At 73.2% G+C, this 57,671-nt stretch carries 39 protein-coding genes and 1 pseudogene (1 of these 40 running past the window's edge); 28 read left to right on the forward strand and 12 right to left on the reverse strand.

The features are described 5' to 3' along the window. From ACFYYN_RS37435 to ACFYYN_RS37475, 9 genes are all read left to right on the forward strand, one after another. Positions 1-4,204: HAMP domain-containing protein (locus ACFYYN_RS37435; RefSeq protein ID WP_500549304.1), on the forward strand; the 4,204-nt coding region annotated here is incomplete at its 5' end. Positions 4,205-4,462: 258 nt separating this feature from the next. Next, a complete protein-coding gene (locus ACFYYN_RS37440; RefSeq protein WP_431965404.1) occupies positions 4,463-5,143 on the forward strand; it encodes a response regulator in 681 nt (226 codons plus the stop codon). Positions 5,144-5,257: 114 nt separating this feature from the next. Continuing rightward, positions 5,258-7,891, forward strand: coding sequence for a DNA translocase FtsK (locus ACFYYN_RS37445; RefSeq protein ID WP_500329087.1), 2,634 nt, complete (start codon positions 5,258-5,260; stop codon positions 7,889-7,891). A 220-nt stretch (positions 7,892-8,111) separates the two neighbouring features. Beyond that, positions 8,112-8,912, forward strand: coding sequence for a helix-turn-helix domain-containing protein (locus tag ACFYYN_RS37450; RefSeq protein ID WP_500329086.1), 801 nt, complete (start codon positions 8,112-8,114; stop codon positions 8,910-8,912). Positions 8,913-9,026: 114 nt separating this feature from the next. Beyond that, positions 9,027-10,511, forward strand: coding sequence for a 30S ribosomal protein S12 methylthiotransferase RimO (gene rimO, locus ACFYYN_RS37455; protein WP_500329085.1), 1,485 nt, complete (start codon positions 9,027-9,029; stop codon positions 10,509-10,511). Then, the gene (pgsA, locus tag ACFYYN_RS37460; RefSeq protein ID WP_499514360.1) at positions 10,508-11,245 is read left to right on the forward strand and encodes a CDP-diacylglycerol--glycerol-3-phosphate 3-phosphatidyltransferase; all 738 of its coding nucleotides are present in this window, start codon (positions 10,508-10,510) and stop codon (positions 11,243-11,245) included. Before rimO ends, pgsA begins: the two co-directional genes overlap by 4 nt. Beyond that, positions 11,242-11,784: a CinA family protein gene (locus ACFYYN_RS37465; protein WP_500329083.1), complete on the forward strand. Its 543-nt coding sequence runs from the start codon at positions 11,242-11,244 to the stop codon at positions 11,782-11,784. Before pgsA ends, ACFYYN_RS37465 begins: the two co-directional genes overlap by 4 nt. A 94-nt stretch (positions 11,785-11,878) precedes the next feature. Continuing rightward, positions 11,879-12,262, forward strand: a complete 384-nt coding sequence (locus ACFYYN_RS37470) for a helix-turn-helix domain-containing protein (RefSeq protein WP_018561778.1) — start codon at positions 11,879-11,881, stop codon at positions 12,260-12,262. Positions 12,263-12,423: 161 nt separating this feature from the next. Next, complete coding sequence (locus ACFYYN_RS37475) at positions 12,424-12,894, forward strand: Dps family protein (protein WP_500329082.1); 471 nt, start codon at positions 12,424-12,426, stop codon at positions 12,892-12,894. Positions 12,895-13,432: 538 nt separating this feature from the next. Here the strand turns inward: ACFYYN_RS37475 and ACFYYN_RS37480 are convergent. Genes ACFYYN_RS37480 through ACFYYN_RS37490 form a run of 3 tightly spaced genes read right to left on the reverse strand, consistent with a single transcriptional unit; the run spans position 13,433 to position 19,814 of the window. Then, positions 13,433-14,230: an SDR family NAD(P)-dependent oxidoreductase gene (locus ACFYYN_RS37480; RefSeq protein WP_500549305.1), complete on the reverse strand. Its 798-nt coding sequence runs from the start codon at positions 14,228-14,230 to the stop codon at positions 13,433-13,435. A gap of 32 nt (positions 14,231-14,262) precedes the next feature. Continuing rightward, positions 14,263-15,087 (reverse strand): DNA-formamidopyrimidine glycosylase family protein, encoded by an 825-nt coding sequence (locus ACFYYN_RS37485; RefSeq protein ID WP_500549306.1) that lies wholly within the window; start codon positions 15,085-15,087, stop codon positions 14,263-14,265. 17 nt (positions 15,088-15,104) lie between these two features. After that, a complete protein-coding gene (locus ACFYYN_RS37490) occupies positions 15,105-19,814 on the reverse strand; it encodes an ATP-dependent helicase (protein WP_500549307.1) in 4,710 nt (1,569 codons plus the stop codon). A 111-nt stretch (positions 19,815-19,925) separates the two neighbouring features. Between ACFYYN_RS37490 and ACFYYN_RS37495 the strand changes: the two genes are divergently transcribed. Genes ACFYYN_RS37495 through ACFYYN_RS37510 form a run of 4 tightly spaced genes read left to right on the forward strand, consistent with a single transcriptional unit; the run spans position 19,926 to position 23,087 of the window. Further along, on the forward strand, positions 19,926-20,774 hold the full coding sequence (locus tag ACFYYN_RS37495) for an AraC family transcriptional regulator (protein ID WP_500549308.1): 849 nt from the start codon (positions 19,926-19,928) through the stop codon (positions 20,772-20,774). A 10-nt stretch (positions 20,775-20,784) separates the two neighbouring features. Then, positions 20,785-21,513 (forward strand): AzlC family ABC transporter permease, encoded by a 729-nt coding sequence (locus tag ACFYYN_RS37500; RefSeq protein WP_500549309.1) that lies wholly within the window; start codon positions 20,785-20,787, stop codon positions 21,511-21,513. Further along, positions 21,510-21,818: an AzlD domain-containing protein gene (locus tag ACFYYN_RS37505; protein ID WP_499514368.1), complete on the forward strand. Its 309-nt coding sequence runs from the start codon at positions 21,510-21,512 to the stop codon at positions 21,816-21,818. Before ACFYYN_RS37500 ends, ACFYYN_RS37505 begins: the two co-directional genes overlap by 4 nt. 48 nt (positions 21,819-21,866) lie before the next feature. Then, positions 21,867-23,087 (forward strand): PucR family transcriptional regulator, encoded by a 1,221-nt coding sequence (locus tag ACFYYN_RS37510; protein WP_500549310.1) that lies wholly within the window; start codon positions 21,867-21,869, stop codon positions 23,085-23,087. A 7-nt stretch (positions 23,088-23,094) separates the two neighbouring features. Here ACFYYN_RS37510 and ACFYYN_RS37515 read toward each other — a convergent pair whose 3' ends face one another. After that, positions 23,095-23,997 carry a hypothetical protein gene (locus tag ACFYYN_RS37515; protein ID WP_500549311.1) on the reverse strand — a complete coding sequence of 301 codons (903 nt, stop codon included), beginning with the start codon at positions 23,995-23,997 and terminating at the stop codon, positions 23,095-23,097. A 164-nt stretch (positions 23,998-24,161) separates the two neighbouring features. Here ACFYYN_RS37515 and ACFYYN_RS37520 point away from each other — a divergent pair, with 164 nt between their 5' ends. From ACFYYN_RS37520 to ACFYYN_RS37545, 6 genes are all read left to right on the forward strand, one after another. After that, on the forward strand, positions 24,162-25,337 hold the full coding sequence (locus ACFYYN_RS37520) for a hypothetical protein (RefSeq protein WP_500549312.1): 1,176 nt from the start codon (positions 24,162-24,164) through the stop codon (positions 25,335-25,337). Positions 25,338-25,437: 100 nt separating this feature from the next. Further along, the gene (locus tag ACFYYN_RS37525) at positions 25,438-27,879 is read left to right on the forward strand and encodes an ATP-binding SpoIIE family protein phosphatase (protein WP_500549313.1); all 2,442 of its coding nucleotides are present in this window, start codon (positions 25,438-25,440) and stop codon (positions 27,877-27,879) included. Between the two features lie 148 nt (positions 27,880-28,027). Then, on the forward strand, positions 28,028-30,118 hold the full coding sequence (locus ACFYYN_RS37530) for a SpoIIE family protein phosphatase (protein WP_500549314.1): 2,091 nt from the start codon (positions 28,028-28,030) through the stop codon (positions 30,116-30,118). 134 nt (positions 30,119-30,252) lie between these two features. After that, a complete protein-coding gene (locus tag ACFYYN_RS37535) occupies positions 30,253-31,311 on the forward strand; it encodes an AraC family transcriptional regulator ligand-binding domain-containing protein (protein ID WP_500549315.1) in 1,059 nt (352 codons plus the stop codon). A gap of 61 nt (positions 31,312-31,372) precedes the next feature. Next, positions 31,373-32,332 carry a polyphosphate kinase 2 family protein gene (locus ACFYYN_RS37540; protein WP_500549316.1) on the forward strand — a complete coding sequence of 320 codons (960 nt, stop codon included), beginning with the start codon at positions 31,373-31,375 and terminating at the stop codon, positions 32,330-32,332. A 67-nt stretch (positions 32,333-32,399) separates the two neighbouring features. Continuing rightward, the gene (locus ACFYYN_RS37545; RefSeq protein WP_500549317.1) at positions 32,400-35,189 is read left to right on the forward strand and encodes a cation-translocating P-type ATPase; all 2,790 of its coding nucleotides are present in this window, start codon (positions 32,400-32,402) and stop codon (positions 35,187-35,189) included. On the opposite strand, the gene ACFYYN_RS37550 is transcribed toward ACFYYN_RS37545, so the two are convergent. The 4 genes from ACFYYN_RS37550 to ACFYYN_RS37565 form a co-directional block, all read right to left on the reverse strand. Then, positions 35,150-36,250: a sensor histidine kinase gene (locus ACFYYN_RS37550; RefSeq protein ID WP_500329068.1), complete on the reverse strand. Its 1,101-nt coding sequence runs from the start codon at positions 36,248-36,250 to the stop codon at positions 35,150-35,152. The genes ACFYYN_RS37545 and ACFYYN_RS37550 overlap by 40 nt on opposite strands. Next, on the reverse strand, positions 36,247-36,912 hold the full coding sequence (locus ACFYYN_RS37555) for a response regulator (RefSeq protein WP_499514378.1): 666 nt from the start codon (positions 36,910-36,912) through the stop codon (positions 36,247-36,249). The genes ACFYYN_RS37550 and ACFYYN_RS37555 overlap by 4 nt, the downstream gene beginning before the upstream one ends. A 281-nt stretch (positions 36,913-37,193) precedes the next feature. Then, positions 37,194-37,910 (reverse strand): HEAT repeat domain-containing protein, encoded by a 717-nt coding sequence (locus tag ACFYYN_RS37560; RefSeq protein WP_500549318.1) that lies wholly within the window; start codon positions 37,908-37,910, stop codon positions 37,194-37,196. A gap of 72 nt (positions 37,911-37,982) precedes the next feature. Further along, positions 37,983-39,887 carry a Na+/H+ antiporter NhaA gene (locus ACFYYN_RS37565; protein ID WP_500549319.1) on the reverse strand — a complete coding sequence of 635 codons (1,905 nt, stop codon included), beginning with the start codon at positions 39,885-39,887 and terminating at the stop codon, positions 37,983-37,985. A gap of 268 nt (positions 39,888-40,155) precedes the next feature. Here ACFYYN_RS37565 and ACFYYN_RS37570 point away from each other — a divergent pair, with 268 nt between their 5' ends. From ACFYYN_RS37570 to ACFYYN_RS37585, 4 genes are all read left to right on the forward strand, one after another. After that, complete coding sequence (locus tag ACFYYN_RS37570) at positions 40,156-42,780, forward strand: Pls/PosA family non-ribosomal peptide synthetase (protein WP_500549320.1); 2,625 nt, start codon at positions 40,156-40,158, stop codon at positions 42,778-42,780. Between the two features lie 145 nt (positions 42,781-42,925). Then, positions 42,926-45,403 (forward strand): ATP-dependent Clp protease ATP-binding subunit, encoded by a 2,478-nt coding sequence (locus tag ACFYYN_RS37575; protein WP_500549321.1) that lies wholly within the window; start codon positions 42,926-42,928, stop codon positions 45,401-45,403. 94 nt (positions 45,404-45,497) lie between these two features. Then, positions 45,498-45,917, forward strand: a complete 420-nt coding sequence (locus tag ACFYYN_RS37580; protein WP_500360165.1) for an SHOCT domain-containing protein — start codon at positions 45,498-45,500, stop codon at positions 45,915-45,917. A gap of 61 nt (positions 45,918-45,978) precedes the next feature. Then, positions 45,979-46,590: an HdeD family acid-resistance protein gene (locus tag ACFYYN_RS37585; protein WP_500549322.1), complete on the forward strand. Its 612-nt coding sequence runs from the start codon at positions 45,979-45,981 to the stop codon at positions 46,588-46,590. Here ACFYYN_RS37585 and ACFYYN_RS37590 read toward each other — a convergent pair whose 3' ends face one another. From ACFYYN_RS37590 to ACFYYN_RS37600, 3 genes are all read right to left on the reverse strand, one after another. Further along, entirely contained in the window at positions 46,591-48,897 is a 2,307-nt protein-coding gene (locus ACFYYN_RS37590; RefSeq protein ID WP_500549323.1) for a SpoIIE family protein phosphatase, read from the reverse strand. It abuts the gene before it with no gap. A gap of 92 nt (positions 48,898-48,989) precedes the next feature. Beyond that, positions 48,990-50,210 carry a PP2C family protein-serine/threonine phosphatase gene (locus ACFYYN_RS37595; RefSeq protein ID WP_500549324.1) on the reverse strand — a complete coding sequence of 407 codons (1,221 nt, stop codon included), beginning with the start codon at positions 50,208-50,210 and terminating at the stop codon, positions 48,990-48,992. 193 nt (positions 50,211-50,403) lie between these two features. Next, positions 50,404-50,985, reverse strand: a complete 582-nt coding sequence (locus ACFYYN_RS37600) for a TMEM165/GDT1 family protein (RefSeq protein WP_499514386.1) — start codon at positions 50,983-50,985, stop codon at positions 50,404-50,406. Positions 50,986-51,324: 339 nt separating this feature from the next. Here ACFYYN_RS37600 and ACFYYN_RS37605 point away from each other — a divergent pair, with 339 nt between their 5' ends. From ACFYYN_RS37605 to rny, 5 genes and pseudogenes are all read left to right on the forward strand, one after another. Then, a complete protein-coding gene (locus ACFYYN_RS37605; protein WP_500549325.1) occupies positions 51,325-51,519 on the forward strand; it encodes a DUF3046 domain-containing protein in 195 nt (64 codons plus the stop codon). A gap of 135 nt (positions 51,520-51,654) precedes the next feature. Continuing rightward, on the forward strand, positions 51,655-52,815 hold the full coding sequence (locus ACFYYN_RS37610; RefSeq protein ID WP_500549326.1) for an AI-2E family transporter: 1,161 nt from the start codon (positions 51,655-51,657) through the stop codon (positions 52,813-52,815). Positions 52,816-53,062: 247 nt separating this feature from the next. Then, entirely contained in the window at positions 53,063-54,199 is a 1,137-nt protein-coding gene (gene recA / locus ACFYYN_RS37615) for a recombinase RecA (RefSeq protein WP_499514389.1), read from the forward strand. Then, positions 54,088-54,798: pseudogene (gene recX, locus ACFYYN_RS37620) on the forward strand (recombination regulator RecX); the annotation flags it as partial. The gene recA and the pseudogene recX, both read left to right, overlap by 112 nt. A gap of 93 nt (positions 54,799-54,891) precedes the next feature. Continuing rightward, the gene (gene rny, locus ACFYYN_RS37625; RefSeq protein ID WP_500549327.1) at positions 54,892-56,379 is read left to right on the forward strand and encodes a ribonuclease Y; all 1,488 of its coding nucleotides are present in this window, start codon (positions 54,892-54,894) and stop codon (positions 56,377-56,379) included. A gap of 95 nt (positions 56,380-56,474) precedes the next feature. On the opposite strand, the gene ACFYYN_RS37630 is transcribed toward rny, so the two are convergent. Next, a protein-coding gene (locus tag ACFYYN_RS37630; RefSeq protein WP_500365778.1) for an FAD-dependent monooxygenase crosses the window boundary here: on the reverse strand, positions 56,475-57,671 show its 3' portion. It continues 459 nt past the right edge of the window; the window shows 1,197 of its 1,656 coding nt (coding positions 460-1,656); its start codon lies beyond the right edge, outside the window; its stop codon occupies positions 56,475-56,477.

The following is a 57,671-nucleotide window of genomic DNA, read 5'->3' on the forward strand; positions in this document are numbered from 1 at the left end:
CATCGCGCAGGTGACGACGGCGGTCGCCAACGGCGACCTGTCGCAGAAGGTCACGGTGGACGTCTCCGGCGAGATGCTGGAGCTGAAGAACACCGTGAACACGATGGTCGACCAGTTGTCGGCCTTCGGCGCCGAGGTGACCCGGGTGGCGCGCGAGGTCGGCGTCGAGGGTGAACTCGGCGGCCAGGCGCAGGTGCCGGGTGCGGCGGGTCTGTGGAAGGACCTGACGGACTCGGTGAACACCGCGTTCCGCAACCTGACCGGCCAGGTCCGCAACATCGCGCAGGTGACGACGGCGGTCGCCAACGGCGACCTGTCGCAGAAGGTCACGGTGGACGTCTCCGGCGAGATGCTGGAGCTGAAGAACACCGTCAACCGCATGGTGGACCAGCTCTCCTCGTTCGCCGGGCAGGTCACCCGCATGGCCCGGGACGTGGGCACGGAGGGCCGCCTCGGCGGTCAGGCCCGCGTCGACGGCGTGAGCGGCGTGTGGAAGGAGCTGACGGACTCCGTCAACTTCATGGCGGGCAACCTCACCTCGCAGGTCCGCCAGATCGCCCAGGTGACGACCGCGGTGGCCCGCGGTGACCTGTCCCAGAAGGTCGACGTCGACGCGCGCGGCGAGATCCTGGAGCTGAAGAACACCATCAACACGATGGTCGACCAGCTCTCCTCGTTCGCCGAGCAGGTGACCCGGGTGGCCCGTGAGGTGGGCACCGAGGGCCGGCTGGGCGGCCAGGCGCAGGTGCCGGGCGTCGCTGGTGTGTGGCGTGACCTCACCGACTCCGTGAACGGCATGGCGGGCAACCTGACCGCACAGGTCCGCAACATCGCCCAGGTGGCGACCGCGGTGGCCCGCGGTGACCTGTCCCAGAAGATCGACGTCGACGCGCGCGGCGAGATCCTGGAGCTCAAGAACGTCCTCAACACGATGGTCGACCAGCTCTCGTCCTTCGCCGAGCAGGTGACCCGGGTCGCCCGCGAGGTGGGCACCGAGGGCATCCTGGGCGGCCAGGCCGAGGTGAAGGGCGTCTCGGGCACCTGGAAGGACCTGACGCAGTCCGTCAACTTCATGGCGAACAACCTGACGATGCAGGTCCGCAACATCGCCGAGGTCACCACCGCGGTCGCCCAGGGCGACCTGTCGAAGAAGATCACCGTCGACGCCAAGGGCGAGATCCTCGCCCTGGTCACCACCGTCAACACGATGGTGGACCAGCTGTCCGCGTTCGCCGACGAGGTGACCCGGGTGGCCCGCGAGGTGGGCACCGAGGGCCAGCTGGGCGGTCAGGCCCGGGTGCGGGACGTCTCCGGCATCTGGAAGGACCTCACCGACAACGTCAACCTGATGGCCAACAACCTGACCAGCCAGGTGCGTTCGATCTCCTCCGTCGCCACCGCCGTCGCCAACGGCGACCTCACCAAGAAGATCACCGTCGAGGCGCGCGGCGAGGTCGCCCAGCTCGCCGAGACCATCAACACGATGGTGGACACGCTCTCCGCCTTCGGTGACGAGGTGACCCGGGTGGCCCGCGAGGTGGGCACCGACGGCATCCTCGGCGGCCAGGCGCGCGTGCCGGGTGTGTCCGGCTCGTGGAAGGACCTCACCGAGTCGGTGAACAACATGGCCTCCAACCTGACCGGCCAGGTCCGCAACATCGCCATGGTCACCACCGCGGTCGCCCGCGGCGACCTGTCCAAGAAGATCGACGTCGACGCGCACGGCGAGATCCTGGAGCTGAAGACGACCATCAACACGATGGTCGACCAGCTGTCTGCCTTCGGTGACCAGGTGACCCGCGTGGCCCGCGAGGTGGGCACCGAGGGCCGTCTGGGCGGCCAGGCGCGCGTGCCGGGCGTGTCCGGCATCTGGAAGGACCTCACCGAGTCGGTGAACCTGATGGCGAACAACCTGACCCGTCAGGTGCGCAACATCGCCCAGGTGGCCACCGCGGTGACCCGCGGCGACCTCAACATCCGCACGGACGTGGACGCGGCGGGCGAGATCCTGGAGCTCCAGGACTACATCAACACCATGATCGTCCGACTCCGCGAGACCACGCTCGCCAACAAGGAGCAGGACTGGCTCAAGGGCAACCTCGCCCGCATCTCCGGTCTGATGCAGGGCCGCCGCGACCTCAACGACGTGGCGGCGCTCATCATGAGCGAGCTGACCCCGGTGGTCTCCGCCCAGCACGGCGCCTTCTTCATCGCGGAGGAGCCGGCCGGCGGGGAGGAGATCGAGGAGGGCTACGAGCTGCGGCTGTCCGGCTCGTACGGCTTCTCCAAGCGCACGATGCCGACGGTGTTCCTGCCCGGCGAGGGACTGATCGGCACGGCGGCGGTCGAGAAGCGCTCGATCCTGGTGGAGGACGTCCCGCCGGGCTACCTGAGGATCTCCTCCGGGCTCGGCGAGGCGCCGCCGGCCCACGTCATCGTGCTGCCGGTGGTGTTCGAGGACCGGGTGCTGGGTGTGATGGAGCTGGCCTCCTTCCAGCCGCTCACGCAGATCCAGAAGGACTTCCTCGGCCAGATCACCGACATGATCGCGGTCAGCGTGAACACCATCAGCGTGAACACCAAGACCGAGTACCTGCTGGAGCAGTCGCAGGAGCTGACCGAACAGCTGCGGGAGCGCTCGGCGGAGCTGGAGAACCGGCAGAAGCAGCTGGAGATGTCCAACACGGAGCTGGAGGAGAAGGCGGAGCTGCTGGCCCGCCAGAACCGGGACATCGAGGTGAAGAACACCGAGATCGAGGAGGCCCGGCAGGTCCTGGAGGAGCGCGCCGAGCAGCTGGCCGTCTCGATGCGCTACAAGTCCGAGTTCCTGGCCAACATGTCGCACGAGCTGCGCACCCCGCTGAACTCGCTGCTCATCCTGGCCAAGCTGCTCGCGGACAACGCCGAGGGCAACCTGTCGCCGAAGCAGGTCGAGTTCGCCGAGACGATCCACGGCGCCGGCTCCGACCTGCTGCAGCTCATCAACGACATCCTGGACCTGTCCAAGGTCGAGGCGGGCAAGATGGACGTCAGCCCGACCCGCATCGCCCTGGTCCAGCTGGTCGACTACGTGGAGGCGACGTTCCGCCCGCTCACCGCGGAGAAGGGCCTGGACTTCTCCGTACGGGTCTCCCCGGAGCTGCCCGCCACGCTCCACACCGACGAGCAGCGGCTGCTGCAGGTGCTGCGCAACCTGCTGTCGAACGCGGTGAAGTTCACCGACAGCGGTTCGGTCGAGCTGGTCATCCGCCCGGCCGGTCCCGACGTGCCGCAGGCCATCCGGGAGCAGTTGCTGGAGTCCGGCTCGCTGCGGGGCGCGGACGAGCCGCTGATCGCCTTCTCGGTGACCGACACGGGCATCGGCATCGCGGCGAGCAAGATGCGGGTCATCTTCGAGGCCTTCAAGCAGGCGGACGGCACCACCAGCCGCAAGTACGGCGGCACGGGCCTGGGCCTGTCCATCAGCCGGGAGATCGCCCGGCTGCTCGGCGGCGAGATCCACGCCGACAGCCAGCCCGGCCGCGGCTCGACCTTCACCCTCTACCTGCCGCTCAACACCACCGAACTGCCGCCCCAGGGCTACCCGCAGCTCCCCGGCGGCGAGGCCGTGGAGCTCGAGGGGGCGCCGGCCGAGCCGTTCCACGTCCCGGCCCACGGTCACGTGGCCGTGCGCGGCCGGGGCGCGGGCAGCAGCCTGGCCCGGCTGCGCCGGCGTTCCGCGGCACCGCGGCCCGCCGCGGCCGCCGGGCCGGTGGCGCGCGCCGCGCTGCCCGAGTCGTGGGTGGAGGGGGCGCACAGCGACGCCTACACCGGCTTCGCGGGCGGGTTCAGCGGTGAGAAGGTGCTCATCGTGGACGACGACATCCGCAATGTCTTCGCCCTCACCAGCGTGCTGGAGCAGCACGGGCTGACCGTGCTGTACGCCGAGAACGGCCGGGAGGGGATCGAGGTCCTGGAGCAGCACGACGACGTCGCGGTCGTCCTGATGGACATCATGATGCCCGAGATGGACGGCTATGCGACCACGGCCGCGATCCGCAGGATGCCCCAGTTCGCGGGGCTGCCGATCATCGCGCTGACGGCGAAGGCGATGAAGGGCGACCGCGAGAAGAGCATCGAGTCCGGGGCGTCCGACTACGTCGCCAAGCCGGTGGACACCGACCACCTCCTCGCGGTGATGGAGCAGTGGATGCAGTCCAGGTGACGCCACGTTGGGTGAGCGGCCGGGCAATGGACGGTGAACGCCCATGACTCGGCGTGTGTGAAGAGGTGTGAGAGTGCGGGATTCTGGGAACCTTCTGGTCTCCGCTTGCGTTTCTGCTACGTGCACAGTGACATGGCGGTGACAGGGTGTGGCGGACAGCGGGGTGCGGCTACCATGACCGGCACAAGGACGGGCGGCACTCAGGAGTCGTCCATGGGGGCGGCGACCGGTGCAGTGCCGGGGCGAGGAGGGCGGGCCATGGTGCAGAAGGCCAAGATCCTCCTGGTCGATGACCGGCCGGAGAATCTGCTGGCGCTGGAGGCCATCCTCTCCGCGCTCGATCAGACCCTGGTGCGGGCATCGTCCGGGGAGGAAGCGCTCAAGGCGCTGCTGACCGACGACTTCGCGGTGATCCTGCTCGACGTCCAGATGCCGGGCATGGACGGGTTCGAGACCGCGGCGCACATCAAGCGGCGCGAACGCACCCGCGACATCCCGATCATCTTCTTGACCGCCATCAACCACGGGCCGCACCACACCTTCCGCGGCTACGCGGCCGGCGCGGTGGACTACATCTCCAAGCCCTTCGACCCGTGGGTGCTGCGCGCCAAGGTCTCGGTCTTCGTCGAGCTCTACATGAAGAACTGCCAGTTGCGCGAGCAGGCCGCCCTGCTCCGGCTGCAGCTGGAACAGGGCGCGCGGCAGGGCGGCAACGGCGCCAAGGAGCCCGTGGGCCTGCTCGCCGAGCTCTCCGCACGGCTCGCCGCGGTGGAGGAGCAGGCGGAGGCGCTGTCCAAGCAGCTCGACGAGTCCGCGGACGCGGCGGCGGTGGCCACGGCCGCCCATCTGGAGCGGAAGCTGACCGGCCTGCGCCGCGCGCTGGACGCGCTGGAGCCGGGCACGGGCGGCGGCGACAAGAAGATTCCCCCGCAAGAGTGAAGCGTGTGCGCCACTTGATGCAGTGTCATCCATGGCGCAACAGGGGCACGACACGAATGGCGGTATGCGTGGCCACGCGTGTCGTGCACGGGGCGGAACGGTAACCTCACCACCATGGCCTCACGTACGTCCGGCACCGCCAAGAAGGCTGCCGCCAAACCTGCGGCCAAGCCCGCGGCGAAGAAGGCCCCCGCGAAGAAGGCGGCGGCCAAGAAGCCGCCTGCCAAGGCGGCGGCGGCCAAACCCGCGCCGAAGCCCGCGCCGTCCCCGACCGGCGGCGTCTACCGGCTCGCGCGAGCGGTCTGGCTCGGCCTGGCGCACACCGTGGGCGCCCTCTTCCGCGGCGTCGGGCGCGGCGCGCGCGGGCTCGACCCGGCGCACCGCAAGGACGGCCTGGCGCTGCTGCTGCTCGGCCTCGCGCTGGTCGTCGCCACCGGCACGTGGTCGGACCTGCGCGGTCCGGTGGGCGATCTGGTCGAGATACTGATCACCGGGCTGTTCGGGCGGCTGGACCTGCTCGTGCCGTTCCTCGTCGGTGCCGTCGTCTGGCGGCTGATGCGCCACCCGCAGAAGTCCGACGCCAACGGGCGCATCGTCATCGGCCTGACCACCCTCGCCGTCGGTGTACTGGGCCTGGTGCACATCGGCTGCGGTTCCCCCGGCCGCGGGCAGGGCGCCGACGCGATCCGCGACGCGGGCGGCCTGATCGGCTGGGCGGCGTCCGCGCCGCTCGACTACACCGTCGGCGCACCGCTGGCGGTGGCGCTGCTGGCGCTGCTCACCTTCTTCGGGCTGCTGGTCACCACCGCGACCCCGGTCAACGCCATCCCCCGGCGGCTGCGCGAACTCGGCATCCGGCTGGGCCTGGTGGAGGACCAGGGCAGCGCCGGGACCGAGGACGACGCCGTGCCGTTCAGCGACCTGCTGGAGGAGGAGACCGCCCCGCAGGACGGCGGGGAGAAGTCGCGCCGCCGGTCCAGGCGCCGCGAGGAGCGGCCGGAACTGCCCGATCTCAGGCCCAGCGACGGACTGGACGCGGTCGACCTCGCCTACGGCGTGGCCGCCGACCTCGACGGCGCCCTCGCCTACGGCGTGCCCGGCTCCTCCGTCGTCGCGGACCTCGTCAGCCACTCCCTGCCGCAGGCCCGGGACACCGGGGAGGCCGCCGCCGAGGACTCCGCCGACCGGTCCGTGCCCGACCTCACCAAGCGCGCGGCGCCCGAGCAGGGCCCGCCGCTGCCGCCGCGCGCCGAGCAGCTCCAGTTGTCCGGCGACGTCACCTACGGCCTGCCGTCCCTGGACCTGTTGGAGCGCGGCGGTCCAGGACGCACCCGTAGCGCCGCCAACGACGCCGTGGTCGAGTCGCTGACGAGCGTCTTCTCGCAGTTCAAGGTGGACGCACGGGTCACCGGCTTCACGCGGGGTCCGACGGTGACCCGTTACGAGGTGGAACTCGGCCAGGCCGTCAAGGTCGAGCGGATCACCGCCCTCGCCAAGAACATCGCGTACGCCGTGGCCAGTCCGGACGTGCGGATCATCAGCCCGATCCCCGGCAAGTCGGCGGTGGGCATCGAGATCCCCAACAGCGACCGGGAGATGGTCAACCTCGGCGACGTGCTGCGCTCGGCGGAGGCCGCCGGCGAGGAGCACCCGATGACGGTGGGCCTCGGCAAGGACGTCGAGGGCGGCTACGTCATGGCCAACCTCGCGCGCATGCCGCACATCCTCGTCGCGGGCGCCACCGGATCCGGCAAGTCCTCCTGCATCAACTGCCTGATCACCTCGATCCTGGCGCGCGCCACGCCCGACGAGGTGCGGATGGTGCTGGTCGACCCCAAGCGCGTCGAGCTGACCGCGTACGAGGGCGTCCCGCACCTCATCACGCCGATCATCACCAACCCCAAGCGGGCCGCCGAGGCGCTGCAGTGGGTCGTGCGCGAGATGGACCTGCGCTACGACGACCTCGCCGCCTACGGCTTCCGGCACATCGACGACTTCAACGCGGCGGTGCGCTCGGGCAAGGTGAAGCCGCCGGAGGGCAGCGAGCGGGAGCTCGCGCCCTACCCCTACCTGCTGGTGATCGTGGACGAGCTCGCCGACCTGATGATGGTCGCGCCACGGGACGTCGAGGACGCGATCGTCCGCATCACCCAGCTCGCCCGGGCCGCCGGCATCCACCTCGTGCTGGCCACCCAGCGGCCCAGCGTGGACGTCGTCACGGGTCTCATCAAGGCCAACGTGCCCTCCAGGCTGGCCTTCGCGACCTCGTCGCTCGCCGACAGCCGGGTCATCCTCGACCAGGCCGGCGCCGAGAAGCTGATCGGAAAGGGTGACGGGCTGTTCCTGCCGATGGGCGCGAACAAGCCGGTCCGCATGCAGGGCGCCTTCGTCACCGAGGACGAGATCCACGCCGTCGTCGCCCACTGCAAGGCGCAGTTGACCCCCGCCTACCGTGACGACGTGGTCGTCGGCTCGGGCCCGAAGAAGGAGATCGACGAGGAGATCGGCGACGACCTGGACCTGTTGTGCCAGGCCGCGGAACTGGTCGTCTCCACGCAGTTCGGCTCGACTTCGATGCTCCAGCGGAAACTGCGTGTCGGCTTCGCGAAAGCGGGCAGGCTCATGGACCTGATGGAATCGCGCGGGATCGTCGGGCCCAGCGAGGGGTCGAAGGCCCGTGACGTACTGGTCAAGCCGGACGAGATGGACGGAGTGCTCGCCCTGCTCCGGGGCGAGGCCGGTTCGTAGCCATTCCGTGGCTCACTCGTAAGTGGGTTGGACGCAACCGTTGCTCCCGCCCGTACGTCAAGTTAGTGCAGGGGGAAGGCGTATGGCCGACTGTCATCGGCGCCGGGAAAGACGGCAATCCTGATGGCGGACAAACAACGCCCGCCCGCTTGCCCGTCCTTTTGCACACCCCCCTAGACTGAGTCTCCAGCAGGTGGCTGCACGCTCGAAAGGCGCCCCCGTGTCCATCGGCAACCCGCCCCCCGACGACCGGCTCTCGGTCGGTCGCGCCCTCGCCCAGGCCCGCATCGCCGCGGGTCTGACCGTCGACGAGGTCAGTACCACAACGCGTGTGCGCCCGCCCATCGTGCACGCGATCGAGCAGGACGATTTCTCCCGCTGCGGCGGCGACGTGTACGCCCGCGGCCACATCCGGGCGCTCGCGCGCGCCGTGGGCCTCGATCCCGAGGCCCTGATCCAGCAGTTCTCGGCGGAGCACGGCAGTGCGCCCGCCCCCACCCCGGTGGCGCCGCTGTACGAGGCGGAGCGGATGAGGTCCGAGCCGCGCCGCCCCAACTGGACCGCCGCCATGGTCGCGGCGATCGTCGCCGTCATCGGTTTCGTCGGGTTCACCCTGTTCAGCGGTGGCGAGGACGGCGGCAAGGAACCGGTGGCGGGCAAGCCGAGCGCGGCGAGCCCGGCGGCCGAGCCGTCCGGCAACCCCACGAGCTCCGCGCCGAGGCCCGAGGAGTCCGACAGCGCGATCGCCGCGGCGCCGGCCGACAAGGTCACGGTCAAGCTCACCGCCCAGAACGACAAGAGCTGGATCCAGGCGGTGGACAGCAACGGAAAGCAGCTCTACCAGGGCAGTCTGGAGCCGGGCGACTCCAAGACCTTCACCGACAAGAGCAAGATCAACCTCATCATCGGCAACGCGGGCGCGGTCCACCTCTTCGTCAACGGCAAGGACCTCGGGCCCGCGGGTGACCCCGGTCAGGTCCAGCGCCTCACCTTCACCCCCGGCGACCCGGAAGCAGGGTGACGCCCGGTTCCACGGGCGCGCACGGACACCGCGGCGCCCGGCGCGGGACACCCGTCCCGGCGCCGGGCGCCGCTGCGCGTCGGAGCCCCGTCGGGGACAAAGTAGGCTGAGCCTATGTCCGAACCCCGTACCGTCGCTCTTGTCACGCTCGGCTGCGCCCGTAACGAGGTGGATTCCGAGGAGCTCGCCGGCCGGCTGGCGGCGGACGGGTGGCAGCTCGTCGAGGACGCCGCCGCCGCCGACGTGGCCGTCGTGAACACCTGTGGCTTCGTCGAGGCCGCCAAGAAGGACTCCGTCGACGCCCTGCTGGAGGCCAACGACCTCAAGGGCCACGGCCGCACCCAGGCCGTCGTCGCGGTCGGCTGCATGGCCGAGCGCTACGGGAAGGAGCTGGCCGAGGCCCTGCCCGAGGCGGACGGCGTGCTCGGCTTCGACGACTACGCGAACATCTCCGACCGCCTGCAGACGATCCTCTCCGGCGGTGTCCACGCCTCCCACACCCCGCGCGACCGCCGCAAGCTGCTCCCGGTCAGCCCGGCCGCCCGGCAGGCCGTGAGCGAGGTCGCGCTGCCCGGCCACGCGCAGAGCGCCACGGAGCCGGTCCCCGCCCCCGCGGACCTGCCCGAGGGCGTCGCGCCCGCCTCCGGGCCGCGCGCACCGCTCCGCCGCCGCCTGGACAGCAGCCCGGTGGCCTCCGTGAAGCTGGCCTCCGGCTGCGACCGCCGCTGCTCCTTCTGCGCCATCCCGTCCTTCCGGGGCTCCTTCATCTCCCGCCGCCCCTCGGACGTGCTCGGCGAGACGCGCTGGCTGGCCGAGCAGGGCGTCAAGGAGGTCATGCTGGTCAGCGAGAACAACACCTCGTACGGCAAGGACCTCGGCGACATCCGGCTGCTGGAGACGCTGCTGCCGGAACTGGCCGCCGTCGACGGCATCGAGCGGATCCGGGTCAGCTACCTGCAGCCCGCCGAGATGCGCCCGGGCCTGATCGACGTGCTGACCTCGACGCCCAAGGTCGCGCCGTACTTCGACCTGTCCTTCCAGCACTCCGCCCCCGGGGTGCTGCGCGCAATGCGCCGCTTCGGCGACACCGAGCGCTTCCTGGAGCTGCTCGACACCATCCGCTCCAAGGCGCCGGAGGCCGGGGTCCGCTCCAACTTCATCGTCGGCTTCCCGGGCGAGTCGGCGGCGGACCTGGAGGAGCTGGAGCGCTTCCTGGGCGCCGCCCGGCTCGACGCCATCGGCGTCTTCGGCTACTCCGACGAGGAGGGCACCGAGGCGGCCGGCTACGACGGCAAGCTCGACGAGGACGTCGTCGCCGAGCGGCTGGCCCGGGTCTCGCGGCTGGCCGAGGAGCTGACCGCGCAGCGCGCCGAGGAGCGGCTGGGCTCGACGGTGCAGGTGCTGGTCGACTCCGTCGACGAGGAGGAGGGGGCGGTCGGCCGCGGTGCCCACCAGGCGCCGGAGACCGACGGCCAGGTCGTCCTGACCTCCCGCGCGGGCCTGGTGCCCGGATCGTTCGTCGCGGCGAAGGTGGTGGACACCGAAGGCGTCGACCTCGTCGCGGAGCCGCTTGGCACGACGCAGGAGGCGCGCAGATGACGGGAGTCCCGGCGTCCGCCGCCGGCAACCACCGGTCCGCACCCGCCGCCCCGGCGGCCGCGGTCCGGCGGCCTTCATTGTGGAACATCGCCAACGTCCTGACGATGGTGCGGCTGCTGCTGGTGCCGGGCTTCGTCGTGCTGCTCGTGCACGACGACGGGCACGACCCGGCGTGGCGCTCCTTCGCGTGGGCGGCGTTCGCCATCGCGATGATCACCGATCTCTTCGACGGCGAGCTGGCCCGGCGCTACGGGCTGGTCACCGACTTCGGCAAGATCGCCGACCCGATCGCCGACAAGGCGATCATGGGCGCGGCGCTGATCGGGCTCTCGGCCCTCGGGGACCTGCCCTGGTGGGTCACCGCGGTGATCCTCTTCCGCGAGCTGGGCATCACGCTGATGCGGTTCTGGGTGATCCGCTGGGGGGTGATCCCGGCCAGCCGGGGCGGCAAGCTGAAGACGCTCACCCAGGGCGTCGCCGTCGGCATGTACATCCTGATCCTCACCGGGCCGCTGGCGACGCTGCGGGCGGTGCTGATGGGCGCCGCGGTGGTGCTGACCGTGGTGACGGGCTTGGACTACGTGCGCCAGGCCGTCGTCATGCGCCGGGCCGGACTGGCCGCGCAGCGCGCGGCCGCCGTGCGCCGGGCGCGCGAGGGCGCGGACGAGGAGGAGGGGGCGCTCGCGGAGGACGTCCCGCTGGAGTTCCCGGAGGAGCAGGGACAGGGCGCGTGAACGTCGCCGCCGAGGTGCTGGGGCTGCTGGAGGGGCGGCAGCAGTGGCTCGCCGTCGCCGAGTCGCTGACCGGTGGCCTGGTCGCCGCCGAGCTGACCTCGGTGCCCGGCGCCTCCAGGTCCTTCCGCGGTTCGGTCACCGCGTACGCCACCGAACTGAAGCGGGACGTGCTGGGCGTGGACGGCGCGCTGCTGGCCGAACGCGGGGCCGTCGACCCCGACGTCGCGCGGGGGATGGCGGAGGGCGTGCGGCGCGTGCTGCGCGCCGACTGGGGGCTGTCCACCACCGGAGTCGCCGGCCCGGACCCGCAGGACGGACAGCAGGTCGGGACGGTCTTCGTGGCGGTCGCCGGGCCGACCGGCTCGTGGTGCGAGAGACTGCAGTTGAACGGCGACCGTGCCGAAATCCGTACCACCACCGTGAACGCCGTTCTGACCCTCTTGCAGCAGACGCTCCTGACGGGCGGGGGAACACCCGACGAATCCCCGACGGCGAAGGGTAGGGAAGACAGCGGGGGGAAGGGATGTTTGCAGCCCTGAGTGAACACGTCATCGCTCCCCGCACGGCCGGTGTCGGAGGCGGTACGGTGGGGCAAGAAGGTTGCGAATTCGCGGTCCGAGGAGGGAGCCACCGATGATTCTGCTCCGTCGCCTGCTCGGTGACGTGCTGCGTCGGCAGCGCCAGCGTCAGGGCCGCACCCTGCGTGAGGTCTCCTCATCCGCCCGGGTCTCCCTGGGCTATCTGTCGGAGGTCGAACGAGGGCAGAAGGAGGCTTCCTCCGAACTGCTCTCCGCGATCTGTGACGCCTTGGACGTCCCGATGTCCGAGGTGATGCGGGAGGTCAGCGACGATCTGGCGCTTGCCGAACTCGCCGAGTCGGCTGCTGTCGGGTCGGCAGCCGCGCCTATGCGGCCGCTGCTGGGCGCGGTTCCGTCCGTACCGTCCGGTCCGGACGAGCGGGTCACCATCAAGGCGCCGAAGGCGCCCACCGAGGCCGTGGACGTCGTCGCGGCCTGAGCGACACCAAGCAGTTCCGAACCGTGGCCCCGGCCGGTGGGCAACCGGCCGGGGCCACGGCGTGTCCGCGTGTGGTCCGCGGATCCGGGGAAGGCGCTCATGAGGCGGGGCCGCCGTGGAGGTGGTCCTGCGACGCCAGGCAATTCCCGAGGAGGAGCAGCATGACCGTCGTGAAGAGCACGCTGCCCGAGGCCGACCGCAAGACCGTCGGTGAGGCCCTGCAGCACACCCTCAGCGATCTCATCGACCTGTCGCTCGTCGCCAAGCAGGTGCACTGGAACGTGGTCGGGGCGCGGTTCCGGTCGGTCCACCTCCAGCTCGACGACGTGGTGACCACCGCGCGGACCTACGCCGACACGGTCGCGGAGCGGGCGGCCGCGATCGGGGTGACGCCGGACGGGCGCGCGGGGACGGTCTCCAAGAGCAGCAGGATCGACGAGGTGCCGGACGGCTGGATCAAGGACGAGAAGGTGGTCTCGGTCATGATCGTGGCGCTGGACGCCGTGATCAGGCGGGTGCGCCAGGGGATCGAGGCGACGGAGAAGCCCGATCCGGTGAGCCAGGACATCCTGATCGGGCTCGCCGCCGAGCTCGAGAAGCACCACTGGATGTTCCAGGCCGAGAACGTCTAGGCCGGCGGGGCGTCGTCGGCGGGAGCATCGGGGCCGGTCGCCCTGGGTTGCGCTCGGGCGGCGGAATGTCGCAGGTAGTAGCCGTACGTGTCCTCCTTCTGGGTGAACGTCGTGCGGGGTGGGGCGGCAGAGGTCTAGAGATCTTGCCGGAAGGGGATCGCACCTGTGTACGGGGAAAGCCCGGGATTGGGTCCCTGGTGATACCCGCCGCAACCTCGGGGCTCCGAAGGAGGCGGCCATGCACGTTCTCCGCCTGTTTCACGAGCTGTGGGCCCGGCGGCCGGTCCGCTGGGCGATCGCTTTCGTCGCGGGAGTGGTGTGGTGGTGGGCCCTGCTGAGGCTCATCGCCCAGCCCGCGCAGGCAGGCTCCTTCGAGGGCCTGGTCGTCGCCGGTGGCTGGGGGCTCAGCATCGTCCCCCTGCACACGGCGAGGTGGTCACGGGGATCATCAGCCGCCGCTCCGGCGGCCGTCCGTGAGGTTGAGGGCCCGGCGCCGGGAGGGCTGCCGGGAAGACTTCCGGGTCCGCGAAGTCAGTCACTACCAGGGCATGACGACGCCCCCGTTGGGGCGCAGGATCTGGCCGGTCGTGAAGGCTGAGGCGTCGGAGGCCAGGAAGAGCACGGTGTGCGCCACGTCCTGCGGGTCGCCCACACGGCCCAGGGGCGCGGCGCGCACCAGCGCCTCCTCGGCGCGCGCCTGGGCCCGCTCGTCGAAGAGGCCGTCGGGGCCGGTGCCGTGGTGGCTCGTCATCGGCGTGCGGACGAAGCCGGGCGCCACGGCATTGGCCCGCACGCCGCGGGGTCCCAGCTCCGTGGCGAGGGTCCGGGTCAGCTGGACGACGGCGGCCTTCGAGACGCTGTAGCAGAGCAGCCCGCGGGCGCCGGTGTCGATGGCTCCGGAGGCCATGGTGACGATGCTGCCGGCACCGCGCTCGGCCATCGGGCGGGCGGCCTCGCGGGCGCAGTGCAGCACCCCCTTGAAGTTCACCGACAGCACCCGGTCCAGGTCGGCCTCGTCGGTGTCCAGGACGGAACTGGAGTGCATGACGCCCGCGATGGCGGCCAGGACGTCCAGCCGTCCGTGGGCGGCCACGATCGCCGCGACCGCCTCGGCCACCTGGGCGCGGTCGGTGACGTCCACGGCACGCGCCTCCGCCGCGCCGCCGGCCTTCACGGCGAGCCCGGCGGTGTGCCGGGCGCCCGGCTCGTCCACGTCCGCGCACGTCACGGTGGCCCCGGCCTGGGCGAGCAGCAGCGCCGAGGCCCGGCCGATGCCGCTGGCGGCGCCGGTGACCAGAGCGGTGCGCCCGGTGAGGTCGTACGCCGGTACGGTCATGCGGCGACCGTACGGCCTGATCTGACGGTCCGTCAATTGGTGTGCCGCGGCGCCGGTGCGGACGCGGGCGCGGGGCCGCGCTGGCAGTGCGGGCACCAGTACGTCGCACGGGTCTGGCCGGGCGGGCCCAGCTCGGCGACGCGGATCGCCGTCCCGCAGCGCAGGCAGCCGTGCCGGTCCCGGCGGTACACCCAGTGTGTCCGGCCGCGCCGCGTGTCGCCGGTGGTGATGTGGCCGTGCCGGGTCTTGTTGGCCTGCAGCAGCTTCCTGGCGAGCTCGACGACCCGTTCGGGCTCGGGGACCTCCCCGACCGGCATCCAGGGCGTGACGCCGCGCAGGAAGCACACCTCGCACTTGTAGACGTTGCCGATGCCCGCCAGATTGCGCTGGTCCAGCAGCGCCTCCCCGACCGGCCGGGCCGGGTCGGCGGTCAGCCGGCGCAGCGCCTCGGCCGGATCCCAGTCCGGGCCCAGCAGATCGGGGCCGAGGTGGCCGACGGCCCGGTCCTCCTCGGCGGTGCGCAGCAGCTCCAGCACGGGCAGCCGGTAGCCGACCGCGACCCGCTCGGCGTTGGCGAGGACCGCCCGGACCTGGTGGTCGGGACCGCCCCGCCAGCGCTCACCGGGTGCGTACAACTGCCAGGAACCGTCCATGCGCAGGTGCGAGTGGAGGGTCAGCCCGCCCTCGACCCGGATCAGCAGGTGCTTGCCGCGGGCCACGACCTTCTCCACGCGGCGTCCCGACAGGTCGGTCGTCGCCAGCCGCGGCACACGCAGGTCCGCACGGAGCAGGACGTGCCCCGCCAGCGCCCAGTGCAGCCGGTGCGCGGCCAGCCAGATCGTGTCGCCCTCGGGCACGGATCCCCCTGTCCCGTTCAGGCCCGCAGCCGCAGGCCGCGGGGTGTCGCATGGAAGCCCGCCGCCTCCAGGGCCCGGCCGAGCACCGAGGTGAGGGCGGACTCGCCGTTCGTGCGTTCCACCGTGAGCCGGCCGAGCGCACCGTCACGCACAGCCAGGGCGAGCGCGTCGGCGGCCGCCTGCAACCGCTCCTCGTCCGCGCCGCCGCCGCCCCGGCCGTCGCCCTCCGCCGCGGAGGTGCCGGGCCAGGCCAGCAGGGTCTTGCCACCGCGCTCCACGTACAGCGTGAGCTCGCCGTCGACCAGGACGACCAGGGCCCCCGCCTTGCGTCCCGGCCGGTGGGTCACCCCGGCGGGCTGCTCGGGCCAGGGCAGGGCGGCGCCGTAGGCGTTGGCCGGGTCGGCCGCGGCCAGCACCACGGTGCGGGCCTTGTCGTGCCGGGCGTCCTCGCGGTCCCGGGCGTTGCTGATGGCCCGCAGGCGGTCCACCGCGCCGTCCATGGCGAACTGGGCCGCGCCCAGCCCCTCCACGACGTAGCCGCGGCGCGCCTGACCGGTCTCCTCGAAAGCCGACAGGACGCGGTACGCGGCGGAGAAGCCGCCCTCCACACCCTCGGCGGCCACCGCCCCCCGGGTGACCACGCCGTGCCGGTCCAGCAGCGCGTGGGTGAGGGCGTGCGCCCGGTGCGTCGCGTCGGGCTCCGCCTCCGGTACCAGGGACCAGCGGCCCGCGGTCGTCGGCGGCCCGCCCCGTGACGCCGTCACCCGCGGCGCGGGCCGGCCGGTGCGGGCCGTGAAGGCGCCGTAGCGGCCGCGGGGCACCGCGCGCGGCGCCCGGTGCGCGGTGGAGCCCGCCGTACGGCCGGAGCCGAGCAGGGCGCGCAGCGGCGCGAGCGTGTCATTGGTCAGCCGGCCCGACCAGGCCAGCTCCCAGACCACCTCGGCCAGTTCCGGATCGGACAGTTCGTGCCCGGCGGCGCGGACCTGTTCGGAGATCTGCCGGAAGAACAGTCCGTAGCCGCCCGAGAGCCCGTCCAGGACCGCGTGGTGCACCGGGGAGAGCTCCAGCGGCTGGGGCTGCGGCAGCAACAGGGGTGCGGTGTCCGCGAGATACAGCGACAGCCAGCCGTCCTTGCCCTGCAGGGCGCCTGCCCCCGCCCACACGATCTCGCCCGCCGACGTCAGCTCGTCGAGCATCGCCGGGGTGTAGTCCGCGACACGGGCGGGCAGGACCAGCTTCTCCAGGGCCGAGGCGGGGACGGCGGCGCCCTGCAACTGCTCGACGGCCCGCACCAGGCCGTCGAGGCCGCGCAGGCCGTGCGTGCCCACGTGCTGCCACTGCGGCAGGAAGGTGGCCAGCGTGGCCGGCGGCACGGGTTCCAGTTCGTGCCGCAGCGCCGCCAGCGAGCGCCGCCGCAGCCGCCGCAGCACACCGGCGTCGCACCACTCGTGGCCCGCGCCGCCGGGCCTGAACTCGCCCTGCACGACCCGGCCGGACGCGGCGAGCCGGTGCAGGGTGCCGTCGGCGACGGCGGTGCCCAGGCCGAAGCGCTGGGCGGCCTCGGCCGAGGTGAACGGCCCGTGCGTACGGGCGTAGCGGGCCAGCAGATCCGCCAGCGGGTCCTTGACGGGCTCGGTGAAGGCCTCCGGCACACCGACCGGCAGGGCGGTGCCCAGGGCGTCCCGCAGCCGCCCGGCGTCCTCCACGGCGGCCCAGCGGTCCACGCCCGCGACGCGGACCCGGATCGCCCGGCGCGCGCCCTCCAGCCCGGCCGCCCAGCCCGGTTCCGCTCCGCGCGCGGCCAGCTCGGCGTCGTCCAGCGGGCCCAGCAGCCGCAGTAGGTCGGCGACCCCCTCGGGACCCTTGATCCGCCGGTCCTCGGTGAGCCACTGCAGCTCTTGCTCCAGTTCCACCATCACGTCGGCGTCGAGCAGCTCGCGCAGCTCGGCCTGGCCCAGCAGCTCCGCCAGCAGCCGGGAGTCCAGCGAGAGCGCCGCGGCGCGCCGCTCGGCCAGCGGCGAGTCGCCCTCGTAGAGGAACTGCGCCACGTAGCCGAAGAGCAGCGACTTGGCGAACGGCGACGGTTCGGGCGTCGTCACCTCGACCAGCCGCACCTTGCGGGACTCGATGTCGCCCATCAGCTCGACCAGCCCGGGGACGTCGAAGACGTCCTGCAGGCACTCGCGGACCGCCTCCAGCACGATCGGGAACGAACCGAACTCCGAGGCCACCTGGAGCAATTGGGCGGCCCGCTGGCGCTGCTGCCACAGCGGCGTGCGCTTGCCGGGGTCCCGGCGGGGCAGCAGCAGCGCACGGGCCGCGCACTCCCGGAACCGGGACGCGAACAGCGCGGAACCGCCGATCTGGTCGGTGACGAGCTGCTCGACCTCGCCCTTGTCGAAGGCGACGTCTGCGGCGCCGACCGGGGACTGGTCGGCGTCGTACTCGGTGCCCTGCCGCGCCGGGTCCACGTCCAGCAGGTCCAGGCCCATCAGATCCGCGTCCGGCAGACGCAGCACGATGCCGTCGTCGGCGTGCATCACCTGCGCGTCGAAGCCGTACCGCTCACCGAGCCGGGCACCCAGCGCGAGCGCCCAGGGGGCGTGGACCTGGGCGCCGAAGGGGGAGTGGACGACCACCCGCCAGTCGCCCAGCTCGTCCCGGAAGCGCTCCACCACGATGGTGCGGTCGTCGGGCACATGGCCGCAGGCCTTGCGCTGCTCCTCCAGGTAGGCCAGCACATTGTCGACCGCCCACGGGTCCAGCCCCGCCGCGGCCAGCCGGGCCCGGCCGTTGCGCGGGTCCAGGGCGGCGACCTCGCGCAGGAACGCGCCGAGGGCGCGGCCCAGCTCGAGCGGGCGGCCGAGCTGGTCGCCCTTCCAGAACGGCAGCCGCCCGGGCACGCCCGGGGCGGGGGAGACCAGCACCCGGTCGCGGGTGATGTCCTCGATCCGCCACGAGGTCGTGCCCAGGGTGAAGACGTCTCCCACCCGGGACTCGTAGACCATCTCCTCGTCGAGCTCGCCGACCCGGCCGCCGCCCTTCTTCGGGTCGGCGCCGGCCAGGAACACCCCGAACAGCCCGCGGTCGGGGATCGTGCCGCCCGAGGTCACCGCCAGGCGCTGCGCGCCGGGCCGGGCCGCCACCGTGTTCGCCACCCGGTCCCACACCACGCGCGGCCGGAGCTCCGCGAAGGCGTCCGACGGATAGCGCCCGGCCAGCATGTCCAGAACCGCGGTGAACGCCGAGTGCGGCAGCGCGGCGAAGGGCGCGGCCCGGCGTACCACCGCCAGCAGTTCGTCGACGTCCCAGGCGTCCAGCGCCGTCATCGCGACCAGTTGCTGCGCCAGGACGTCCAGCGGGTTGGCCGGGATGCGCAACGCCTCGATCGCGCCCTCCCGCATCCGCTCGGTGACCACCGCCGACTGCACGAGGTCGCCGCGGTACTTGGGGAAGACCACCCCGGTCGAGACCGCCCCCACCTGGTGTCCTGCCCGGCCCACGCGCTGCAGCCCGGACGCCACCGAGGGCGGCGACTCCACCTGGACGACCAGGTCCACCGCGCCCATGTCGATGCCCAGCTCCAGGCTGGACGTGGCGACGACGGCCGGCAGCCGCCCGGCCTTGAGGTCCTCCTCCACCAGGGCGCGCTGCTCCTTGGAGACCGAGCCGTGGTGCGCCCTGGCCAGCAGCGGCGGCGCCCCGCGTGCCGCGCCGGACTGCGCCATGATCTCCGCGGGCGGCGCGCCCTCGGGAAGGGGCTCGCCCATGGCCCGTTCGTAGGCGATCTCGTTGAGCCGGTTGCACAGCCGCTCGGCCAGGCGGCGCGAGTTGGCGAAGACGATCGTGGAGCGGTGGTCCTGCACCAGGTCGGCGATGCGCTCCTCGACGTGCGGCCAGATCGAGGGCCGCGGGTCGTCGCCCTCGGTGGCGGGGGAGCCGCCGAGCTCGCCCAGGTCCTCGACGGGGACGACCACTGACAGGTCGAACTCCTTCTGCGACGGGGGCTGGACGACCGTCACCTTGCGCTGCGGCGACAGGAAGCGCGCCACCTCGTCCACCGGGCGGACCGTCGCCGACAGGCCGATGCGCCGCGCGGGGCGCTCCAGCAGCTCGTCCAGCCGCTCCAGCGACAGCGCCAGGTGCGCACCGCGCTTCGTCCCGGCGACGGCGTGCACCTCGTCGAGGATCACCGTCTCGACGCCGCGCAGCGACTCCCGGGTCGAGGAGGTCAGCATCAGGAACAGCGACTCGGGGGTCGTGATCAGGATGTCCGGCGGCCGGGTGGCGAGCGCGCGCCGCTCGGCCGCCGGGGTGTCGCCCGAGCGGATGCCCACCCGCACCTCAGGCTCCGGCAGCCCCAGCCGCACGGACTCGTGCCGCAGGCCGGTCAGCGGACTGCGCAGGTTGCGCTCCACGTCGACGGCGAGCGCCTTCAGGGGGGACACGTACAGCACGCGGCATCGGCGCTTGGCCTCGGCCGGCGGCGGCGTCGACGCCAGCCGGTCCAGGGCGGCAAGGAACGCCGCCAGCGTCTTCCCGGAGCCCGTGGGGGCCACCACGAGCACGTCGGACCCCCCAGCGATCGCGCGCCAGGCCCCCGCCTGCGCGGCGGTGGGCGCGCTGAAGGCCCCCGTGAACCACGCGCGCGTGGCGGGGGCGAACGCGTCGAGGGCCCCCGCCGGATCCCGCTCCTCCGGGGTGGCCCCAGTGCTCCGTCGCGACATGCCATCCATCCTGCCTCGCCCCACTGACAAACCGCCCCCCTCCGTGCGCGCACGCGGTCCTTGCCGGGCAGGGCGGGCGGGCGGAGGGCGGGTACGGCGCAGAATGGCGGGATGGGGTCGGACGAGCGGGCGCGGTTCTGGAGGCATCCGGGCCTGCCGGACGTCGATCTCCTGCGGGCACGGTACGTGCGCAAGACGTTCGTCCGGCACACGCACGAGTCGTTCGTGATCGCCGGCATCACCCAGGGAGTCGAGGCCTTCCACCACCACGGCACGATCGAGCGGGCGGGGCCGGGGGCGGTGGCACTGATCAACCCCGACACCGCGCACACCGGGCACGCGGGCGTGCCCGAGGGGTGGACGTACAGCGTGCTCTACCCCGGGGCGGACGTCGTGGCCTCCGTCGCGGCGGAGACGACGGCGATCCGCGGGACGGCGGGCTTCACCGTCGCCGTCGCAGAGGACCCGTACGCCGTGCACCTGGTCACCCAGGTGCTGCGGGCGGCCGACCAGGGCAACGCGCTCGCCGCCGACACCATGATGCGGCTCGCCGTCGCCCGGCTGCTGCGTGCCCACGGGGGCACGCTGCCCGAGCGCGCCCTTCTCACCGCGGGCGCCCGCAAGGCCGAGCGGGCCCGGCAGATCCTGGAGGCGCGCCTCACCGACCCGCCGCCGCTGGCGGAGCTCGCGGCCGGGCTGGGCACGAGTCCCTTCGCGCTGCTGCGCGGCTTCCGCGACCTGTACGGCATGCCCCCGCACGCCTGGCTCACCGACGCCCGGGTCCGGCGCGCGAGGCGGCTGCTGGACGACGGGACGGCACCGGCCGATGCCGCGGTCGCCGTGGGCTTCAGCGACCAGCCCCATCTGAACCGCCACTTCACGCGGATCGTGGGGGTGCCGCCGGGCGCGTACCAGCGGGAGCGCAAGAACGTACAAGACGGCCCCAAGGGCGCGGCCTAGCGTCGGGCAGGTGACCGCAGCACCCTTGGAAGCCGGCCGGCACCGGCCGCACCCACCGCCGTCCGTCAAGCCGCGTTCCGCGGTGGTCCGCGACGCCCTGGGAGTGGGCGTCGCCGTCGGCCTGTCCGGCTTCGCGTTCGGAGTGACCTCGGCCGGGGCCGGCCTGAGCCTGCTGCAGACCTGCGCGCTCAGCCTGCTGGTGTTCACCGGCGCCTCGCAGTTCGCGCTCGTCGGCGCCCTGGGCGCGGGCGGCGCTCCCCTGGCGGCCGCCGCCGGGGCGCTCTTCCTCGGGGTGCGCAACGCCTTCTACGGGCTGCGGCTGTCCGAACTGCTGCGCGTCCCGCGCGCACTGCGCCCCTTCGCGGCGCAGTGGGTGATCGACGAGACGTCCGCCGTCGCCCTGGCGCAGCCTGACCGGGCGAGCGCCCGGCTGGGTTTCACGGTCACCGGCGCCACCCTCTACGTGCTGTGGAACCTGACCACGTTCCTGGGCGCGTTCGGCGCAGCCGCGCTCGGCGACCCGGCCGACTGGGGCCTGGACGCCGCCGGTCCGGCGGTCTTCCTCGCGCTGCTCGCACCCATGCTGCGGGGCCGCCGCGAGCGGGCCACGGCAGCGGTCGCCGTACCGCTCGCCCTGGTGTGCCTGCCGCTGCTCCCCGCCGGGGTGCCCGTCCTGGTCGCGGCGCTGGCCGCACCGCTCGTCCTGGCCGCGACCCGGCGCAAGGAGGCCGACCGATGAGCACGTGGATCGCCGTGGGCGTCACCGCCTTCGGCTGCTACGCCGTGAAACTGCTGGGCCTGTCCGTTCCCGCGGGCTTCCTGGAACGCCCCGTCGTGCGGCGGCTGGCCGCGCTGCTGCCCATCGCCCTGCTGGCGGCCCTCACCGCACTGCAGACCTTCGGGGACGGGCGCGGCCTGGTGCTCGACGCGCGCGCCGCGGGTCTGGCGGCGGCCGGCGTCGCCCTCCTCCTGCGCGCTCCCTTCCTTGTGGTCGTCGCCGTCGCGGTGGTGGTGACCGGAGCGCTGCGGGCCGTCACCGGGTGACGGGTTAGTGTGACCCGTCACAACGGATGCGCAAGTGAGGGTGGGACGATGGCGGTCGACTCCCTGCCGGTCCTCTCCGACGCGGCCCGCGCCCTCGCGGCGCGCTGCGAGCACAGGGTGAACGAGATCGCCCGCTCCATGACGACGCGCGCCTTCGCCGACCTCCCCGGTTATGCCGAGCTGCCCGCGGACGTCAAGGACGGGGAGCTCGCCGCCACCGCGCGCCACGGCCTGCGGATCTTCCTGCGCCGGGTCGTCCACGGCACTCCCGCCGAGCGGCCGGAGCGGGGCGACTTCGACCGCTTCAGGGAACGCGCCGCCCAGCGGGCCGAGGAGGGGCTGCCCCTGCACCTGGTGCTGCGCGGCCATCTGCGCGGCACCGCCGTGCTGTGGCGGGCGCTGCGGGAGGCGGCGCGGCCGGGCGAGGAGGCCGCGCTCGCCGAACTCGCCGACGTCCTCATCGGCATCCAGGAGGGCATCGTCGGCGCCGTCTCCGAGACGTACCTGGACGAGCAGAGCACGCTCGCCGCCGAACGCCGTGAGGAGCGCCGCGCCCTGGTGCGGGCGCTGCTGGACGGCTCCCTGCCGCCGGAACGGTTCCCCGCCGGGCGGCTGGGCCTGGCGGGCGGCGCCCTCGTGCTCGCCCTCCACTTCCCGCCCGAGGACGCCGCCGGCCGCCCCCCGGCGGCCGCGCACCGCAGGTCGCGCCGGGCCCAGGCCGCGCTGGACCGGGCTTTCGGCACCGAGGTGCCGGCCCTGCTCGACGACACCGGCGGCCACGCCGTGGTCCCCGGCCGCCCGGTGCTGCCGGGCGGCGACGACGCGCTGCTCGCACCGCTGCGCCGCGCCTGCTCCCCGGACGTGCGGCTGGCCGCCGTCACGGCCGCAGGCCCCGCGGACATCCCCGGTGCCGCCCGCACGGCGACGGAGGTGCTGAGGGTGGCGCGCGCCGGAGGGCTGCCGCCGGGGCTGCACCGGCTCGACGACGTGCTGCTGGAGTACCACCTGTCACGGCGCGACGAGAGCAGCGACCGCATAGCGGCCCTGCTCGACCCGATCGCGGGCCGCCAGGACCTGGTCGAGACGCTGCGGACCTACCTCGGCAGCCGGCAGGAACGCCGCAGCACCGCGCGGCAGTTGGGGCTGCACCCCAACACCGTCGACAACCGGCTGGCCCGGATCTGCGAACTCACCGGGCTCGACCTCGCCGCGCCGCACGGCACGGCCCTGGCACTGGCCGCGCTGCTGCTGCGCGACGCCGCCGGGTGAGCCGTCCTCAGGCGAGGCGTCCGTACGCCCGCAGGGTGAGCAGCGCGTCGAGGGTGACCAGCGGCCGCCACTCCAGCAGGGTCCCGGGGGCCCACGCGGCCCGGCGCGCCGGCCAGCCGCCGTCGTCCTGCTGGCCGGCCGCCAGGAAGTCCAGCGCGCGCTCCATCTCCGCGTCCGTGAACCACTCCCGCGCCGGGGAGTCCGGCGTGCGCGCGTAGTCGTACGCGAAACGGTGCTCGCCGTCCGAGGATCCGGACGGCGGCGCGGCGTCCGGGTGCCGCCCGGGGTCCAGTACGACGAGCCGCTGCTCGCGCACGATCCGTCCCAGCCGCGCCGCCGCCGCCCGGGCCCGCGCCCGGTCGGGCGCGTGGTCCAGGAACGCCATCGCGGCCACGACCTCGGCGGGGTGGGTCTTGTCGAGGGTCTCGATCGCCTCCCAGCAGAAGTCCGTGGCGCGGAACAGCCAGGCGTGCCAGACCTCGTTGCGGTGCAGCGTGCCCACCACCGGCCCGGTGGCCAGCAGGTCGCCCGGCGGGCTGTCGACCAGGGGCAGCCAGGGAGCGACGGGGAAGCCGCGCAGCGAGGGGTGGAGCGCGGGCAGCGCGCCCTCCGGGGTCGACACGGCCGTTACGTAGCGGCAGATCCGCTCGGCGCGCTGGCCGGCGCACCTGCCGATCTCGTCGAGCACGCGCAGCGCGTGGGCCACGTGCAGCGGCTGGCTGACCGTGCCGCGCAGATCGGGCTCGAGGGCGTGGCCGTAGCCGTCGTCGCCGTTGCGGTAGGCGGTCAGCGCGGTCTCCACCGCGTCCGCCGGGCCGTTCCGGAAGTGGTACGCGAACCTGCGCTGCTCGAGCACGCGTGCGGTCAGCCACACGAAATGCTCGGCGCGTTCTAGCGGGGTTGCTGACATGTGCGCACAGTAGGCCTCCGTAAGCGCTCTGCACACAGAAGTGCGCAGGGAGCACCCTGGCGTGCGACCACGCGCCCCCCAGTACGGGTCATCCGCCGCCGGGAGTTGACGGCCCTGGCACACCCTGGACTTAATGTGCCGGAAAACTCGGGGGAGGGGGCGCGGTGGACGATCCACTGCTGTGGCGGGCCGGTTCCGGGGAACTGGCCGACTGGCTCGACGGTGCGCGGCGCAAGCTGCTCGGGGACACGGTCGCCGGGTACGACGTGTGGAGCGGTCCGGCCTTCCCCGACTACGGGAGCGTGATCCACCGGGCCGGTGACACCGGCGCCCTCGCCCGGTTCCTCACCGCCGCGGGCGCCGACGCGCTGCGCGCCACCACGCACCGGGGTGCCCGGCAGGGGGAGACCTCGGTCGAGCTCCGCGTCGAGGGCCGCACCGGCGCGGACGCCCTGCGCGTCGTGCCGTCGGGCGAGCGCGCGGGCACGGTACGCCTCACGGCCCCGGTCGCCGATCCGGCCGCGCTCGCCGCATGGCTGCACCAGCTGTCGCCGCTGCTCCCCGTACCGGTCCCGCGCCGGGAGGCGCCGGCCCACCCGCTGTCCGAGGCGCTCGCCGTCACCCTGTACCACCGCTCCGGCGACGTCCTGATCGGCCTGGAGGCACGCGACGGGCGTCCGGCCGGTTCCGGGCCGCGCCCCGCGGACGGCCGGGTGCTCGTCCTCACGCGACCGGACACCCTCGCACACCAGTCCGGGCTTCTCCTGCACCCGGCCGTCCTCGAACGCAGGCCGGTCACCACGGCCGGCGAACTGGCCCGGTGGCTCGGCGAACTGGACGCGGCGTGGGGGGAGCGGCCGGCGCTCTCCGCGCTCACCGGCCGCGCCGCCCGGGCCGTCCTGCCGTACGGCGATCTCCGCGCGGAGGTGCGGAAGATCGAGCACGGGACGCCGTTGCTCATGGTCGGCCGGCCCTTCGGCCCCGAGGTGACCGCTTCCGGGCCCCCGGAGCGGCTCGCGCGGTGGGCCGGGCCGCTGCTCGGGGTGGTCGTCCACCAGCGGGCCGCGTCCTCGTCGCGCCGTGCCCTGGTGAGATGGCTGCGCGGCGTGGAGGAGTCGGTGTTCGCCGGGCCCGCATTGTGGACGGTCACGGCGTCCGCCGCCCCGCCCGGCGTGCTGCCCGGGACCCCCGTCACCACCGTCGAGCTGGCCGCCCTCCTGTCCGGCACCCCGGACGGCCGCGTCCCGGGGGTGGACCGCCTCGCCCCCGGCGAACTCTCCCTGAGGGGCGCCGGCGCGGCGTTCGGCCGGGTCGACGTCACCGGCCGCCCCGCGCCCTGAGCCGCCGGCGGCGACGGCGCCCGACCGGGCCCGGTGGCGATGCGCGTGCGGGCTCCCGGGGGTTTGAATGGGAGGGGGAACCACGACATCGGACGACCGGGTGACTACACACACCGACCTGGACAACCTCGGCTCGCCGCATGACGGCAGCGGCGCCCTGTTCGTCGTCGACGGGCACGGCGACGTGCTCATGTGCACCGGATCGGTGCACGAGCTGACCGGACGGCCCCCCGGGGCGGTGTGCGGACACCCGGTCGCCGAACTCCTGACGGCCCCGGAGGTGTGGGCACGCCTCCTCCCCGCGGCCGGCGCCGCCGAAGCGGAGGACGACGCCGAGCTGCGGCACAGCGACGGCACCACGGTCCCGGTGCGGCTGCGGGTGCAGCCGACGGCCGCGGGCGGCGGCCCGACCGGGGGGATGGTCGTGACCGTCACACCCCGCGCGGTGGCCGAACGCCGCAGGGAGGACGAGGCGCTGCTCAGGGCCCTCTTCCAGCAGCGGCACGTCGGCCTCGCGATCCACGACATGGCGCTGGAGACCACCCGGTTCAACCTCGTCTCCGGCATCGACCTCCCGCCGGAAGCAGGCGTCCGCGTGGATCCGACGGACTGGACCGTCGAGGACGTGCTGCTCCCCAAGGACGCGGCGGCGCTCCGGGAGCAGCTGAGGCACGTGGCCGAGACCGGGGAGCCGCTGGTCGCCTGGGTGCACAGCGCCCGGCGCCAGGGGACACCGGACGTCAAAAGGGTGGCGTCCTTCTCCGCCTTCCGGCTGCACGGCGCGAACGACCGCCCCGTCGGGGTCGCCGTCATCTTCACCGACGTCACCCAGGAGCACGCCGCCCGCCAGCGCATGGAGTTGATGCACGCCGTTGCGGAGGGCATCGGCCGCAGCCTGGACGTCGCCAGGGTCGCCCAGGAACTCGTGGACGTGCTCGTCTCCCACCGCTTCGCCGACCTGGCCGCGGTGGACCTCACCCACACCGTGCTGATCGGCCAGGAACCCGGCGAGTTCCGGCTCGGTGCCCCCTTCCGCAGGGTCGCCGTGGCCTCCTCCGACGGCTCCTGGCCCCCCGAGATCCACCCCCGGGGCGCCGGCTTCCGCCTGCGCAGCCTGGAGAGCGACCACCTGCGCGGTGGCGCCGCCGTCTTCAGGTCGGACCTGACCTCCTGGCGCGAGGGCCTGGCCGGGGACCTCGAACGCAGCCGGCTGCTGCTGCCCGACACGGCGGCGTCCTTCCTGAGCGTGCCGCTGATCGCCCGCGGCCTGGTGCTCGGCGTCCTGGTGATGTGGCGGACCGCCGCCCTCCCGCCGTACGGCCCGGGCGACGCCGGCCTTGCGGAGGAGCTCGCCTCACGGGCCTCCCTGGGCCTGGACAACGCCCGCCGCTACACGCGCGAGCACCGTACCGTCGAGGCGCTCCAGCGCAGCCTGCTCCCGCCGTCGATCACCGAGACCACCGGGGTGCTGACCGCCGGCAGCTACGTACCGGCGGGCACGACGGAAGCGGTCGGCGGCGCCTGGTTCGACGTGATCCCGCTGTCCTCCAGCCGGCTGGCGCTGGTCAGCGGGGACGTCACCGGCCACGGCCTGAACGCGGCGGCCACCATGGGCAGGCTCCGCACGGCGGTGCAGACCCTGGCCGACCTCGACCTGCCGCCCGGTGAGCTCCTGGCCCACATGGACGACCTCGTCGTCAGGCTCGGCGACGTCGCCCCGCCGCACGGCGAGGACCAGGACGGCACGGCGGGCGGCAGCGCGGTCGGCGCCACCTGCCTGTACTGCGTCTACGACCCCGTCGAGGGCCGCTGCGAGATGGCGAGCGCCGGGCATCCCGCGCCGGTGTACGCCGCGCCGGGCGCCCCCGCCCAGGTGATCGGCCTCAAGCCCGGTCCGGCGCTGGGCGTGGACAGCCTGCCCTTCGAGCCGGTCGGCTTCGAGGTCCCCCCGGGCAGTCTGCTCGCGTTCTTCAACGAGCCGCTCCTGTCCCACCCCGACGGCTCCGCGCAGGAGCGGCTCGGGCGTCTGTGCTCGGTGCTCGCCACGGACCCCGGCGGGACCCGCACCCCCACCCAGACCGGCCGCGCGATCCTCGACGAACTCCTCGCCGAACCGCCCGGGGACGACGTCACGCTGCTCGTCGCCCGCATGCGCCCCCTGCCGCCCGGCTCCGTCGCCACCTGGGAGTTCCCCGCCGATCCCGCGATCGTGGCGCGGGCCAGGACCGCGGTGGAGAGCCAGCTGCAGCTGTGGGACCTCAAGCACCTGGCGTTCACGACCGAACTCATCACCAGTGAGCTGGTCACCAACGCGATCCGCTACGGCGGCGACCCCGTCGGGCTGCGCCTGATCCGCGACGACACCCTGGTCTGCGAGGTGTCCGACCCGAGCCAGACCCAGCCCCGGCTGCGCCGGGCCCGGCTGTCCGACGAGGGCGGCCGCGGGCTGTTCCTCGTCGCCCAGCTCTCCAGCCGCTGGGGCAGCCGCTACACGGCGGGCGGGAAGACCATCTGGGCGGAGCAACCGCTGTCCGAGTCCTGAGGCGGGCGGGGCGGCGTGTCCTGGCGGTGTCAGGCATCCGGGCCGCCCGGGTCGCCGGTTGCGGTGGTTCGCACTAAACCTGGGGAGGACGGCCGTAGGCGGCGCCCGTCCCGTGTCCACCGGGCGGGTGCCGACGGAGGTGGTTCCAGTGGCGCACGGCAGCCCGCCCGCTCCCATGGGTGACGCGGAGGCGGCGATCCTGCGCGCCCTGTTCACCCAGTCGCCGGTCGGCCTGCACGTCCTCGACCCGGACCTGCGGGTGGTCCGCGTCAACATGGGCACCCCTGCCATGCGCGGGGTGCGCTCGGAGGACCTCCTCGGGCGGTACTTCCGCGACGCCTATCCCGTCGTCTCGCCCGACGACGTGGAGGTGCGCCTGCGCCGGGTGCTGGAGACCGGCGTCCCGTTGATCGAGGACCTCGTGCGGACGTACCCGCTGACCGGGGACGGCGAGGCGCACTCCTACTCGCTCTCCGTCTTCCGGCTGGAGGACCCGGACGGGACGGTCCTGGGCGTCGCGCTCGCCGTGGTCGACGTGACCGAGCGGGAGAAGGGCCGTGCCCGGCTGCGCGTCCTCAACGCGGTGCGCGATCGCGTGGGCCGCACCCTGGACGTGGTGGTGACCTGTGAGGAACTCGTCGACGCCGTGGTGCCCGGCTTCGCCGACGTCGTCGTGGTGGAGGTCGTCGACGACGTGGTCCGCGGCGACGACCCGCCGCTGTCGCCGCTGCCCCCGGGGACCCCGCTGCGGCGGGCCGCGTTCGGGAGCAGCGCCGGCCTCGGGCAGCCCCAGGCGTACCCGGTGGGCGACGTGCGGAGCCTGCCCGACCCGACCCCGTACACCCAGGCGCTGTCCGACCTGCGTCCCCGCGTGGTGCGGCTGCACTCCGGGCTGCCGTGGCTGGCCACCGACCCCGCCCGCGCCGAGGCGATCCGTGCCTCGGGGATGCAGACGCTGCTCACGGTGCCGCTGACACTGCGCGGGACGGTGCTCGGGCTGATCAGCCTCTACCGCACGGAACGGCTGGAGCCCTTCACGGAGGACGACGTGGAGGTCGCGCTGCAGCTGGCCGACCACACCGCCCTGTGCATCGACAACGCCCGCCGCTACACCCGGGAGCACAGCGTCGCCGCCACGGTGCGGCGGCAGCTTCTGCCCCGTCGCCCCGTCTCGCACACCGCGCTGGAGACCGCCTACTTGTCGGCGGCGAGGGAGGGCGCGGCGGGGTCCTGGTACGACACGATCCCGCTGTCCAGTGCCCGCACCGCGCTGGTCGTCGGGGACGTGGCGGGACAGGGCATCCACGCCACCGCCGGCATGGGCCAGTTGCGTACCGTCATCCGCTCGCTGAGCGCGTTCGACCTGGGGCCCGACGAACTGCTGGCCCGGCTCAACGACATCACGACGCACCTGGCGGCCGAGCGCGCCTCGCTGCCGTCCGCCGACCCGCTGCACCGGGAGGCCCTCACCGCCGCCTGCATGTACGCCGTGTACGACCCGCTGACCCGCAGATGCACGATGGCCCGTGCCGGTCATCTCGCGCCGGTGATCGTACGGCCGGACGGCAGCGCGCAGATCCCGGAGATCCCGGACGGGCCGCGGCTGGGCACCGCAGGGGGGACGCCTTTCGCCGCCGCCGAGCTCGACATCCCGGAGGGCAGCGTCCTGGCCTTCACCAGCTCGCCGGTGCTGTCCCTGCACCTGGCGGGCGGTTCCACACCGCTCAAGGGCGGCCGGCCGGGGCCGGACCGTCCGCTCCAGGACCTCTGCGACGAGATCATGTACACGCTTCCCGGTGGCGTCGACCAGGGTGTGCCGATGCTCCTGCTGGCCCGCACACGCCCCTTCCCGCAGGACCGCGTCGCCGCCTGGCCGCTCGCGGACGACCGCACGGCGGTCGCCACCGCGCGGGCCCTGGTCCGCGACCGGCTCGCCGAGTGGGGAGCGGACGAGGACACCGTCTTCAACGCCGAGCTGATCGTCAGCGAACTGGTCACCAACGCGATCCGCTACGGGAGCCCCCCGATGCGGCTGCGCCTCATCAACGACCGGATGCTGACCTGCGAGGTCCGGGACACCAGCCCCGCCGCCCCGCACCTGCTGCACGCGCGCACCGTGGACGAGGGCGGCCGTGGGCTGTTCATCGTCGCGCAGCTCGCCGACCTGTGGGGCACGCGGTACGCGGAGGACGGCAAGACGATCTGGACCGAGCAGGCCCTCCCCGCGCCCGCGGGCTGACCGGCCCGCCGGCGGCGAGGTCCGCGAAGGCTGGCCTGGCGCCGGGGGCCGTGCCAGGTTGCCGACTCCGCCGCGTGCCCGGCCCGGCGTGACGGCGGGCCCGTCATTCCCGGACGGAGAGGGGGTGTGCGCCGTTGCGGCCCCTGGTCCGTACTGCCGCGCTCAGCGGATACGCCGAGCTGAGCCGCTCCCTCGGCATCGACCCGCGGACACTGATGAGGCGCGTGGGCCTGGACGTCGCGACGCTCGCCGTCCCGGAGCGGTGGATCTCCGGCGCGGCCGTGGCCCAGGTGCTGGAACTCTCGGCGGAGGCCTCCGGGCACGAGGCCTTCGGGCTGCTCCTCGCGGAGTTCCGCCGCTTCCGCGACCTGGGCCCCATCGGCCTGGTCGTCCGTCAGGAGCCCGACGTCCGCGGTGTGCTCGGCGTCCTGATCCGGCACCAGCGCGTGTACAACGAGGTGCTGGACGCCCGGCTGTTTGAGGCGGACGGACTCGCCGCCCTCAGGGTGGGCGTACGGCTCGGCGTGCCGATGGAGGCCCGGCAGGCCACGGAACTGGCCGTCGCCGCCTACCACCGGACCCTGCGCGAGGTGCTGCACCCCCACTGGCAGCCGCTCTCGGTGCGGTTCGCCCACCCCGCACCGGCGGACACGGTGACCCACCGGCGGCTGTTCGGCCCGGTCGTGGAGTTCGACCGGGAGTTCGACGGCATCCTCCCGCGGGACGACGACCTCGACGCCCGCAACGCCACCACGGACCGCCCGCCCGGGTACGCGGGCGGGCGGCCGCAGGTGCTCGCGAGTCCCCGGGACGCCGCCGTCGTGGACCGGGTGCGGGAACTGATCGAGGTGCTGCTGCCCTCCGGCCGCTGCTCGATCGAGCAGGTCGCCCGCAGCCTCGGCGTCGACCGGCGCACCCTCCACCGGCACCTGGCCCGCTCGGGCGAGACGTTCTCCTCGCTGCTCAACGCCACCCGCATGGACCTGGCGCGGCAGTTCACGGCCGGCCCGTGCCGGTCGCTCACGGAGGTCTCCCGTCTGCTGGGCTTCTCGTCGCCGAGCGCGTTCTCCCGCTGGTTCCACGACCGGTTCGGCTGCAGCCCGCGGGAGTGGCGCAGGTGCGGGCAGGCCGGGCCGCCGATCCGGTCCGCGGCCGGCGCCGCCCGTTCAGGCGAACGGACCCGGTCCGTTTGACGCACCGTCCGGGGCGGCGGACCGTGGCGGGTATCCCCGCTCGTAGAAAGGCCGGACGGCGATGGCGGACACTCAGGCCAGGCGCATAGCCGCGTTCATCGAGCCGCTGCGCGTGGAGCCCGGGTCCACCGTGGACCTGGCCAGGGACTTCGACCCCCGGTACAAGGGCAGCCTGAAGAAGCGGGACGGCGTCGGACTGCTGAGCACGGGCGTGTCGCTGCTGGCCGAGTACCAGGCGCGGCTGGCCGCCCAGGACACCTACGGGGTGCTGCTCTGCCTCCAGGCACTCGACGCCGGGGGCAAGGACGGCACCATCCGTCACGTCATGAGCGGGGTGAACCCGCAGGGCGTGCGGGTCAGCAGCTTCAAGGTGCCCTCCGCGGAGGAGCTCGACCACGACTACCTGTGGCGCTACGCGCAGCGGCTGCCCGCGCGGGGCGAGATCGCGATCTTCAACCGCTCGCACTACGAGGAGGTCCTCGTCGTCCGGGTGCACCACGAGGTCCTCCAGCGGCAGAAGCTGCCGGAGCAGCCCAAGGGCGCGGGCATCTGGGAGCGGCGCTACCGGGAGATCAACAACTGGGAGCGCTACCTGACCGACAACGGCTTCAAGGTCCTCAAGGTCTTCCTCAACCTCTCTAAGGAGGAGCAGCGCGCCCGCTTCCTGAAGCGGATCGACCTCCCCGAGAAGAACTGGAAGTTCTCCGCCGCCGACGTGCGGGAGCGCCGCCACTGGGACGAGTACCAGAAGGCCTTCTCCGAGATGCTGTCGGCGACGAGCACCAAGCACGCCCCCTGGTACGTCGTCCCGGCGGACCGGAAGTGGTTCGCGCGGATCTGCGCCGCGGCGGTGCTCGCCCACACGCTGATGGAGATCGACCCCCAGTACCCCACGGTCGGCGAGGAGGCCCGGCGCGACCTGCTCGCCGCCCGGCGGGAGTTGGAGGCCGAGGCCCCGCAAGGGGCGCCGGCCGACCCGTACGCGGCCCGGCGGCGGACGAAGGACGCGCGGCGCCCCTAGGGCCGGGGCCGCCGGACCGCCGGACCGCCGGACGGCCCGACGCAGCGACCGGATCGGAGGCAGGACGATGACGGTGCAGCCCCACCCGGAGGGGGAACCGCCCGCGTCACCGGAAGGCTGGTACGCGCGGTCCCCGCAGGACGTCGCCATGGCGTTCGAGGTCGACCCGGACGCCGGCCTGCCGGCGGCGCGGGTGACCGAACTGCTGGCCGCGCACGGCCCGAACGCGCTGCCCGAGGAGAAACCGCCGCCGGCGTGGCGGCGCTTCTTCGACCAGTACCGCAGCTACATGCAGATCATCCTGGTCGCCGCGGCCGTCGTCTCGTTCCTGATCGCCCAGTGGAGCACCGGCATCCTCCTGGTCCTGCTGACCCTGCTCAACGCGGTCGTCGGGCTGCGCCAGGAGGGCAAGGCCGAGAGCGCGATGAACGCCCTGAAGTCGATGATGAAGGCGACCGCGCGGGTGCGGCGGGACGGCACCGAGTCGGAGATCCCGGCCGAGGGAGTCGTGGCGGGCGACATCGTGCTCATCGCCGCCGGCGACCAGGTGCCGGCCGACGGGCGGATCGTCCGGGCCAACGCCCTGCAGATCGACGAGTCCGCGCTGACCGGCGAGAGCGTCCCATCCGTCAAGGACACCGGCGCCCTGCCCGCGGGCGCCACCCCCCTCGGGCCCGGCGACCAGACCAACATGGCCTTCATGAACACCCCCGTCACGCACGGGAGCGGCGTCCTGATCGTCACCGGCACGGGCTCGGGCACGGAGCTGGGGAAGATCTCCGGGATGCTGTCGGCCACCGCCAAGGAGCAGTCGCCGCTGACCAAGGAGCTCGACGACCTCACCCTGTGGATCGCCGCGGCCGCGGGCCTGACGATGGTCGTGATGTTCGCCCTCGGCCGTGCCCGCGGCCAGGAGTGGGACGCACTGTTCGTCAGCGCGGTGTCCCTGGCCATCGCCGCGATCCCCGAGGCGCTGCCCACGGTGACCCAGGTGATCCTCTCGGTCGGCAGCCTCAACCTCGCCCGGCGCAACGCGATCGTGAAGGAACTGCCCTCGGTCGAGACCCTCGGCTTCACCTCCGCCATCAACTCCGACAAGACCGGCACCCTGACGATGAACCAGATGACCGCCGTCGAGGTGGTCAGCCCCACCGACCGCTACACCGTCTCCGGCACCGGCTACGGCCTGGAGGGCAGGATCCACCACGCCGCGGGCTCTTCCGCGGGCATCGAGGACGCGATCCTGCCGTACGTGCTGGCCAGCGACGCCAAGCTGGTGGACGGCACGGTGGTGGGCGACCCCACCGAGGGCGCGCTGCTCGTCCTCGGCCACAAGGCCGGGCTGGACATCGAGGCCACCCGCGAACGGCTGCCCCGGCTGGCCACCCTGCCGTTCGACCCCGGCTACAAGCTGATGGCCACCTTCCACTCGGCCACCGACGCCTCGGGCCGCCCGGTCGTACGGTGCTTCGTCAAGGGCGCGGCGCCGGCCGTGATGGCACGGGCCACGACCGCGCTGTCCGCCGGTACGACCGTGCCCTGGGACGACGACCTCAGCCGGCGCGCCCAGGGGGCCACCGAGCGGATGGGCGGCGAGGGACGCCGCGTCATGGCCGCCGCCACCCGCGACCTGGACCCCGCCGGCTTCGACCCCGCCGGCGACCTCCTCGCCCTCGTCACCGACCTGCGGATGACCAGCCTCGTCGGCATGATCGACCCGCCCCGCGAGGAGTCCCGGGACGCGGTCGCGGACGCCCAGGCCGCCCACATCAGGGTCCGCATGGTCACCGGCGACGACGTCACCACCGGCGCCGCCATCGCGCGGCAGCTCGGCATCCCCGGCGAGGCGATGCTCGGCGCGGACTTCGCCGCGCTGCCGGAGGAGGAACGCCTCGCCCGCATCGACGACATCGGCGTGGTCGGACGGGTCGCCCCCGAGCACAAGGTCCTGCTCGCCGACACCCTCAAGAAGAAGGGCGAGGTAGTGGCGATGACCGGCGACGGCGTCAACGACGCCCCCGCCATCAAGGCCTCGGACATCGGCATCGCCATGGGCAGCGGCACCGACGTCGCCAAGAACGCCGGCCGCATGATCCTGTCCGACGACAACTTCGCCACGATCATCCACGCGGTGGAGGAGGGCCGGAAGCTCTACGACAACCTCACCAAGTACATCCGCTTCGTCCTCCTGTTGCTGGTCACCTTCGTCCTGACCTTCCTCGGCGCGACCCTGCTCAACATCGCCGCCGGTGAACCCTTCACCCCTGCCCAGGTCCTGTGGGTGCACTTCGTCGTCAACGCCCCCTTCGGCTTCGCCCTCGGCTTCGACCAGGAGAGCCCCGGCCTGATGCGCCGCACGCCCCGGCCCCGCGGGCAGTCCGTGCTCACCAGGCCCGTGCTGATCACCGTGGGGCTGAGCGGGCTGGCGGTCACCGTCATCCTGCTGGCCCTGATCAAGGTGGGGGAGAGCCACTTCCACAGCGCCGCCGTCGGCAACTCGATGGCCTTCACCGCCTTCGCGCTCTGCCTGATCGTGGCCGCGTTCGAGTGCCGCAGCGAAACCGCCTCCGTCCTCACGACCACCACCTTCGACAGCAAGCAGATGAACTGGGCGGCCCTGGGCGAGTTCGTCCTCGCCGTCCTGGTGACCCAGATGGACGGCTTCCGGCGCATCCTGGGCACCACCGGGATCAACCTGCGGCAGTTCGGCTGGGCCCTGCTGTCCGCCGTCGTCCTGCTGCTCCTGTGGGAGCTCGGCAAGCTCCTGGCACGCCGGGTGCATGCGGCGGCCGCGGAGCGGGGCCGGGCGGCGCCGCTTCAGGTGCCCGCGGCGGGCAGTTCCAGCCTGAGCTCGTAGCCGCCGTCGGCCGTCGGGCCCGAGGTGACGGTGCCGCCGAGCAGCGCGGCGCGTTGCCGCAGGCCCACGAGGCCGTAGTGGGCGCTGGGCAGGGGGAGTGCGGGCCGGGTGGGGGCGGTGTTGGTGACCGTGACCCGGACGGTGCCGCCCTGGCGGTGGATCCGGACTCGTGCGGAGGCCCCGGGCGCGTGCTTGCGCACATTGGTCAGCGCCTCCTGGACGGTGCGGTACACCGCGCGCTGCACCGTCGGCGGCAGCCCGTCCGGCAGGTCCGGCTGCAGCTCGGCCTCGATGCCGCTGCCGCTCACCAGCCGTTCCAGGTCCGCGAGGGAGGGCTGCGGGGTCAGCTCCGTGGGCCGGCCACCGGCCGCGCGCAGCACGCTCACCATGTGCCGCAGCTCGTCCAGGGTCTGCACGCTCAGCCGCCGGATCGTCGCCGCGGCCTCCTTGACCTCGGCGTCCTGCGTGCCGACCTGGAGCGCCCCGGCCCGTACGGCGATCAGGCTGACCTGGTGGGAGACCACGTCGTGCATCTCCCGCGCGAGCTGGGCGCGTTCCTTGGCCAGTACGGTCTGCGCGGTGAGCAGCCGCTCGTGGTCACGGGCCTCCGAGATCTCGGTGAGCCGCAGCGACAGGTCCCGCCGGGCCTGCACGAGCTGGCCCAGGAAGACCGGTGCGGCGGCCGTCGCGGCGGTGTAGCTCAGGGTGATCAGGGTCGAGGGCTCGGACAGGTCGAACTTCGGCGCGGGCCACGGCGCCATGTCGGCGATCGTGAAGGCCAGCGCGCAGCCGGCCAGCAGCCACCGGCGCTGGGAGAGCGAGGCGAGGGTGTAGAGCGCGGCCAGCGTGGCGAAGGCGGCGTCCGAGACCAGCACGGCGGGCAACGCCAGGACGAAGGTGATCAGCGGCAGACGCCGGCGCAGCATCAGGGCGACGGCGCCGCCGAGGGCGCACCCGAGGCGCACCGGCTCCTCGGGGTCGACGTTGACCCAGATGTCGAACAGCGCGACCGCGACGACGACGAGGTCCACCACCACGGGTGTCGGACGCCGGAACCTCATCCGCCCTCACCGTCCTGCGGCCGCTTGAGCAGCCCCGCGCGCTCCGCGAGCAGCGCGGCCTGCACCCGGCTGCCCACCTGCAGCTTGGTCAGGATGGCGCTCACATGGTCCTTCACCGTGCCCGTCCCCAGGTGCATCCGCCCGGCGATGTCCGCGTTCGACAGGCCCTCGGCGACCAGGAGCAGGACGGCGCGCTCGCGCTCGGTCAGCCGGGCCACGCCGCGGGCCGCCGACTCCTGCGGGCCCGCGCCCAGGTAGCCGTCCACGACCGTCCGGGTGACCTTGGAGGACAGCACGGCGCCGCCGTCGGCCAGGGTTCGCACCAGGAAGGGCAGTTCCTCGGGGTCGGTGTCCTTCAGCAGGAAACCGGCCGCGCCCGAGCGGAGCGCCGTGGTCACGTACTCGTCCATGTCGAAGGTCGTCAGCATCGCCACCACCGGAGGCTGCGGCAGCCGCCGGAGCCCGGCCAGGACGGTGAGCCCGTCCACGTCGGGCATCCTGATGTCCAGCAGGACGACGTCGGGCTGGGCGTCCTGCGCCGTACGGATCGCCTGCCCGCCGGGCACCGCACCCACGACCTCGATGTCGTCCGCCGCGTCGAGGATGCGCTGGAAGCCCGTACGGATCAGGGCCTCGTCGTCGACCACCAATACCCGGATCACGCGTGCTCCACTCGCCACCGGACCCCTGCCCGATTCCTACCACGCCACGCGCCGTCCGGCAGGGCGCCGGGCCGCGTCCGGCCAGGTGACGGGGAGCGCCGGTCGGGGGCGGGCGCGGTTCCGGACGACTGCCCGACGGGGTGCCGCGGGCGGTTTCCACAACCCTGGAGCACTGACCAACGTAACACCGGGTGCTCCGCGGGCCACGGCGCGCGCGGTCCGGCGGTGCCCGGCAGGTTCGTGTTCCCCCGTGCGCCGCCCCGGCCCTCCGGCCCGGCTGATCAACCGGCGTCGTCCCGGGCGGGGAACCGGGCGAGTGCGACGGGCACCCAGGAACGGACCCTGACGTCGGGGTCGTCCGCGAGCCCGTGGATCGCCGGCAGGGTCCGCGGGCACCGTGCGGAACCGAGGCTGCTCAGCGCAGAGATCCGCACGCCCGGCGATACGTCGCAGAGCAGCCCGGTCAGGACGTCGGCGGCCCGCGGATCGGTCCCGCAATGCCCGGTCAGCGCCCCCGCCACCGCGCGGCGGACGCCCTCGTCCGGGTCCGCGGCGGCCCGCGCGAGCCGTTCGACGTCGGACGCGTGCCGCACGTAGCCGAGCAGCCAGAACGCCGTCCGCCGCAGTTCCGGGTCCGGATCGAGGGTCCAGGGGAGCAGCAGCGCGCGGGCGGAGGCGGGGTCCTCCTCGGCGAGGCGGGTCAGCTGCGCCGTGAGGGAGTCCTGGTCGTCCCCGAGGTCCCGGGCGTGGGCGCGCAGCAGTGCCGGCAGCGAGGCACGGCCCGCCGTGTGCACGAGGATCCCGGCGAGTACGGCGCGCGCGTACCAGCCCCGCGCCTCCACCGCGGCCGCGAGGTGGGCCTCCAGCGCCGGGACGAGGGCCGCGGCGCGGGCGGCGAGCACCCGCCCCTCCAGCACGTGCAGGGCGTCGAGGTCCGCGTCGGGGTCCGCCAGTCCGGTGGCGAGGGCCTCGAGGTCGGCGACCGCCGTCTCGTCCATGGGGCGTCCCTCCCGGTTCGTGCTTGCGGTACCGGGAGCCTACGGTCCCGGTACGACAGTGCCCGCGGGGCGTCAGTGGTGGAGGGCCGCCTTCGCGCGCTCCAGCGCGCCGCGGACCCCGGCCGAGAGGCTCTCGATGTCGTACGCGCGGTAGTGGCGGCGGCCGTTGATGAAGAACGTCGGGGTCCCCGACACATTGCTCAGGTCCGCGGACTCGGCGTCCTCGGCGACCCGGACGGCGACGGAGCGGGTCTCGACGTCGCGCCGGAAGCGCTCGATGTCGAGCCCGATCGCCGTGGCCAGCCGTTCGAGTCCCCGCGAGTCGAGCGCCTGGGGGTGGGCGAAGATCTGGTCGTGCATCTCCCAGAAGCGGTCCTGCTCGGCGGCGGCCTCCGTGGCGCGGGCGGCCTGGACGGCGTGGGGGTGCACGTCGGCGAGCGGCAGGTGGCGCCACACGTAACGGACGTCGCCGAAGTCGGCGAGCAGGTCGCGGATGACGGGCTCCGCCTCGCCGCAGTAGGGGCACTCGAAGTCGCCGTACTCGACGACGGTGACCAGGGCGTCGTGCGGGCCGCGGACGTGGTCGCGCTCCGGGTCCACGGGGACGGCCAGGTCCTCCAGTTGCTGCGACTTGCCGAGCAGCGCCCGCCGGCGCACCGCCCGGGGCAGCCGGTTCAGGACGAGCGTGACGCACCAGGTGAGCAGGAAGGAGAGGACCACCGCGGCGAGGATGCCGACCTTCGCCTCGGCGAGCCGTCCGCCCTGGAACGCCCGGTCCGCGATGAGGAGGGCGATGGTGAAGCCGATGCCGGAGATGGTGCCGCCGGCCGTCACCGCTCCCCAGCCGACCGCCGGGCGCAGCCGGCCGCGGCTGAGCCGGGTGGTCAGCGCGGAGGCGCCCACGATCCCGAGCGGTTTGCCCACCACGTACGCGACGACGATGCCGAGGGTGACGGGGGAGGTGAACGCGGCCGCCAACTGCCGTGCGTCGATGGTGATGCCGGCGTTGGCCAGGGCGAAGGCGGGGACGATGAGATAGCTGGTCCAGGGCCGGAAGAGCTCCTGCAGCCGGGAGTTGAGCGAGACCGACAGCGCCAGACCCCGCCGGGCGCTGCGCTCCAGTGCGGGTGTGGGCTGCTCCCTGAAGCGCAGGTAGAGCGTGCTGGCCCGGCGCAGGTCGGCGCCGCGCGCCGGGTGGTCGCAGGCCATGAGACCGAGCGCCAGCCCCGTCACGACCGGGTCCACCCCGGAGCCGAGCAGGGCGAACCACACCGCCACGCCGGTCAGCGCGTAGGCGGCGCCGCGGAACTCGCCGCAGGTCCGCACGATGGAGTTGGCCGCCCCGATCCCGACGGCGAAGAGGCCGATGGCGACGAACAGTTCGGGCCACGAGATGCCGCTGGTGTACGCGAACGCGATGACGGCGAGCGCGATGAAGTCGTCGACGACGGACGCGGTCAGGATGAACGCCCGGGTGGCCGCGGGGAGTCTGCGGCCCAGCAGGGCGTACATCCCGAGGGCGAACGCGGTGTCGGTGGAGATCACGGTGCCCCAGCCGCGCGCTTCGGGGGTGCCGTGGGTGAAGGCGAGGTAGAGGCCGAGCGGTACGAGCATCCCGGCGAGTCCGGCCATGGTCGGCAGGGTGATCCGGGTCCGCTCGCGGAACTCGCCGAGGTCGAACTCCCGGCGGGCCTCCAGGCCCACGATGAAGAAGAACAGCGTCATCAGCCCGCTGTTGATCCACTCCCGCAGGTCGAGCGACACCCCCCGTGAACCCAGCGTGAGCGACAGATGGGTGTGCCACACCGACTCGTAGTTGTCCGGCGCCAGGTTGGCCCAGGCCAGGGCGATGACCGTGGCGGCCAGCAGGAAACCGGCGCCCGCCGTCTCGGTGCGCAGGAACCGCAGGCGCGGAGTGGTCACGCCGGGGCGGCGCGGAGTCTGCCCCGTTGCCCGCAGTGACGAGAACGCGCTCACCCGCACATCGTGGCACGAGCCCGCGACGGTGGCCTGTCGCACGGGCCACGGGTCAGGACCGCGGCCCGCGCGGGGGTTCCGCGGCGCGCGCCCGCCCTACGCACGGTGACCGCTCCGGCGGCCGCGGGCCCGGCGGTTGGCGCCCCGGCGCCGGACGTTCGAGACTGCAAGGAGACGACTTCTTCCCGTACGGCCGGACAGGCGCCCACGACCCCTCGTGGCAGCGGGCCGCTGGGACGCGGATGGTCGTAGACCCTCAGGGGATCACATGGTGGACAAATCAGCCGAAGCCGGTCGGCGTGACCAGGATGAAGCTTCAGCCGCCGGGGGTGATCGTGCCGGTCCGCGGACCGGCACGGAAAGGATCCTCGCGGAGACCCTGGCCGGCGTCGTCCACGTCGAGCAGGTCCGCGTCGACAGCCACTTCTTCGAGGACCTGGGCGCCGACTCCCTGGTGATGGCCCACTTCTGCGCACGGCTGAGGAAACGGCCGGACGCGCCGTCGGTGTCGATGAAGGAGATCTACCGCCACCCCACCGTCCGCAGCCTGGCGGCCGCCCTCGAGGAGGCCGCACCGGCCGCCCCCGCCGCTTCCGCCGCGGCGCCCGCCCCCTCCGCGCCCGGTGTGAACGGGTACACCGGCGCCGACCCGTCGCGCGCCGCGGTGCCACGGCCGGCGGTGGGGCCGCCGTCCGGCACCCCCCACTACGTGCTGTGCGCCACGTTGCAGTTGGCCTTCTTCGTGGCGTACTCCTTCGGGGCCGCGCTCGTCCTCACCAAGGGCGTGGACTGGATCGCCGGAGCCTCCGGCCTGGTCGACACCTACCTGCGGGCGATCGCCTTCGGCAGCATGACCTTCGTCGCGGTGTGCGTGCTCCCGATCGTCGCCAAGTGGGTGCTCGTCGGCCGGTGGCGGCCCCGGCAGATCCGCATCTGGAGCCTGTCCTACCTGCGCTTCTGGTGCGTCAAGACCCTCATCCGGTCGGATCCGCTGGTGTTCTTCCACGGGTCGCCGCTGTACACGCTCTACCTTCGGGCACTCGGCGCGAAGATCGGACGCCGGGTCACCGTCCTGTCACGGCGCGTGCCGGTCTGCACCGACCTGCTCACCATCGGCGACGACACGGTGATCCGCAAGGACGTGTTCTTCTCCTGTTACCGCGCCGAGTCCGGGGTGATCCGGACCGGCCCCGTCACGCTCGGCAAGGACGTGCTGGTCGGCGAGGTGACGGTGATCGACATCGACACGGTCATGGGCGACGGCACCCAGCTCGGGCACGCCTCCTCGCTCCACGCCGGCCAGCGCGTCCCCGACGGCGAGCACTGGCACGGCTCCCCCGCCCAGCCCGCCGAGGTCGACTACCGGGCCGTCGGCCCGGCCCGCTGCGGCACCGCGCGCAGGGCGGGCTACTCCCTCTCGCAGTTGCTGGGAGCGGTCCTGGTCTACGTGCCGCTGGCCGTCGCCGGCTCGGTGCTGCTGTTCGCCGCCGTGCCGCAGTTCGCCTCGCTCCTGGAGCCGGACCCCAGGGCGCTGACGACCTGGTCGTTCTACTCCGACGCCCTGGTCACCTCGGTCGCCCTCTTCTTCGGCGCGGTGGTGCTCGGCCTGCTGTTCACGGTGACGGTCCCGCGCGTGCTGAACCGCGCCGTCCGGCCGGACACGGTCTACCCCCTGTTCGGCTTCCGGTACGGGATGCACCGGACCATCGGCTTCCTGACCAACCGGCGTTTCTTCAAGACCCTGTTCGGCGACAGCTCGGCCATCGTCCACTACCTCGGCGGCCTGGGCTACCGGCTCTCCCACGTGGAGCAGACCGGGTCGAACTTCGGCACGATCATGAAGCAGGACAACCCGTTCCTCAGCGCCGTCGGCCGGGGGACGATGGTGGCCGACGGGCTGTCGATCATCAACGCCGACTTCTCCAGTTCGTCCTTCTGCGTCTCGCGCGTCACCATCGGGCCGCACAACTTCGTCGGCAACTACGTCGCCTACCCGTCGCAGGGCAGGACGGGGGACAACTGCCTCCTGGCGACCAAGGTCATGGTCCCGGTGGACGGGAAGGTGCGGGAGGGCGTCGGCCTGCTGGGCTCTCCCAGCTTCGAGATCCCGCGGTCCGTCCTGCGCGACAGCAAGTTCGACCACCTCAAGGACGGCGAGACCTTCCGGCGGCGCCTGGCGGCCAAGAACAAGCACAACGTCTCCACCATGGCGCTGCACCTGCTCGCGCGGTGGGTGTTCTTCTTCTGGGTGGCGCTCGTGGTGTCGGTGGCCGCGGACCTCTACGACGCGCTCGGGGTGTCGGTGATCGCGCTCGCCAACATCCTCACGCTCGCCTTCACGGTCGCCAACATGGTGCTGTCCGAACGCATCGCCACCGGCTTCCGCGGGCTGCGGCCGCTGTACTGCTCGATCTACGAACGTCCCTTCTGGCAGCACGAGCGGTACTGGAAGGTCACGAGCGTGAGCGAGGCGATCATGGTCTTCAACGGCACGCCCTTCAAGAGCGTCATCTGGCGCTGGCTCGGCGTCCGGGTGGGCCGGCGGGTCTTCGACGACGGCTGCTACTTCCCGGAGCGTTCCCTGGTCGCCGTCGGGGACGAGTGCGTCCTCAACGAGGGCAGCCGCATCCAGTGCCACTCCCAGGAGGACGGCACCTTCAAGTCCGACCACAGCGCCCTCGGGGCCGGCTGCACGCTCGGCGTCGGCTCCCTCGTGCACTACGGGGTGACGATGGGCGACGAGGCGGTCCTCGCGCCGGACTCCTTCCTGATGAAGGGCGAGGAGATGCCGCCGGGGGCCCACTGGGCCGGCAACCCCGCCCGGGAGATGCCGGACGTGCTGCCGGTGCCCCCGGCGCACCGCGACGCCGCGACCGCCGCCCGGACCGGATGAGCGGCGGCGCCGCGCCGCGTCCGGTGACCGGCCGGGACCCCCGGTGGCACGCGCGTCCGATCGGGCCAACACTGGTGGAGTACGGGCAAATCGACTACGGCGGGCGCCACTCAGCCGTTGTGGGCCCGCCGGACGGGTGGGCAAGGTGACGACTTCCCCCTTCGGGTCCGGCGACCCGTTCTCCGACCTCTTCAACCGCTTCTTCGGGATGAGTCCCGCGGCATCGCCGCCCGCGGTCCAGCGCGTCCCCATCGGGCGCCTGCTCAGCGACTCATCGAACGAACTGCTGGCGGCCGCCGCGAGCCGGGCGGCCGCCGACGGCGCCGACCTCGACACCGAGCACCTGCTGTGGGCGGCCACCCGCGTACCTGCGGGCAGGCAGCTGCTGGAGCAGGCGGGTGTGGACCCCGACCGGCTGGCCGAGGACGTGGGCGCGATCCTGCCCTCGGGCACCGGCAGCGGGGAGCCGGCGCTGACCCCGGCGGCGAAACGCGCCCTGCTCGCCGCCCATGCGCGCTCCCAGGCCTCCGGCGCCTCCTACATCGGCCCGGAGCACATCCTCGCCGCGCTCGCGGACGACCCCCGCTCCGGCCTCGAGATGCGCTCCGAGGGCGCCGATCCCACGGCCCTGGCCGGCAAGGGCGGCGGCCCCCGGTCCGCGCCGACCGACACCCCGACCCTGGACGAGTACGGCCGGGACCTCACCGAGGAGGCGCGCGCCGGACGGCTGGACCCGGTGATCGGCCGGGGCGAGGAGATCGAGCAGACCGTCGAGGTGCTGTCCCGGCGGACGAAGAACAACCCCGTGCTCATCGGCGAACCCGGCGTCGGCAAGACCGCCATCGTCGAGGGCCTCGCGCAGCGCGTCGTGGCCGGCGAGGTGCCCAGGACGCTCCGGGACCGCAGGGTGGTCGGCCTCGACCTGGCCGGACTCGTGGCCGGCTCCAAGTACCGGGGCGAGTTCGAGGAACGCCTGAAGAAGGTGATCGACGAGGTCACCGCGGCGAAGAGCAGCGTCATCCTGTTCATCGACGAACTCCACACCGTCGTCGGCGCCGGGGCGGGCGGCGAGGGCGCCATGGACGCGGGGAACATCCTCAAACCCGCCCTGGCCCGCGGCGACCTGAGCGTGGTCGGCGCCACCACCATCGACGAGTACCGCAGGTACATCGAGAAGGACGCCGCCCTCGAGCGCCGCTTCCAGCCCGTGATGGTCCCCGAGCCCTCCGTCGACGAGACGGTCGAGATCCTGCGCGGGCTGCGCGACTCCTACGAGGCGCACCACCAGGTGCGTTACACCGACGAGGCACTGGACGCCGCGGCCGCCCTGTCCGACCGGTACGTCAGCGACCGCTTCCTGCCCGACAAGGCGATCGACCTCATGGACCAGGCCGGCGCCCGCGTGGGCCTGCGCTCCCTGGGCGGCCCGGGCCCGTCCGACGAGCTGGAGGAGCGCCTCACCAAGCTCCGCCGCGAGAAGGACGAGGCCGTCAGCACCGAGGACTTCGAACGCGCCGGCGGCCTCAAGGAGCGCATCCGGGAGCTGGAGAACGAACGCGCCGCGGTCACCGCGGAACGGGAACAGCCCCCCGGCGTCACGGCCGAGGACATCGCCGAGGTGCTGTCCGCGCGCACCGGCATCCCCGTCTCCCAGCTGAACGAGACCGAACGCGAGCGGCTGATGAAGCTGGAGGAGGACCTCCACCGGCGGGTGATCGGCCAGGACGAGGCGGTCGACGCCGTCGCCCAGGCCGTGCGCCGCGGCCGCGCCGGCATGGGCGACCCCGACCGGCCCACCGGCAGCTTCCTCTTCCTCGGACCGACCGGCGTCGGCAAGACGGAACTCGCCAAGGCGCTCGCCGAGCTCCTCTTCGGCGACCCCGAACGCATGATCCGCTTCGACATGAGCGAGTTCCAGGAGAAGCACACCGTCTCCCGGCTCGTCGGCTCCCCGCCCGGCTACGTCGGGTACGAGGAGGCCGGGCAGCTCACCGAGGCGGTGCGCCGCAAGCCGTACAGCGTCGTGCTGTTCGACGAGGTCGAGAAGGCCCACCCGGACGTCTTCAACCTGCTGCTGCAGGTGCTGGACGACGGGCGCCTCACCGACGCCCAGGGCCGCACGGTGGACTTCCGGAACACCGTGGTCATCATGACGAGCAACATCGCCTCCAAGCACATCCTCGACCACGAAGGGGCCGTCGACGACATCAGGGACGACCTGATGGCCGAGCTCCAGGCGCACTTCCGGCCCGAGTTCCTCAACCGCATCGACGAGATCATCGTCTTCCACGCGCTGACCCGGCCGGACCTCGTGCAGATCGTCGACCTCCTGCTGGAGCGCAGCCGCCGCAGGCTCCACGCCCAGCAGGTCGGCCTCGAGGTCACCCAGGCCGCCAAGGAATGGCTGGCCGACCGGGGCTACCAACCGGAGTTCGGGGCGAGGCCGTTGCGCCGCACCATCCAGACCGAACTCGACAACAGGCTCTCCAACATGCTGCTCGACGGCACCATCAACCCCGGGGACACGGTCGTCGCCGACGTCAAGGACGGGCAGCTGTCCCTCGGCCTCAAGGAGGGCGAACCGCGGGAGCCGGCCAAGGAGGCGGCGGCGTCGGACGGTTGACCCCGGCCCACCGCGCAGCTTCACGGGCGGGCATCCGCCACGGGCCCGCGCTCTCCCCGGAACCGCACGGGGCGGGCGCCAGGAGGAGACGGAAATGACCGGTCACATGTACCTGGCCTACGACTACCCGGTCCTGGGCGCGTTCTGGACGATGATGTGGATCTTCCTGTGGGTGATCTGGATCTTCCTCATCGTCCGCGTCGTGATGGACGTCTTCCGCGACGACACCATGAACGGATGGGCCAAGGCGGCCTGGCTGCTCTTCGTGCTCGTCCTCCCCTTCATCGGGATCCTCGCCTACCTCCTCTTCCGCGGCTCGGGCATGGGCAAGCGCGAGGCGGAGCAGGCGCGCACCCGCCAGAAGGCGTTCGACGACTACATCCGCGAGACCGCGGGCGGCGCCGGCACGGCGACGGGCGGGGTCGACGCGCTCGCCAAGCTCTCGGAGCTCAAGGCCAGGGGCGACCTGACCGAGGAGGAGTTCCAGCGCTTCAAGGAGAAGGTCCTGCACTGAGCCGTCCCAGCCCTTCGTCCCGCGGCGGCGTCCGCCGCCGCGGGCACCGCCGGGAGACACGATGAACGCACCGTACGGACACGCCACGACGCAAGGGCCGGCCGACCCCGACGAGGTGCTCGGCAAGCTGGGGGGCTCCTGGGGGTGGTCCCTGGGCTTCGGCCTCGCGACGCTCGTGGCGGGGGTGATCGTGCTCGTCTGGCCGGACGAGACGCTGCACGTGCTGGCGGTCGTCATCGGCCTGTACCTGCTGGTCACGGGGGTCTTCCACTTCGTCACGGCGTTCTCCCGCCGGGACGGCGGCAGCAGGGTGACGGCGGTGATCGTCGCGGTGGTCGCCGTGCTCGCGGGGGTGCTGTGCCTGCGGCACCCGCTGCAGACCGCCGCTGTGCTCTCCCTCGTCCTCGGCGCCTACTGGCTGGTGTCCGGCCTGCTCGTGGGCTTCATCGCCGTCGCGGGACGGGACATGCCGCACCGGGGCATGGCCTTCGCCGTGGCCGCGCTCGGCGTCGTCGCGGGGATCGTCGTGCTCGCCTTCCCCGTGCAGTCGGCGGTCGCACTGGCCCGGCTGGTCGGGCTGTGGCTCGTGCTGCTCGGCCTGGCCGAGGTGGCGGCGGCGCTCGCCTTGCGCTCCCTCGCGAAACGGCCGGCGCCCGCACCTCCGCACGTGTGATCAGGGCCCCGCGCCGTCGTAGGCGGCCCGTAGGGGCGGGACCGGGGTCTGCAGGGACTGTTCGGCCCAGATGGTCTTGCCCTCGCCGTGGTAGCGGGTGCCCCACTGGTCGGCGCAGCGGGAGACGATGAACAGGCCGCGCCCGCTCTCGTCCAGGGTGCGGGCGTGCTTCAAGTGCGGCGCGCTGGCTCCCGCGTCGCTGACCTCGCAGGTCAGCGTGGCGTCCAGCACGAGCCGCAGTTGCAGGGGAGGGGCCCCGTACCGCACCGCGTTGCCGACCAGTTCGCTGACGATCAGCTCCGTGGTGAAGGCCGTCTCCTCGTCGACCCCCCACTGCGCCAGCCGGCGCCGCGCCAACGACCGCGCGATGGGCGCCGCCTCCGCGTCGCTGGGCAGCGGGCAGGTCAGCACCCGGTCGCCGGGGAACCCCCGGGTGCGGGCGAGCAGCATGAGCAGGTCCCCGGGCTGGCTGCCGTTCCTGATGGCGTACGCGAAGGCGTCGCTCAGCTCCTGCAGCGGGCCCCGGCCGTACCGCTCCAGCAGGCCGTGCAGCGTTCCCGAGCCCGGGTGGAGCAGGTCCGTCAGCGGGGAGGTGCCGAACACCAGGGTGGTGTGCTCGGGGAGCGCGACCGTGGCGGCGGAGAAAGGGGTGTTGCTCGTCTCCGCCAGCAGCGGACCGGCAGAGACGGACAGCGACTCGATCGCGCCGTCGGGGAAGACGGCGATCGGCTGCGGGTGGCCCGCGAGGGCGATCGTGCAGGTGAGGTCGAGCGGGTCGTAGACGGCGATGACGCACTCCGCGGTCAGCGGTTCGCGGTGCAGGGGGTCCCCGGCCGGCAGCGCCGCCCGCTCCTCGGCCAGCCGGGTCGCCGTGTCGCTCAGCCGGGCCAGCAGTTCCTCGGGCTGCAGGTCGAGCGCGGCCAGGGAGTGGATCACCGTACGCAACTGCCCCATGGTGGTGGCGGCCTCGACGCCCCGCCCCTTGACGTCACCGGCGACCAGCGCCGTCCGTGCCCCGGGCAGCGGGATCACGTCGAACCACGCCCCTCCGCCCTCCACGCCCGCCAGGTGGAGGTGGGACGTCTCCAGCGCGATCCGCGGCGCCGGCCGCTGCGGCAGCAACCGGCGCTGCACGGTCGCGGCGATGGTGCGCTCGCGGGTGAAGCGCCGGGCGTTCTCGATGCACAGCGCCGCGTGGGTGCACACGTCCAGCGCCAGCCTGACGTCCTCCTCGTCGAAGAGGTCCTCGTCCTCGTGCCGGTAGAAGCTGACCAGGCCCAGCGCCTCACCGCGCACCGCCAGCGGCGCCACGATCAGGGAGTGCACGTTCTGCCGGCGGATCGCGTCGGCCCGGGCCGGGTCCGCCGCCAGCCACATGCTGTTCTCGTCCACGTGGATGAGCCGCGGCTGCAGATCGGCCAGCACGCGGGCGAACGGGGTGCCGTAGGGCAGGTGCCGGACGTCCCCCACGGGGTACGCCGAGATCTTCCCGCGGTAGGCGGCCCTGCGCAGCGGCACGTCGCGGTCGACGGGGACCAGCGGCGGCACCTCGCCGCGCACGACGTCCTCCACCACCTCCACAACCACGATCCCGGCGAACGCCGGGACCACCGTCTCCGCGAGCTCCTCGCAGACCGCGACGACGTCCAGCCGCTGCCCCACCCGCTCGCGCACCGCGTCCAGGACGGCCATCCGCCGGCGGCTCGTCTGCCGCTCGGTGACGTCGGAGGCCGCGGCCACCAGCCCCAGCACCTCGCCGTGCGGGCCCTCCAGACGGAAGACGGACGTGAGGTACATGCGCCGGTGCGGCCGGCCCTCGCCCAGTGCGCCGCGCACCAGGCGGTTCACCACCGGCTCGCCGGTCTCCAGCACCCGCCGGGCGACCTCCTCCTCCGTCACCGGGTCGTCCAGCTGGAACACCTCGCTGAAGTGCCGCCCGGGGCTGAGCGCCGCATCGTGCAGCGCCCGCGTCGCGCTGTTCATCCGCACCAGGCGCAACTGGTCGTCGAGGACGTGCAGACCCACCGGGGCCTGCGAGAACATCACCTTCAGCAGCGCCATGTCCCGCACCCCGAGGGCGTCGCCGCCCGCGCGCACCTCCCACATCACGCAGGCACCGCGCAGGAGCGGCCTGACCAGCAGCTCGCTCTGGCCCAGGGGGGATCCGGGCGCGCGGACGAGGTCGGCGACGGGCCGTCCCACGGCCCGGTCGGCGGGCAGGCCGAACAGCTCCTCGGCCTTGGGCCGCCACTCGGCCACCCGCCCGTCCTCGTCGACGAGCAGGAGCACGTCACCGCCACCCGCCATCCGCACGCACCTCCCACCTCACCCTCTCCCACCCCACCAGCCCCCGCACCCTGGCGTTTCCCCCCGGCGGAGGGTCCGCCGCCGCGACCGTGTCAGGAGGTGAGGAGCCGCTCGTCGGACGGTGCGGGGGAGGGCGAGGGGAACCCGTCGCGGTACTGCACCGCGATCATGGCGATGTCGTCGTCGAGCGTGATGGCGCCGCCGCCCACGTGCAGGGAGAGCCCGTCGAGCACGTGCTGGAGCAGTTCCTCCGGACGGGAGCCCGGCCAGTCGGCCACGTGGGCGCCCAGGTCGTAGAACTGGCCGTCGTCGTTGCGGGCCTCGATGGCGCCGTCGGTGTAGAGCAGCAGCGTCGCCTCACGGCCGAAGGGGAAGGTGTCGACGACGTAGTCCTCGGCGTTCAGGCTCCCCAGGCCGAGCGGGGGAGAGGGCACGGCCGGGGACAGCAGCAGGGTGTCGGACCGCTGCGCCATGTAGGGCGGGGGGTGCCCGCAGGTGACCATGTGGATCTCGGCGCAGCCGTCGGGGACCTCCAGGACCAGCGCGGTGATGAACCGTTCCACGGCGTCGCTGTCGGTGCGGCCGGTCTCCTCGAAGTGGCCGCGCACCGCGTGCTCCAGGTCGGCCACCAGCTCCGGGAGCGAGCCGAACCTGCGGGCGGCCCCCCGGAACGCCCCGAGCAGGGCCTCCGCGTCCTCGACCGCCGGCAGCCCCTTGCCCTTGACGTCCCCGATCAGGAAACGGACCCCCGCCGCGCTCCGGGCCACCGCGTACAGGTCCCCGCCGATCTGCGCGTACGGATGGGAGGCGTGGTACGTGGCCCGCACGAGCAACGGCCCGATGCGCGGGGGCAGCGGGCGCAGCAGGACGCGCTGGATGGTGTCGGACACGATCCGCACCTCCATCAGCTCCCGGACGCTGCGGTCCCGGATGCTGCGGGAGGCGATGACGAAGGCCGAGACGAGGAGGATCTCCAGCTGGTGGACGGCGGGGATGGAGGTGCCCAGCAGGTTGTCGTGGACGTCCAGCACGAAGGCGGCGACGCAGGACAGGGCGGCGCTCAGGGTCGTCGTCCCCGGTCCCGCCAGCACGGCCGTGGTGGCGGGGACCACCACCATCAGCGAGGCCAAGTGCTCGGTGGGCGGCAGCACGAAGCCGGTGACGACGATCGCGCCGATCATGAACAGGGCCAGCGCCAGTGGCCCGTGGCCCTGGGTCACCTGTGTCACCCAGGAGGGGCCGGGCCCTGAGCCCGGCGCGGCCGCCCGCCGCCCGGGCAGCCGCCACAGGCGGCGCGTGAGAGTGCCCTTCATCGCGGCTCCGGGTCCCTGACGGGGCCGGGGGCCGCGGCGCGAAGGTCGTCCTCCACCGCTGGCGCTCCCATACACCGAATGTACGCCCGGCAAACATCTCCGGTCATCGCGCCACTTAATGGCAGCATTCGGAAAAAGCGGACGGAGCGAGGGAGGGAGGCGGCGGTGCGCCCTCCCCGGAGGCCGGGGACCGTCAGCCCGTGAACGCCTCGACCAGGGTCCAGACGGCCAGGCCCGCCATGCAGGCGCCGCCGATGCGCTGGACGGTCTTCAGCGGCACCTTCTTGGCGATGAACCGGCCCACCACCAGGGCCAGGGCGGAAACCGACATCAGGGCCGCGGCCGAGCCGACGGCCGTGGGCAGCCAGCCGTTGGTGGCGGCGAGGTTGGCGGTGGTGATCTGCGTGAGGTCGCCCCACTCGCCGATGAAGACGGCCATGAAGGCGGTGGAGTACACCGGCCAGAAACCGGTCACGGTCCTGCCGGCCTCGTCGTGGTCGTCGTCGCCCCCGCTCCGCAGGAGCATCACGGCGCCGAAGGCGAACAAGGCGGCGGAGACCAGCTTCACGGCCATGTTCGGCAGCATGCTGATCAGGCTGCCGGCCCCCACCGCGATGGCCACGTGCACGATGAAGGCGGTCGAGGTGCCGAACCAGACGTACAGCGGGCGCATGCGCGTGCCCATCGCCAGTGAGGCGAACATCGTCTTGTCCGGGAGCTCGGCGAGGAAGATCAGCCCGAAGGCGGTGACGAGCGCCAGGGGGTCGAAGGTCATTCCGGTGCTTTCTGCTGGGGCCGGACCGCGGACTCGACGGCACCCAGGGGGCGACGGGAAGCGCCAACGGCCCGGCACGACGGTGCGGCCCGCACGGCGGTGCGGACCACGTCTTGCCTTGGCCGAAGGTCTCGTCCACCCCCGCACCTGGTGCGGCGGCCCGGTGGCCGGGACGTCCAGGACGTCCAGTGTGTCGACCAGCCGGTATTGCGGGACTACTCCCCTTCGCTGCGGCCCAGTGTACCCAACGCGCGGATCGTCCCCGCCGGCCCGGCGGCGGACGTGCGCGCCCTTGTGCGACGCCCGCCCGTTCGGTCGGCGGCGCGGGATACTGGCCGCATGAAGCTGACGGTGTTCTGGGAACGGATGCGCACGCACTTCGGCGAGACGTACGCCGATTCCTTCGCGCGCGACCACGTGATGTCCGAGCTCGGCGGCCGGACCGTGCACCAGGCACTGGACGAGGGCTGGGAGACCAGGGACGTGTGGCGGGCGGTCTGCGCAGCCGTCGACGTTCCGGCCTCGCGCCGCTGATCACGGGGTGGGACTGGGGTCGTGGCGGGAAGCGACGAGACGATAGCCGGGGCGGCCGCGGGTCCGCGGACGCCGGGGGAGCCCGGGGACCCGGGACGCGGAACGGGTGCCGGGGAGGGCGAGGGGGGTTCCGCGATGCCGCGATGGCTGCCGAAGGCGATGCTGCTGGCGATCGCGCTGCTGGCCGCCTTCCAACTGGCGAACTGGGCGTTCCACCAGGTCATCGGGTTGCTGGTGAACATCCTGCTGGCCTTCTTCGGCGCCCTGGCGATCGAGCCGGCGGTGGACTGGATGGCCGCGCGCGGCATGCGCAGGGGGTGGGCGACCGGGCTGGTGTTCCTGGTCGTGCTCGCCGCGGGCGGGATCTTCGTGGTGCTGCTCGGTTCCCTGCTGGTGGACCAGATCACCTCGATCGGGCGCAATCTGCCGGAGTACGTCGACGACGTGGTCGTGTGGGTCAACCACACCTTCGGCACCGACCTGTCCGTCGGCAAGGTGCAGGAGAACGTGCTGCACTCCGACTGGCTGCGCACCTACGTGCAGCGGCAGGCGGGCAACGTGTGGGGGCTGTCGGCGACGGTCCTCGGCGGGGTCTTCCAGGTGCTGACGATCAGCCTGTTCACCTTCTACTTCGCCGCCGACGGGCCCCGGATGCGCCGTGCCGTGTGCTCGGTGCTGCCGCCCGCCCGGCAGGCCGAGGTGCTGCGGGCCTGGGAGATCGCGGTGGCCAAGACCGGCGGCTACCTGTACTCGCGGGCGCTGATGGCGCTGATCTCGGCCGTCTCCCACTACGTGCTGTTCGTGGTCATCGGGGTGCCGTACGCGCCGGCGCTGGCGGTCTGGGTCGGTGTGGTCTCGCAGTTCGTGCCGACGGTCGGCACGTACCTGGCGGGGGCGCTGCCGATGCTGATCGCGTTCACGCAGGACCCGTGGGACGCGGTGTGGGTGCTCGGCTTCGTCGTGGTCTACCAGCAGTTCGAGAACTACGTGCTGCAGCCGCGGATCACCGCGCGCACCGTCGACATCCACCCCGCGGTGGCCTTCGGGTCGGTGATCGCCGGCACGGCGCTGCTGGGGGCGGTGGGCGCGCTGGTGGCGATCCCGGCGACGGCGACGCTGCAGGGCTTCCTCGGGGCGTACGTGAAGCGGTACGCCGTCACGGACCCGCGGGCGCACGGGCCGCAGCGGCGGCCGCTGTTCCGGTTCCGGTCGCGCCGGACCGGCCGGGGGAGCGGTCCGGGCGACGGGCAGGGCACCGGTCCGGGCGGCGGACCGGAGGGGCCCGCGGGGGCGTGAGGGACCGGCGGGACGGCCGGAACGGGGCGGACGGGGCGGGCGGCGGGGGCGACCGAGGTCCGGGAGTCGCTTGACACGAAAATCGAACATCCATTCTCATGGATGTCCCGGACCCGGTTTCCCAAGGGTTTTCACGGACTCCCGTGGGTTGTCCACAGGCCGGGGGCGGCGTCGGGACGCGTTGTCAGTGGCAGGCAGTAGCGTCATGGACGTGAAGCGAACGACTCAGACACCCAGGGTGGAACCCATGGCAGGAACCGACCGCGAGAAGGCGCTCGACGCCGCGCTCGCACAGATTGAACGGCAGTTCGGCAAGGGCGCCGTCATGCGTCTCGGCGACCGGCCGAACGAGCCCATCGAGGTCATCTCGACGGGATCCACCGCCCTGGACGTCGCCCTCGGCGTCGGCGGTCTCCCGCGCGGCCGCGTGGTGGAGGTCTACGGCCCGGAGTCCTCCGGCAAGACGACCCTGACCCTGCACGCGGTGGCCAACGCCCAGCGGGCCGGCGGCAAGGTCGCCTTCGTGGACGCCGAGCACGCCCTCGACCCCGACTACGCCAAGCGCCTCGGTGTGGACGTGGACTCCCTGCTGCTGTCCCAGCCGGACAACGGTGAGCAGGCCCTCGAGATCACCGACATGCTGATCCGTTCCGGCGCGCTGGACCTCATCGTGATCGACTCCGTGGCGGCCCTCGTGCCGCGGGCCGAGATCGAGGGCGAGATGGGTGACTCGCACGTGGGTCTGCAGGCCCGTCTGATGAGCCAGGCGCTGCGCAAGATCACCGGTGCGCTCAGCCAGTCCAAGACCACCGCGATCTTCATCAACCAGCTCCGCGAGAAGGTCGGCGTGATGTTCGGCTCGCCGGAGACCACCACCGGTGGCCGCGCGCTGAAGTTCTACGCCTCCGTGCGGCTGGACATCCGCCGCATCGAGACCCTCAAGGACGGCACCGACGCGGTCGGCAACCGCACCCGCGTCAAGGTCGTCAAGAACAAGGTCGCGCCGCCCTTCAAGCAGGCCGAGTTCGACATCCTCTACGGCCAGGGCATCAGCCGCGAGGGCGGCCTGATCGACATGGGCGTGGACCACGGCTTCATCCGCAAGTCCGGTGCCTGGTACACCTACGAGGGCGACCAGCTCGGCCAGGGCAAGGAGAACGCGCGGAACTTCCTGCGCGACAACCCCGACCTCGCCGACGAGATCGAGAAGAAGATCAAGGAGAAGCTCGGCATCGGCGTCCGGCCCGAGGCCTCGGGCGAGCAGCCCGGTGAGGACGCGGCCGCTCCCGCGGCGGTGGCCGACCCGGCCAAGGCGGACGCCGGCGCGACGGTCCCGGCGCCCAAGGCCGTCAAGGCGACCAAGGCCACGGCCGCCAAGGCCTGACGGTGGTATCCGGGCACAAGGATCGTGGCGGCTCTTTCTCTCCCTCCTCGCCCGCCGTAGGGCAGGAGGGGCCCAGGGCGGACCAAGAGCGCCCGCTCGACCCCGTGGAGCAGGCGCGGGCGCTCTGCCTGCGCCTGCTCACCGGGACCCCGCGCACCCGCAAGCAGCTCGCCGACGCCATGCGCCGCCGGGAGATCCCGGAGGACGCGGCGGAGCACGTGCTGGAGCGGTTCGAGGACGTCGGGCTCATCGACGACCAGGCGTTCGCCAACGCCTGGGTGGAGTCCCGGCACCACGGCCGGGGCCTCGCCCGGCGTGCCCTGGCCCAGGAGCTGCGCACCCGGGGGGTGGACGCCGAGGCGATCGGCCAGGCCGTGGGGCGGCTCGACGCGGGGCAGGAGGAGGAGACCGCCCGCGCCCTCGTCGACCGCAAGCTCCGGGCCACCCGCGGCCTGGAGAAGGAGAAGCGGATCCGCCGGCTCGCCGGGATGCTCGCCCGCAAGGGGTACGCGGAAGGGCTCGCCCTGAGGGTGGTCCGCCGTGCTCTGGAGGAGGAGGGTGAGGACCCGGAGTCGCTGGAGCACTACCTGCCCGACTGAACCTCCGTTGAGGTTCCTTGACCGTTCCTCTGAGTCGACTTAGCCTCACAACCGGTGAGGGATCGCGTCCTCAGAGATACGGGAGTTGGTGCCATGGGCATCGCGCTGGGGACCGAATCCGTGTTCACGGCCGTGGCCGTGGCCGTCACCGTGGTCGTCGCGGTCACCGCGGGGGTGCTGCTCCGACGGCTCCGCGCGGAACGCGAACAGCTCAGGGCGGCGGCCGAGCGTGAGGCCCGGGAGATCCGGGCCGCCGCCAAAGAGGAAGTCCGCGAGATCCGGGCCGACTTGGAGCGGCGTGAGCAGCGGCTCGCCGACCGGGAGGCCCGCATCGACGCCGAGTCGGAGCAACTGCACCGGCGTCGCCGTGAACTGGCCGAGGAACGCGAGGAGCTGGAGCGCCGCCGTGCCGAGCTCAACCGGCTGGAGGAGGAGCGGCGCGACGTCCTGGAGCGCGTCGCCGCCTACACCGCGGCCGAGGCCCGTGCCGACCTCGTGCGCTCCGCCGAGCAACAGGCCAAGCGTGAGGCGGCGGTGATCGCCCGCGACATCGAGCGCGCGGCCCGAGACCGCGGCGAGGAACGCGCCCGGCGGATCGTGGCCGGGGCCATCCAGCGCGTGGCCACCGAGCAGACCGCCGAGTCCGTGGTCTCGGTGCTCCAACTGCCGGGCGACGAGATGAAGGGCCGGATCATCGGCCGCGAGGGTCGCAACATCCGTGCCTTCGAGGCCGTCACCGGGGTCAACCTCATCATCGACGACACCCCCGAGGCGGTGCTGCTGTCCTGCTTCGACCCGGTGCGCCGCGAGGTCGCCCGGCTCACCCTCGACGCGCTCGTCACCGACGGCCGCATCCACCCGCACCGCATCGAAGAGGTCTACGAGCGCAAGCAGGCCGAGGTCGAGCAGCTCTGCGTGCGCCACGGCGAGGACGCGCTCACCGAGATCGGCATCACCGACATGCACCCCGAACTGGTCACGCTGCTCGGGCGGTTGCGCTACCGCACCTCCTACGGCCAGAACGTGCTCGGCCACCTCCTGGAGTCCGCGCACATCGCGGGCATGATGGCCGCCGAACTCGGCATTGACCCGGCCGTGACGAAGCGCGGCACGCTGCTGCACGACATCGGCAAGGCCCTCACCCACGAGGTCGAGGGCAGCCACGCCCTCATCGGCGCGGACCTGGCGCGGCGGCACGGCGAGTCCGAGGACGTCGTCCACTCCATCGAGGCCCACCACAACGAGGTCGACCCCCGCACCGTCGAGGCCGTCCTCACCCAGGCCGCCGACGGCATCTCCGGGGGCCGTCCCGGCGCACGGCGCGAGTCGCTGGAGAGCTACGTCCGCCGGCTCAAGCGGCTGGAGCAGATCGCCGCCGCGCACACGGGCGTCGCCAAGGTCTTCGCCATGCAGGCCGGACGCGAGGTCCGGGTCATGGTGCGCCCGGAGGACGTGGACGACATCCAGGCGCAGGTCATCGCCCGTGACGTGGCCAAGCAGATCGAGGAGGAGCTCACCTACCCCGGCCAGATCCGCATCACCGTCGTCCGTGAGTCCCGCGCCACCGAGTTCGCCCGCTGACCGGACCGGACCGGACGAACGGACCGGCCCGGCGGTTCACCCCGGCTCCGCCGGAGGTCCAGCGGGCGGAGCCGGGACCGGCCTCCCCGGGCCCGTCAGTGGGGGACGCGGTCCTGGACGGGGCTCGGGGGGCCGCCGCGGGCGAGGTCGGCGTACGCGTACAGCTCGGTCGGGCGGCAGCCGGTCATCACGGTCACCAGGTGGCCGTCCGGGCGGATCAGCAGCACGCTGTGCGCCGTCGACCCCGGGTACGCCTCCGTGACGAGCAGTTCCGCCCGGGTGGGCAGGGCGGCCACCGCCTTGGCCAGCCGGGGCATCAGGCCCGCGGTGAGCCAGTGCCGACTCTCCCACACACCGGTGCCCGGCGCGACGAGGACGACCAGCAGGTCACGCCCGAGGCGCTCGTACAGGCGCGCTCCGGAGCCGTCGAGTGCCGTGACCGGGACGTCGACGACCGCACCGCCCGGGGGAGTGGCACAGGACCCCAGCAGCGGCGACGGCGCGGCCGCCGAGGAGGCCGAGGCCGCGGCGCCCGCCCCGCGGGGAGCGGGCAGCGCGAGCGGCGAGCGGGCGTAGACCGGCGGCGCGCCGAGCGGACCCCGGCCGAGGTGGCCGTCGGTGAGCAGTTCGGCGTACCGCCGGGCGGAGCCGGAGAGCACGGAGCGTCGCACCGTGTGCCAGACTCCGCTGGCCCGCAGCAGCGGCAGCACCTGGTCGGTGGCCCGCAGCCGGGCGCCCACCGCGCCGCGCCGCTCGGCCTGGTAGCTGTCGAGCAGGGTGTCCGAGGCGCCGTGGTGCCAGGCCAGGGAGAGCTTCCAGGCGAGGTTGTCGGCGTCGCGCAGGCCCTCCTCCAGCCCCTGCGCGCCCAGCGCGCCCATGAGGTGCGCCGCGTCCCCGGCCAGGAAGACGCGTCCGGCGCGCCAGCGCCGGGCCAGCCGCTGGTGCACCGGGTACTCGGCGGAGCCCAGCAGCTCGTACGACGGAACGCTTCCGCACCAGGCCGAGAGGGTGCCGCGGATCCGCGAGACGAGCTCGTCGGAGGTGAGCGGCTCACCGCGCGCGGGCAGCAGCCAGTCCAGCCGCCACACCCCGTCCGGCAGCGGACGGGCCGTCACCTCCGGTCCCGCGCCGGGCCCCGGCGGCTCACGGTGCAGCAGCGCCACGCCCTCGTCGGGCAGCGCGACCCGCAGTGCGGCGACGGCGTGCCGGTCGACGGCCGTGCGGCCGGGGAAGCGCACGCCCAGCAGCTTGCGCACGGTGGACCGCGGGCCGTCGCAGCCGATCAGGTAACT

The organism is Streptomyces sp. NPDC001902 (assembly GCF_042891295.1).
Taxonomy (GTDB): Bacteria; Actinomycetota; Actinomycetes; order Streptomycetales; family Streptomycetaceae; genus Actinacidiphila.

Bases quoted from the DNA above. Each gene is read 5' to 3' on its own strand.
- ACFYYN_RS37440 (WP_431965404.1), top strand. From the start codon at position 4,463: ATGGTGCAGAAGGCCAAGATCCTCCTGGTCGATGACCGGCCGGAGAAT.
- ACFYYN_RS37445 (WP_500329087.1), top strand. From the start codon at position 5,258: ATGGCCTCACGTACGTCCGGCACCGCCAAGAAGGCTGCCGCCAAACCT.
- rimO (WP_500329085.1), top strand. From the start codon at position 9,027: ATGTCCGAACCCCGTACCGTCGCTCTTGTCACGCTCGGCTGCGCCCGT.
- pgsA (WP_499514360.1), top strand. From the start codon at position 10,508: ATGACGGGAGTCCCGGCGTCCGCCGCCGGCAACCACCGGTCCGCACCC.
- ACFYYN_RS37470 (WP_018561778.1), top strand. From the start codon at position 11,879: ATGATTCTGCTCCGTCGCCTGCTCGGTGACGTGCTGCGTCGGCAGCGC.
- ACFYYN_RS37475 (WP_500329082.1), top strand. From the start codon at position 12,424: ATGACCGTCGTGAAGAGCACGCTGCCCGAGGCCGACCGCAAGACCGTC.
- ACFYYN_RS37480 (WP_500549305.1), bottom strand. From the start codon at position 14,230: ATGACCGTACCGGCGTACGACCTCACCGGGCGCACCGCTCTGGTCACC.
- ACFYYN_RS37490 (WP_500549307.1), bottom strand. From the start codon at position 19,814: ATGTCGCGACGGAGCACTGGGGCCACCCCGGAGGAGCGGGATCCGGCG.
- ACFYYN_RS37495 (WP_500549308.1), top strand. From the start codon at position 19,926: ATGGGGTCGGACGAGCGGGCGCGGTTCTGGAGGCATCCGGGCCTGCCG.
- ACFYYN_RS37505 (WP_499514368.1), top strand. From the start codon at position 21,510: ATGAGCACGTGGATCGCCGTGGGCGTCACCGCCTTCGGCTGCTACGCC.
- ACFYYN_RS37510 (WP_500549310.1), top strand. From the start codon at position 21,867: ATGGCGGTCGACTCCCTGCCGGTCCTCTCCGACGCGGCCCGCGCCCTC.
- ACFYYN_RS37515 (WP_500549311.1), bottom strand. From the start codon at position 23,997: ATGTCAGCAACCCCGCTAGAACGCGCCGAGCATTTCGTGTGGCTGACC.
- ACFYYN_RS37540 (WP_500549316.1), top strand. From the start codon at position 31,373: ATGGCGGACACTCAGGCCAGGCGCATAGCCGCGTTCATCGAGCCGCTG.
- ACFYYN_RS37545 (WP_500549317.1), top strand. From the start codon at position 32,400: ATGACGGTGCAGCCCCACCCGGAGGGGGAACCGCCCGCGTCACCGGAA.
- ACFYYN_RS37550 (WP_500329068.1), bottom strand. From the start codon at position 36,250: ATGAGGTTCCGGCGTCCGACACCCGTGGTGGTGGACCTCGTCGTCGTC.
- ACFYYN_RS37560 (WP_500549318.1), bottom strand. From the start codon at position 37,910: ATGGACGAGACGGCGGTCGCCGACCTCGAGGCCCTCGCCACCGGACTG.
- ACFYYN_RS37570 (WP_500549320.1), top strand. From the start codon at position 40,156: ATGGTGGACAAATCAGCCGAAGCCGGTCGGCGTGACCAGGATGAAGCT.
- ACFYYN_RS37580 (WP_500360165.1), top strand. From the start codon at position 45,498: ATGACCGGTCACATGTACCTGGCCTACGACTACCCGGTCCTGGGCGCG.
- ACFYYN_RS37585 (WP_500549322.1), top strand. From the start codon at position 45,979: ATGAACGCACCGTACGGACACGCCACGACGCAAGGGCCGGCCGACCCC.
- ACFYYN_RS37590 (WP_500549323.1), bottom strand. From the start codon at position 48,897: ATGGCGGGTGGCGGTGACGTGCTCCTGCTCGTCGACGAGGACGGGCGG.
- ACFYYN_RS37595 (WP_500549324.1), bottom strand. From the start codon at position 50,210: ATGAAGGGCACTCTCACGCGCCGCCTGTGGCGGCTGCCCGGGCGGCGG.
- ACFYYN_RS37600 (WP_499514386.1), bottom strand. From the start codon at position 50,985: ATGACCTTCGACCCCCTGGCGCTCGTCACCGCCTTCGGGCTGATCTTC.
- ACFYYN_RS37605 (WP_500549325.1), top strand. From the start codon at position 51,325: ATGAAGCTGACGGTGTTCTGGGAACGGATGCGCACGCACTTCGGCGAG.
- ACFYYN_RS37610 (WP_500549326.1), top strand. From the start codon at position 51,655: ATGCCGCGATGGCTGCCGAAGGCGATGCTGCTGGCGATCGCGCTGCTG.
- recA (WP_499514389.1), top strand. From the start codon at position 53,063: ATGGCAGGAACCGACCGCGAGAAGGCGCTCGACGCCGCGCTCGCACAG.
- rny (WP_500549327.1), top strand. From the start codon at position 54,892: ATGGGCATCGCGCTGGGGACCGAATCCGTGTTCACGGCCGTGGCCGTG.